The organism is Psychrobacter sp. 1Y11 (assembly GCF_052259045.1).
Lineage (GTDB): Bacteria > Pseudomonadota > Gammaproteobacteria > Pseudomonadales > Moraxellaceae > Psychrobacter.
The window spans coordinates 57,672-110,640 of the sequence record NZ_JBQQER010000009.1; the positions used below are offsets into that span (position 1 = coordinate 57,672).

The 52,969-nt window shown below is 44.4% G+C and carries 45 protein-coding genes, 1 pseudogene and 2 riboswitches (1 of these 48 running past the window's edge); of the genes and pseudogenes, 22 read left to right on the forward strand and 24 right to left on the reverse strand.

The genetic code is table 11. The features are described from left to right. From ACTXGJ_RS09315 to ACTXGJ_RS09335, 5 genes and pseudogenes are all read left to right on the forward strand, one after another. Positions 1-558: the final stretch of a glycosyltransferase gene (locus ACTXGJ_RS09315; RefSeq protein WP_443565742.1), read on the forward strand. It extends 645 nt beyond the left edge of the window; 558 of the gene's 1,203 nt are visible here — the last part of the coding sequence; the start codon falls outside the window, past its left edge; the stop codon is at positions 556-558. Then, positions 545-1,633 (forward strand): glycosyltransferase family 4 protein, encoded by a 1,089-nt coding sequence (locus tag ACTXGJ_RS09320; RefSeq protein ID WP_443565743.1) that lies wholly within the window; start codon positions 545-547, stop codon positions 1,631-1,633. Before ACTXGJ_RS09315 ends, ACTXGJ_RS09320 begins: the two co-directional genes overlap by 14 nt. Before the next feature lie 93 nt (positions 1,634-1,726). Next, the gene (locus tag ACTXGJ_RS09325; RefSeq protein ID WP_443565744.1) at positions 1,727-2,905 is read left to right on the forward strand and encodes a hypothetical protein; all 1,179 of its coding nucleotides are present in this window, start codon (positions 1,727-1,729) and stop codon (positions 2,903-2,905) included. Positions 2,906-3,130: 225 nt separating this feature from the next. Continuing rightward, on the forward strand, positions 3,131-4,276 hold the full coding sequence (locus ACTXGJ_RS09330; protein ID WP_443565780.1) for a glycosyltransferase family 4 protein: 1,146 nt from the start codon (positions 3,131-3,133) through the stop codon (positions 4,274-4,276). Between the two features lie 151 nt (positions 4,277-4,427). Next, positions 4,428-5,015: pseudogene (locus tag ACTXGJ_RS09335) on the forward strand (sugar transferase); the annotation flags it as partial. Here the strand turns inward: ACTXGJ_RS09335 and scpB are convergent. The 8 genes from scpB to mrdA all read right to left on the reverse strand — a co-directional run bounded on the left by scpB (position 5,005) and on the right by mrdA (position 13,053). Continuing rightward, positions 5,005-5,565, reverse strand: a complete 561-nt coding sequence (scpB, locus tag ACTXGJ_RS09340; protein WP_439243584.1) for an SMC-Scp complex subunit ScpB — start codon at positions 5,563-5,565, stop codon at positions 5,005-5,007. The pseudogene ACTXGJ_RS09335 and the gene scpB sit on opposite strands and share 11 nt — an antisense overlap. A 42-nt stretch (positions 5,566-5,607) precedes the next feature. After that, a complete protein-coding gene (locus ACTXGJ_RS09345; protein WP_439243581.1) occupies positions 5,608-6,468 on the reverse strand; it encodes a segregation and condensation protein A in 861 nt (286 codons plus the stop codon). 25 nt (positions 6,469-6,493) lie between these two features. Beyond that, positions 6,494-7,561 carry a tryptophan--tRNA ligase gene (trpS, locus tag ACTXGJ_RS09350; RefSeq protein ID WP_439243578.1) on the reverse strand — a complete coding sequence of 356 codons (1,068 nt, stop codon included), beginning with the start codon at positions 7,559-7,561 and terminating at the stop codon, positions 6,494-6,496. A 273-nt stretch (positions 7,562-7,834) separates the two neighbouring features. Then, on the reverse strand, positions 7,835-8,926 hold the full coding sequence (locus ACTXGJ_RS09355) for an LpxL/LpxP family acyltransferase (protein WP_443565745.1): 1,092 nt from the start codon (positions 8,924-8,926) through the stop codon (positions 7,835-7,837). 311 nt (positions 8,927-9,237) lie between these two features. Continuing rightward, positions 9,238-9,624 (reverse strand): 30S ribosomal protein S9, encoded by a 387-nt coding sequence (gene rpsI, locus ACTXGJ_RS09360; RefSeq protein ID WP_443565746.1) that lies wholly within the window; start codon positions 9,622-9,624, stop codon positions 9,238-9,240. A 10-nt stretch (positions 9,625-9,634) separates the two neighbouring features. Further along, positions 9,635-10,063: a 50S ribosomal protein L13 gene (gene rplM / locus ACTXGJ_RS09365; RefSeq protein WP_439243570.1), complete on the reverse strand. Its 429-nt coding sequence runs from the start codon at positions 10,061-10,063 to the stop codon at positions 9,635-9,637. A 242-nt stretch (positions 10,064-10,305) separates the two neighbouring features. Next, the gene (rsmD, locus tag ACTXGJ_RS09370; RefSeq protein ID WP_443565747.1) at positions 10,306-11,025 is read right to left on the reverse strand and encodes a 16S rRNA (guanine(966)-N(2))-methyltransferase RsmD; all 720 of its coding nucleotides are present in this window, start codon (positions 11,023-11,025) and stop codon (positions 10,306-10,308) included. Between the two features lie 27 nt (positions 11,026-11,052). Then, complete coding sequence (gene mrdA, locus ACTXGJ_RS09375; protein WP_443565748.1) at positions 11,053-13,053, reverse strand: penicillin-binding protein 2; 2,001 nt, start codon at positions 13,051-13,053, stop codon at positions 11,053-11,055. Between the two features lie 552 nt (positions 13,054-13,605). Here mrdA and ACTXGJ_RS09380 point away from each other — a divergent pair. The 6 genes from ACTXGJ_RS09380 (at position 13,606) to adk (ending at position 20,566) form a co-directional block, all read left to right on the forward strand. Continuing rightward, positions 13,606-14,940 (forward strand): hypothetical protein, encoded by a 1,335-nt coding sequence (locus ACTXGJ_RS09380; protein ID WP_439243562.1) that lies wholly within the window; start codon positions 13,606-13,608, stop codon positions 14,938-14,940. Positions 14,941-15,190: 250 nt separating this feature from the next. Beyond that, positions 15,191-17,218 carry a heme lyase CcmF/NrfE family subunit gene (locus ACTXGJ_RS09385; protein WP_443565749.1) on the forward strand — a complete coding sequence of 676 codons (2,028 nt, stop codon included), beginning with the start codon at positions 15,191-15,193 and terminating at the stop codon, positions 17,216-17,218. A 1-nt stretch (position 17,219) separates the two neighbouring features. Next, positions 17,220-17,813 (forward strand): DsbE family thiol:disulfide interchange protein, encoded by a 594-nt coding sequence (locus ACTXGJ_RS09390; protein ID WP_439243557.1) that lies wholly within the window; start codon positions 17,220-17,222, stop codon positions 17,811-17,813. Between the two features lie 32 nt (positions 17,814-17,845). Beyond that, positions 17,846-18,373, forward strand: a complete 528-nt coding sequence (locus tag ACTXGJ_RS09395) for a cytochrome c-type biogenesis protein (RefSeq protein WP_443565781.1) — start codon at positions 17,846-17,848, stop codon at positions 18,371-18,373. Further along, positions 18,370-19,650: a c-type cytochrome biogenesis protein CcmI gene (gene ccmI, locus ACTXGJ_RS09400; RefSeq protein ID WP_443565751.1), complete on the forward strand. Its 1,281-nt coding sequence runs from the start codon at positions 18,370-18,372 to the stop codon at positions 19,648-19,650. The genes ACTXGJ_RS09395 and ccmI overlap by 4 nt, the downstream gene beginning before the upstream one ends. Positions 19,651-19,912: 262 nt before the next feature. Beyond that, positions 19,913-20,566, forward strand: coding sequence for an adenylate kinase (adk, locus tag ACTXGJ_RS09405; RefSeq protein ID WP_439243823.1), 654 nt, complete (start codon positions 19,913-19,915; stop codon positions 20,564-20,566). Between the two features lie 120 nt (positions 20,567-20,686). On the opposite strand, the gene secB is transcribed toward adk, so the two are convergent. The 4 genes from secB to rsgA all read right to left on the reverse strand — a co-directional run bounded on the left by secB (position 20,687) and on the right by rsgA (position 23,434). Then, positions 20,687-21,139 carry a protein-export chaperone SecB gene (gene secB / locus ACTXGJ_RS09410; protein ID WP_025647134.1) on the reverse strand — a complete coding sequence of 151 codons (453 nt, stop codon included), beginning with the start codon at positions 21,137-21,139 and terminating at the stop codon, positions 20,687-20,689. Positions 21,140-21,197: 58 nt separating this feature from the next. Then, entirely contained in the window at positions 21,198-21,461 is a 264-nt protein-coding gene (gene grxC, locus ACTXGJ_RS09415; RefSeq protein ID WP_443565752.1) for a glutaredoxin 3, read from the reverse strand. 285 nt (positions 21,462-21,746) lie between these two features. Next, entirely contained in the window at positions 21,747-22,199 is a 453-nt protein-coding gene (locus ACTXGJ_RS09420) for a rhodanese-like domain-containing protein (RefSeq protein WP_439243548.1), read from the reverse strand. A 131-nt stretch (positions 22,200-22,330) separates the two neighbouring features. Beyond that, positions 22,331-23,434 (reverse strand): ribosome small subunit-dependent GTPase A, encoded by a 1,104-nt coding sequence (gene rsgA, locus ACTXGJ_RS09425; RefSeq protein WP_439243545.1) that lies wholly within the window; start codon positions 23,432-23,434, stop codon positions 22,331-22,333. Positions 23,435-23,584: 150 nt separating this feature from the next. On the opposite strand from rsgA, the gene orn reads away from it, so the two are divergent. Further along, positions 23,585-24,172, forward strand: coding sequence for an oligoribonuclease (gene orn / locus ACTXGJ_RS09430; RefSeq protein WP_025647130.1), 588 nt, complete (start codon positions 23,585-23,587; stop codon positions 24,170-24,172). A gap of 161 nt (positions 24,173-24,333) precedes the next feature. Here the strand turns inward: orn and gcvP are convergent, their stop codons facing one another. The 4 genes from gcvP to gcvT form a co-directional block, all read right to left on the reverse strand. Further along, on the reverse strand, positions 24,334-27,234 hold the full coding sequence (gcvP, locus tag ACTXGJ_RS09435) for an aminomethyl-transferring glycine dehydrogenase (protein ID WP_443565754.1): 2,901 nt from the start codon (positions 27,232-27,234) through the stop codon (positions 24,334-24,336). 140 nt (positions 27,235-27,374) lie between these two features. Beyond that, positions 27,375-28,142, reverse strand: a complete 768-nt coding sequence (locus ACTXGJ_RS09440; RefSeq protein ID WP_443565756.1) for a nitroreductase family protein — start codon at positions 28,140-28,142, stop codon at positions 27,375-27,377. A gap of 286 nt (positions 28,143-28,428) precedes the next feature. Then, positions 28,429-28,809, reverse strand: coding sequence for a glycine cleavage system protein GcvH (gcvH, locus tag ACTXGJ_RS09445; RefSeq protein WP_201557195.1), 381 nt, complete (start codon positions 28,807-28,809; stop codon positions 28,429-28,431). Positions 28,810-28,929: 120 nt separating this feature from the next. Then, positions 28,930-30,090 (reverse strand): glycine cleavage system aminomethyltransferase GcvT, encoded by a 1,161-nt coding sequence (gene gcvT / locus ACTXGJ_RS09450; RefSeq protein WP_443565757.1) that lies wholly within the window; start codon positions 30,088-30,090, stop codon positions 28,930-28,932. A 183-nt stretch (positions 30,091-30,273) separates the two neighbouring features. After that, positions 30,274-30,417: riboswitch (glycine riboswitch) on the reverse strand. A 63-nt stretch (positions 30,418-30,480) separates the two neighbouring features. After that, positions 30,481-30,602, reverse strand: a riboswitch (glycine riboswitch). 270 nt (positions 30,603-30,872) lie between these two features. Here gcvT and ACTXGJ_RS09455 point away from each other — a divergent pair. From ACTXGJ_RS09455 to ACTXGJ_RS09475, 5 genes are all read left to right on the forward strand, one after another. After that, positions 30,873-31,193, forward strand: a complete 321-nt coding sequence (locus ACTXGJ_RS09455) for a YcgL domain-containing protein (RefSeq protein ID WP_443565758.1) — start codon at positions 30,873-30,875, stop codon at positions 31,191-31,193. 105 nt (positions 31,194-31,298) lie between these two features. Beyond that, positions 31,299-31,997 (forward strand): hypothetical protein, encoded by a 699-nt coding sequence (locus tag ACTXGJ_RS09460; protein WP_443565760.1) that lies wholly within the window; start codon positions 31,299-31,301, stop codon positions 31,995-31,997. A 252-nt stretch (positions 31,998-32,249) separates the two neighbouring features. After that, entirely contained in the window at positions 32,250-33,107 is an 858-nt protein-coding gene (locus ACTXGJ_RS09465; protein WP_439243526.1) for an AAA family ATPase, read from the forward strand. Between the two features lie 81 nt (positions 33,108-33,188). Next, a complete protein-coding gene (locus ACTXGJ_RS09470) occupies positions 33,189-34,430 on the forward strand; it encodes a vWA domain-containing protein (RefSeq protein WP_443565761.1) in 1,242 nt (413 codons plus the stop codon). A 223-nt stretch (positions 34,431-34,653) separates the two neighbouring features. Then, a complete protein-coding gene (locus ACTXGJ_RS09475; RefSeq protein WP_443565762.1) occupies positions 34,654-35,964 on the forward strand; it encodes a lytic murein transglycosylase in 1,311 nt (436 codons plus the stop codon). A gap of 159 nt (positions 35,965-36,123) precedes the next feature. Here ACTXGJ_RS09475 and ACTXGJ_RS09480 read toward each other — a convergent pair whose 3' ends face one another. From ACTXGJ_RS09480 to ACTXGJ_RS09495, 4 genes are all read right to left on the reverse strand, one after another. Beyond that, on the reverse strand, positions 36,124-37,173 hold the full coding sequence (locus ACTXGJ_RS09480; RefSeq protein WP_443565764.1) for a glycosyltransferase family 2 protein: 1,050 nt from the start codon (positions 37,171-37,173) through the stop codon (positions 36,124-36,126). Further along, positions 37,170-38,414: a hypothetical protein gene (locus tag ACTXGJ_RS09485; RefSeq protein ID WP_443565766.1), complete on the reverse strand. Its 1,245-nt coding sequence runs from the start codon at positions 38,412-38,414 to the stop codon at positions 37,170-37,172. Before ACTXGJ_RS09485 ends, ACTXGJ_RS09480 begins: the two co-directional genes overlap by 4 nt. Positions 38,415-38,464: 50 nt before the next feature. Beyond that, positions 38,465-39,733: a glycosyltransferase family 4 protein gene (locus ACTXGJ_RS09490; protein ID WP_443565767.1), complete on the reverse strand. Its 1,269-nt coding sequence runs from the start codon at positions 39,731-39,733 to the stop codon at positions 38,465-38,467. A 168-nt stretch (positions 39,734-39,901) separates the two neighbouring features. After that, a complete protein-coding gene (locus ACTXGJ_RS09495; protein WP_443565768.1) occupies positions 39,902-41,551 on the reverse strand; it encodes a glycosyltransferase family 2 protein in 1,650 nt (549 codons plus the stop codon). A gap of 662 nt (positions 41,552-42,213) precedes the next feature. On the opposite strand from ACTXGJ_RS09495, the gene ACTXGJ_RS09500 reads away from it, so the two are divergent. The 5 genes from ACTXGJ_RS09500 (at position 42,214) to ACTXGJ_RS09520 (ending at position 47,242) form a co-directional block, all read left to right on the forward strand. After that, complete coding sequence (locus tag ACTXGJ_RS09500) at positions 42,214-42,828, forward strand: hypothetical protein (protein ID WP_439243507.1); 615 nt, start codon at positions 42,214-42,216, stop codon at positions 42,826-42,828. A 53-nt stretch (positions 42,829-42,881) separates the two neighbouring features. Then, the gene (locus ACTXGJ_RS09505; protein ID WP_443565769.1) at positions 42,882-44,432 is read left to right on the forward strand and encodes a Dyp-type peroxidase; all 1,551 of its coding nucleotides are present in this window, start codon (positions 42,882-42,884) and stop codon (positions 44,430-44,432) included. 43 nt (positions 44,433-44,475) lie between these two features. After that, a complete protein-coding gene (locus ACTXGJ_RS09510) occupies positions 44,476-45,624 on the forward strand; it encodes a catalase family protein (protein WP_443565770.1) in 1,149 nt (382 codons plus the stop codon). A 170-nt stretch (positions 45,625-45,794) separates the two neighbouring features. Then, the gene (locus ACTXGJ_RS09515) at positions 45,795-46,778 is read left to right on the forward strand and encodes a glutathione S-transferase family protein (RefSeq protein ID WP_443565772.1); all 984 of its coding nucleotides are present in this window, start codon (positions 45,795-45,797) and stop codon (positions 46,776-46,778) included. 164 nt (positions 46,779-46,942) lie between these two features. Then, positions 46,943-47,242 carry a DUF4298 domain-containing protein gene (locus ACTXGJ_RS09520; protein ID WP_439243495.1) on the forward strand — a complete coding sequence of 100 codons (300 nt, stop codon included), beginning with the start codon at positions 46,943-46,945 and terminating at the stop codon, positions 47,240-47,242. A 32-nt stretch (positions 47,243-47,274) separates the two neighbouring features. On the opposite strand, the gene ACTXGJ_RS09525 is transcribed toward ACTXGJ_RS09520, so the two are convergent. From ACTXGJ_RS09525 to ACTXGJ_RS09540, 4 genes are all read right to left on the reverse strand, one after another. Then, a complete protein-coding gene (locus ACTXGJ_RS09525) occupies positions 47,275-47,889 on the reverse strand; it encodes a DedA family protein (RefSeq protein ID WP_443565773.1) in 615 nt (204 codons plus the stop codon). Between the two features lie 111 nt (positions 47,890-48,000). Continuing rightward, positions 48,001-48,990 (reverse strand): D-cysteine desulfhydrase family protein, encoded by a 990-nt coding sequence (locus ACTXGJ_RS09530; RefSeq protein ID WP_443565774.1) that lies wholly within the window; start codon positions 48,988-48,990, stop codon positions 48,001-48,003. 366 nt (positions 48,991-49,356) lie between these two features. Then, a complete protein-coding gene (locus ACTXGJ_RS09535; RefSeq protein ID WP_443565776.1) occupies positions 49,357-50,175 on the reverse strand; it encodes a DUF5020 family protein in 819 nt (272 codons plus the stop codon). A gap of 676 nt (positions 50,176-50,851) precedes the next feature. Beyond that, a complete protein-coding gene (locus ACTXGJ_RS09540) occupies positions 50,852-52,588 on the reverse strand; it encodes a BCCT family transporter (RefSeq protein ID WP_439243483.1) in 1,737 nt (578 codons plus the stop codon). Positions 52,589-52,969: the final 381 nt, after the last annotated feature.

Genomic DNA, 52,969 nt, shown 5'->3' on the forward strand with positions numbered 1-52,969 from the left:
GGCACTATGGGCACGGTCATCAGTGGCTGGTATCACTTAGACTGGCTGTTTTCATCGCTAAAAACGCAATTGCAAAAAGATAAGAGTGCAACTTTTAAGATTGTGACCCGAGATTCAGCGCAAACGCTACGGACAATGGCGAAAAAGTATGAGATCGAGCCCTCAAAATTAGAAGTTTTCAGCTCAAGCCCGAATGATATTGCAAAAAATATTGCCGATATCAAAGCGGGGTTACTATATTTTACCGCAGGCATTAGTAAGTTAGGGTCAGCGCCAACCCGCCTAGGAGAGTTTTTGGCTTGCGGTATTCCGGTCATTGGTAATCGGGGCGTAGGAGATATGGCAAGCCTTATCGAGAGGTATCAAGTCGGTGTCGTTATAGAGGACGGCAGTCAACGCGCTATTGATGAAGCGTTAGAGAAGTTGGACATCCTTTACCAAGATAACCAGTTAAGTCAACGCTGCAGAGATGCTGCCGATGATTATTTCTCTGCGGATAAAGGCGCTGAGCGCTATCGTCAAATCTATAGGGGGATAACCTCTCATGAAAAAAGATAAAGTACTCAAAGTGGCTTTATTCTCTAGGCATACGCGTATGGGCGCTAGTAGTCGCTTACGTTCTATGCAGTATTTACCCTTTTTAGAAGATAAAAAAATAACGGTTGATGTCTTTCCACTTTATGACAGTGACTATTTACATCAGTTGTATGCTGGCAAGGGTCGCTCTACCGCCAAAGTATTGCAGTGCTACTTAGCTAGGCTGTATAAGCTATTTACACTCAAAAGATATGATGTTATTTGGATAGAAAAAGAGCTTTTTCCTTATCTACCAGCTTGGGCAGAGGCTCTCATCGCTAAGTTAGGAAAGCCCTATGTCGTCGATTATGATGATGCTGTTTTTCATAATTATGACCTCTCGAACCATAAGATGGTCAGGCTTTTATTATCGAATAAAATTAGTAAGGTTATGCATAATGCCGCTACAGTTATCGCGGGGAACGCTTATCTTGCAGAGCGTGCCGCCAGCTCAGCAAGCAAGAAGGTGGTCATTATCCCAACGGTGCTCGATAACCGCCGCTATCAAGCTATAGAGACTGATAACGAAGTCCCTATTATCGGTTGGATTGGCTCGCCAACCACTGAAAAATACGTTTTAGAGTTAAAAGAGATGTTTTTAGAGCTACAAAAGAAAGTCAACTTTAAGATACATCTGGTCGGCTCTACTCAGCAAATGCAAGATAAGCTTGATGGGCTAGAGGTTGAGATACTCTCTTGGAGTGAGAGCACAGAGGCAAGCTATATTGAGCAATTTGATATTGGGATTATGCCATTGATAGACGGTCCGTGGGAGAGAGGGAAGTGTGGTTATAAACTCCTTCAATATATGGCCTGCGCCAAGCCAGTAGTGGCTAGCCCTGTTGGGGTCAATGTAGATATCATCACTAGCTGTGAGTGTGGTTATCTAGCCAATAGCTTAGAGCAGTGGGATAGGGCATTGTATAAATTATTACACTCTAAAGAAAGGCGACAATTACTCGGCGATGCCGGCAAGAAATCAGTGAGAGACTTTTACTCTTTACAGGTGCAGGCGCCATTATTAGCAGATGTTTTTAAACTCGTATCTCATAGATGATATAGAGCGCCGCTTCAATCATGGTTAGTCTGCTAAGTATTATTAGTCTGCTTAATATTTACAATATTCAAAAAACAACATAGAGAAAATCTAATGACAGACCCAAGCTGGATTTATTCATATGGATTTTTAGGGATTAGGCTCTTTGATTTGCCTAGCTTTTTGATATGCTTGTTATTGATTGTGATTGCTGGTTATAAGTTTCGGGTGCCCTCTAACTATCAAGTCGTCCTTGCCTTACACTGTTTGCTACCTTTCGTCTTAAATGATGTGCTATTTAGTACGTCCTATATGGGCGATCAGTTCCGGTATTGGCGCGGAGTCAATGCGATAAGGACGGGCGAGATAGGGATTATGGAGGCGCTAACGAGTGGTGAAAACGTGTTGCAAGCCAGTGCTTTTTTTGCCCTCATGCCATTTCCTACTCCCGTTTCCGCCATTAGTTTAGGGTTTTATAATACCTTTCTTTATATCGTCTTATTCTTAGTTTTGTATGTCAAAAATATCTTTACTAAGGTATCCGTATGGTTTTATCTGTTGTTTCCTAGTGTTGCTTTATATACTGCTTTGAGCTTACGAGAAACGCCAATCTTCTTTTTTATGATTTTATCGATCGTTTTTGCTCGAGAATCTAAGTTTATTAAAAGTGCTCTTTGTACCATTCCCGTCTATCTAATCAAATTTCAGAATTTTTATATTTTAGCTCCTATAGTCCTGCTGTACTTTATTTTTAATGTCGCAAAAAAGGGTATGGGATTGGTCAAGGCTTTGATCATCGGCGCAATCAGTCTTGCCGCTTTGCTGCTCTCCGCGCCTGTCGCTATCCCGTTAGTCAATAAGTTTAGGGTCGCTATGTTTGTAGAGGATGGCGGTGATCCAGATAAGATCAGTCTCATCTCAGGAGCATCCGACTTTGTCTTTCAAGGGTTAACTTCAGGGCTGTATTTCTTATCAAAACCCTTTGTTTGGGAGGCGAGTAATGCTTTACAACTATTACAGTCTTTTGAGAATCTATTTATTCTTGCTATTTTATTTTTGATCACGCGTAAAGCTTGGTTAAAAAGCCCTGATAAACTAGCATTTTGGTTGTTATTTATGGTGCTATCGATGTCAGTCTACGGCTTAGTCGTTGCAAACTATGGTACCGCGGTTCGATACCGCTATGTATTTGTCGTGATTTATGTCTTATTCGTCTGCGCTGATTGTGACATTCGTACTTTATTCGAAAACAAAAACCCTGCTAAACAAAACCCGTCCACTAAGATAGATTAAAAAACCTCTCAATAATTTCTCTCTCAAGACATAAATAGAAATATTATTTATGTCTTTTCTATTGTAATCCTTAGAAATATTACCTATAGTATATTCATATATTTAAATATATGAATATAAGAATACAAACGCTGATATAGGTTTTAGAGTGTTGGTTTCAATAATAACCTTCACAACTGTCCTTTCAATATGACTCAAAACTAAGTTGAAGACATTATGACTACTATGAAAAGGTTTTTAATATTTTCTAACTATTTGCCTCACGTTTTAAATTTTAGAGGCAAGCTTTTGGCGTCTATTGCTCAATTAGGCTATGAGATACATGTCGTTGCTCCTGCCTTAGAGGACTATGCTACAGATCATAATACGCTCAAAGGCCTCGGCTATCACGTTCATCAGATCACTATGCAGCCCGTTGGAACTAATCCAATAAAAGATATAAAGACGCTTTTGGCCAGTTATCAGATCCTAAATAAAATCAAACCACAATATGTACTTGCTTACACCATTAAGCCTGTGGTGTACGGAACGTTAGCCGCATGGCTTGCCAAAGTACCTTATCGTTTTGTGCTGATATCGGGCTTAGGGTATACCTTTCAGCAAGTAGAAGAAACCAATAAGCGCAGCGTATTCCAGAGGTTTGTACACGCGCTATATCAACAAGCATTAGCTAAGTCTTCTAAAGTGTTTTTTCAGAATAAAGATGACTTAAATTTATTCAAAAAACTAAATATAGTGCAGTCAACTATTCCAACAGTAGTGGTCAATGGCTCAGGCGTTGATCTACATGACTTTGAGGTGTTGCCGTTACCAAGAGATGAGTGCAATCGCGTCAAACCTTCTTTCTTATTAATCGCCAGACTCCTCAAAGATAAAGGGGTGTTGGAATATATTGAAGCGTCCAAACGTATAAAAAAGGATCACTGTAATGCTGAGTTTCATCTTGTGGGCTGGATAGATGACAATCCAGCAGCGATTGAGCAGGCACAGTTAGATCAGTGGATAGCGAACGGCGATATCACTTACTGGGGAAAACTTAGCGATGTTCGTCCTGCTATAGCAGCAAGTTCGGTGTATGTATTGCCATCTTATCGCGAGGGTACCTCACGCTCGGTGTTAGAAGCTATGTCCATGGGGCGAGCAATTATTACCACCGATGCTCCGGGCTGTAGAGAAACGGTGGTCTCTGGCAAAAATGGGTATTTAGTTCCTGTGCAAGCAATTAATGAATTAACAAGTGCCATGCGCCAGTTTATAGACCATCCCTATCTGTATGAACAAATGGGCTTAGCTTCTAGAAACATCGCGGTAGATAAGTATGACGTCAAAAAAGTAAACACTCAGATGATAGCGGAGATGGGCTTAGGTTAGATTTTCACAATACAACGAAATTATGAGTCATCGTTTTAAGAACAATCGAATCTAATTGCTCTTTATTTTTACATTTACATGTCCTGATATAGCTGATTAAAAAAGAGGTATAGCGGCTTTAGGAGATGTCAAAAACTGATGAGGTCTAACTATGTTTAAAAGAACCCTCGATTTCAGTCTTGCTCTTACGGTCTTAATTCTACTGTTGCCTGTGTATCTTTTGGTAGCGTACAAGGTTAGGAGGAATTTTGGATCGCCTGTTATATTCTGTCAAACTCGGTCCGGCCTTAATGGTAAACCCTTTAAAATCTTTAAGTTTCGCACGATGAGTGACGAAAAAGATTCTGAAGGTAAGCTATTAGCTGATGAGTACCGATTAACTGATTTTGGTAAGAAACTTCGAGCGAGCAGTCTCGATGAGTTGCCACAACTATGGAACGTGCTCAAAGGTGAGATGAGTATAGTAGGCCCACGTCCTCAGCTTATGGAGTATTTGCCCCTATATAACTCAGAACAGTTTCGCCGGCATTTGGTGCTGCCAGGGGTCACGGGTTACGCGCAAATCAATGGTCGCAATAGTATCAGTTGGCAAAAGCGTTTTGAGCTTGATACTTGGTACGTTGACAACCAAACGCTGTGGTTGGATCTGACCATATTGATTAAGACGGTTAAGATGGTTATTAGTATGCACGGTATATGTGCAGAAGGCGAAGCTACCATGAGCCGGTTCACGGGTAATGCGAAGCCGCGTCGCTTATCGCGGAAAAATCAGGCATTGGTGGTAGCTCGTCCAAAGCTGTCAATCCAAAAGCGTCCAGAAACTGCGGGGTAGTATGCAGTAGGGCTGGACGCCCTAAAGTGTCTTTATAGCCGTCTTCCATAATCCAGCCTTTATCGAACAGCTGCCTTAACAGACTACTCGACAACGTCACTCCGCGCACGTACTCGATGTCGCTACGAGTGACGGGCTGCTTATAAGCAATGACGCTTAGCGTCTCAAGCAGCGCTTGGCTAAGACGCTGTTGCCGCTGTGGAAACACACGCTGAATAAGCGCGCTATAATCATCAGCAATTTGTAGCCGATAGCCACTTGCGGTTTTATGTAGTCTTAACACACTAGAGGTTAAGCGCTGTTGTAATTGCACTAAGGCCAGCTCCAGCTCTTTATTTGATAAAGATAAATGCCTTTTTAGCGCTTGCTCAGTGAGTGGCGCATCTGAGGCATGTAGCAGCACCTCTATCTGTAAGCTATGGTCTTTAGCATTAGAAATATCGTTATTTTTTACCATGTTTGCTCTGTTTAGGGGTAAGTTTAACTCCAACCGCGAACCCTACACCAACCATTGTAAAGTTAACGAGTTTATTTGGCTGGTCTCTTTATCACCTTCTGCATCACTATTAACCACACCCACTAACTGCCTTTTCATCAGCTCTAACACTGCCACAAAGCTTACTACTACGCCGATTTTTCCTTGAGATTTGTCTAATAGCTGATAAAAGGAGCGAGCACTGCCAGTGCTTAATTGGCGACTGATGCTAGCGATCCGATCAGATAAAGGTACCGCATCGACTTTGATGCTATGCATTTGATAATCAGGCTGCAATTGCATCTTAAATAAGCTATCGATCAGTAGGGTGGGTGAGTAGCTAGGTAGTTCAGCTTGCATCACTTCAAAGCTCGGTAGACTGACCATCGCTAAGAATACATCGCGCTCCAGGCGAACTAGCGCATCTAAGCGCCGGCTTGCCTCCTTAATCTGCGCGTAGGCCTCTAAGCGCTCAATCAGCTCAGCTTTGGGATCGCGCTCATCGGTTGGGGTTTGCGCTTTTGGTAGTAGTAGCTCTGTCTTGATCGCAATCAAAGTCGAAGCCATTAATAGGTAGTCGCCTGCGAGTTCAAAATGATCGCTATCAAGCTCGCTGATATAAGCCAAATACTGCTCAGTAATCGGCAGAATATCCATCTGTGTTAGATCGACATTGTTTTTTTTGACTAAATACAATAAAAAATCTAACGGCCCTGCGAACTGCTCAAGCCAAATGGCAAACGCCCCAGGCGGCACATATAGGTCCTCTGGCAGGTTTGCTACTGGCGTTTGATAAATTCGCAGCGTGGCATCAGCTGCATGAACATAACCTTGGTTGGTCAAATCAGAGGCAGTATCAGGCGCTAAACTAATCGTTGAAGGCATCTTTATCGGCTGACTAGCTAACGGATTATTTGAGTTTAGCTAGCGGGCGAATACCGATGGCGCGGCGCGTTTTATCTAACTGTTTACGGCTGTGACGGCGGGCCTTGTCTGCGCCCATTTGCAAGATTTCTTCTAGCTCTTTTGGATTGGCCATTAGCTCTTCATAACGCGCGCGAAAGGGTGCGATCTCATCGTTTATTTTATCAAACAAGACTTGCTTGGCATCACCCCAGCCGATACCGGCCGCAAATTGCGCGCGCATATCAGCGATCTCTGTCGGCGTTGCAAAGGCTTTATAAATTTCAAAGATAGCCGAAGCATCAGCGTCTTTTGGCTCATCAGGAAGTTGTGAGTTAGTGACAATTTTCATGATGGCTTTGTGCATTTGCTTCTCTGAGCTCACTTGCCCATTAGCCTCACCAAATAGCGGAATGGTATTGCTATAGCTCTTGCTCATTTTGCGGCCATCAAGGCCAGTAAGTAGTGGGATGTCGTCATCGACCACCGCACTTGGTAGCGTAAATAAAGGCTTGTATCTATGGTTAAAGGTGCCGGCGATATCGCGTGCCATCTCGATATGCTGGATCTGATCGCGGCCTACAGGGACATGAGTGGCGTTGAACATCAAGATATCAGCTGCCATCAGCACCGGATAGCCAAACAGACCCATCGTTATTCCTTGATCAGGATCAACGTCCGCTTTTTCAGTATTGATATCGACCGCCGCTTTATAGGCATGGGCGCGGTTCATAAGCCCTTTAGCACAAGAGCAATTCAAGATCCAAGCTAGCTCGGTGATCTCAGGAACATCGGACTGACGATAAAAAGTCACGCGCTCAGGGTCAAGACCGCAGGCCAGCCAAGTCGCGGCAATGGCTTTAGTAGACTCATGAATGATAGCGGGATCATAGCAGCCGATAATCCCGTGATAATCTGCTAAAAAGAAAAACGCTTCATCATCGCTGTTTTGAATGGACTCTATCGCTGGACGAATAGCACCAACATAGTTACCTAAATGCGGAATGCCGGTTGGTTTTATACCAGTCAAGATGCGTTTGCTTTGTGGTGAAGAGGCCGAATTATTATCGCTCATAAAAAGTCCATTGTGTTGTTACTAGTGTTTTATTAGAGGGGATATAGTCAGTTGAAAGTAAAACTGTTATAGATTTAAGCGCGCTACTGGTATAAATTTTGCTGGCGTGCTGCTTGCACAGAGGCTGCACAAAATTCATCCCAGCAGCGCTATGTCATTTTTAAAGTGTATCGACTATATCTACGCTTACGCGCGAAATATCAGTAGCAGAGTATAGCAAATTTAGTAGCGATATTGAGCGGGCAATAACACGCTGTTAGGTGATTACGCCTATTATTTATAAATATCCGTGCGACCCTTTGGACCATGTTTGAAGCGCCGATGAAACCACATCCACTGCGTCGGATCTATACGGATTAGGCTCTCTAGTATCTCATTGACCCGCGTGGCATCAGCGACCTCATCATTGCTTGGATAGTTCTCAAGCTTTGGAGTAATGGTCAGATGATAATGTGGGCGTTTGCCGCGCGGTAGATTATCAGGGGTCTGACGATAAGTATGCAGTGCCATCACCGCTGGTGGATGGGTTTTACTGCCAAGCTTTGCTAAGCGTCTCGCCATAGTAATAGTGGCGGCTGGTACCCCAAAAAATGGCGCCATCACCCCTTGCTTAAGGCCATAGTCTTGATCGGGTGAGTACCAAATCACATGACCCTCATTGATCGAATCAACTAAGCTGCGCATATCGCGGCTAGAGATCTGCTTACCAAAGATAGTCGTGCGACCGTTGTAGATGAACCAATCCAGTAGCGCGTTATTTTGCGTGCGATACATACAGTCGGTGGCAAAGAACTGAGTACAGAGCAAGCCGCCTAAATCGAGCATGGTGTAGTGAGCACCCAATAAAATGACCGCGCGCCCCTCATTTTGCGCATTAACCAGATGCTGCAACCCCGATATCGATACCGTTTTAGTAAACACATTAGGCCGAAACCAAGCACATAAAGTCTCAAACACACCGATACCTTGATTGACAAACACTTGCTTGGCCATCAGTGTCCGCTCAACTTCCGGTTTTTCTGGGAACGCAAGCTTTAGGTTAATCAGCGTATCACGGCGACGCGAGCCCGCTACTTTATACACCAAAACACCTAGCTTACGGCCTAGCCAAAACTGATAACGTAGTGGCAAATAGACCATCGGTAATACTAGCGCTAAAGCTAACCAAATACCCCAATACTTCGGCAATAAAAACTGCCACTGAAAAGGCTTTTTTTCAGCTTGAGCGGTTTTTTTTTGTGTCTCAGTGATGGTTGGCGTACCCACAGCTAGAGCCGGCGATTTTGCTGGCTGGCTAGAGACGCCATGTTGCGGGTTGGCTTTATTTTTAGCTTTACTAGGATCGTATTTTTCAGGGGCTTTCATAATAAGGATGCTGTAATAAAAGTTGCTATTATGATGGGGTAGATGAGCTTGCTTTACAAGATGAGTTTTGCTTGCAGCAGAGTTTTGTAGGCTAGCGCTTTAACTCAGCGCATTTGTTTATACCCTTAGCATTAAACGGCAGGTTACGCTTGAGCCAAGCCAGTTTATCGACCATTAGCTCTCTTCCACAAAAAAACCTTATAAGCAGCGAGCTACTTATAAGGTTGTGCAAATCTATGCTAATACTAGCTGCTACTCTTAATACTATCTGACGAGCAATAGAGTAGCAAACCAATAAGCAATAGCTTTGATTAACGTTTTGAGAATTGTGGGCGCTTACGTGCTTTACGTAGGCCGACTTTCTTACGTTCAACTTGACGTGAGTCACGAGTCACAAAACCAGCTGCTTTTAGTGCAGGCTTGTTGGTTTCGTCAAGCTCGATTAGGGCACGAGTGATACCGTGGCGAATCGCGCCTGCTTGACCACTGATACCGCCGCCTTTTACCGTGATGTAAAGGTCGTAAGCAGTAGGGGTTTCAAGTAGCTCTAATGGCTGACGAACAACCATGCGTGAGGTTTCACGGCTGAAATATTCATCAAGTGGCTTGCCGTTGACAACGATGCTACCGTTACCTTTCGCTAAAAATACACGAGCGGTAGACGTCTTGCGGCGACCAGTTCCGTAATTGCGTTCCATAAAATTATCCTTAGATGTCTAGTTCTTTAGGTTGCTGAGCTTCATGTGGATGCTCTGTACCCGCATATAATTTCAGCTTCTTGATCATCGCATAGCCAAGAGGACCTTTTGGAAGCATACCCTTAACTGCTTTGTGTAGAACATCTTCAGGCTTATGTGCAAGCAGCTTATTGAAGTTGGTTTCTTTGATACCACCTGGGTAGCCACTGTGACGATAGTACTTTTTATCTTGCGCTTTTTTACCCGTTACTGTGATCTTATCAGCGTTGATGACGACAATGAAGTCACCAGTATCAACATGCGGAGTAAAAGAAGGCTTATGCTTGCCACGTAAGCGAGTAGCGATTTGCGTGGCTAAGCGACCAAGGGTTTTGCCGTCAGCATCGACAACATACCAGTCATGGGTCACTTCAGCTGGTTTTGCACTAAGTGTTTTCATGATAAAACCTTAAATTTAGAATTCGTTGAGAGTTTAGCTGGGAACGGGGCTCTCAAAAAACAGACTGCACATTATAAGCAGTAGCGCTCCTGCTTGCAAGCGCCAATGGGGTTTATTTTGTCCTGCATTACATTAAACAGTCATATTCAGCAGGTTTTGTACTTTTTGGCATTAAAGATCTTAACACATTATCATTATTTCTTGATGAGATGTTGTGACAATAGTAAAAAGCAGTGAGATGATTATGACGCTGACAGCTGATAAAGTCCAGCAACAACTTGACCTACTTTGCTTTGTTTTAGACAAGTAAAACCAGTTATTGACTGCACATCCTTATTATCACTTAGAGTCTCGGCTAATTGCGCCAATTGAACAGTTAAGTCTTTATCGGCTTCCAAATAAATCAGGGTTTCGCTTGTGAGCAGTTCTTGCTCGATTAGCGTACTCAAAATAGGCTGCCACAGATCGTCTGCGTACGGCGGATCGATAAAGATAATATCAAACGGTTGGGTGAAATCCTGTTTTTGTGTCAGGACATTTTCAGCTTTACCAGACCTTATGCTAAAGCTGTCCGCTTCTAGACGTAGCTGCTCAGCATTCTGTGAGAGCCGCTGTGCTTGTGCTGGGTTGGCTTCAATAAAAGTGCAATGCGCCGCGCCGCGAGACAAAGCTTCAAAACCTAAGACGCCGCTACCCGCGCAGCTGTCTAATACGCGCGCGCCATGTATATCCGCGAGTAGCCAATTAAATAGCGTCTCACGCAGGCGATCTGGAGTTGGACGCAGGCCTTCACCATCGATAAAGGTGACATTACGCCGCTTAAACTGACCACCGATGATACGGACACAACCTGCAGCTTGTGGTTGCGCTTTTGATGTGGCGTCTTTTGATCTACCAGTCTTTGATTTTGATACTCTTGCTTTTTGGGCTTGCGACTGGCGTACTGCTGAGGATTTTTTCATAATAAAAAAGGTTAAATCAAGGTTGTTTTAGAGAGTAGGGGTAGCGGCAGTTAGCAGAGCCTTTTCTTCCAAAGCCGCAGCCTCCGCTTCGGCTGCTGCTTTCGCCTCCGCTTCACGAATAGCATCAAGGCGCGCTTTTTCTATCGCTTTATGACGCTTGATGATTTTTAGCTGATCTGCAGTCGGCGGCATAATAGGGTCTTTACTGCGCTGCATCACCCAGTAATCAAAGAGCTCTCGTCCGATAGGCGCGGCAACAGCACTACCGCCGCCGCCATTTTCAACCAGTACCGCTAGCGCAATGCTTGGGTTCTCAACTGGTGCAAAACCGGTAAACCAAGCATGATCCCAATGGCGTTTATCGAGAGCCGATTTATCATAACTTTTACCCTGCGCAATGGATTTTACCTGAGCGGTTCCGGTTTTGCCCGCGATACGATACTTCTTGGTGTAGATACCACGTGCGGTACCACTCTTCACCGTGTCTTCCATAGCATCATGCATGCGTAGCCAGTCGGATGGCTTACCATTATAAGCAATCTTGCCATCAGGTTTGCTAATGACTTTGACTGCTGCTGCCCCTTCACTGCTTTTTAGTAGATGCGGCGTGATATGATTGCCTTTGCTAGCCGTCATCGCGGTAGCATTAGCGACTTGTAACGGTGTTGCTAAAAAATATCCTTGACCGATACTCACCGAGATCGTCTCGCCCGGCAGCCAGTCTTTATCATAGCGATCTTTTTTCCATTTAGGCGAAGGCATAATGCCGGACTTTTCGTTAGGCAAATCAATACCGGTGCGCTCGCCAAAACCAAACTCAGCCATCCAGTCATGCAGGCGCTGAATACCCATCTCATAAGCCAGCTTGTAATAATAAGTATCGACAGACATCATAATCGATTTTTTAAGATCAACGGTACCATGACCGCCGCGTTTCCAATCGCGAAAACGATGTGAGTCCCCGGGCAAGCTAAAATAACCGGGGTCATAAATAGTGGTTTCCCAATTACGCAGACCGTAATGGATACCGCCTAACCCTGCAAAAGGCTTAATAGTAGACGCTGGTGGATACATACCTTGCAAGGCACGATTGTATAGCGGTTGATCGATATCGTCGCGTAGTGCACCGTAATCTTTAAACGAGATACCAGAGATAAAAGGATTGGGATCGTAGCTTGGGTTACTCACAAAGGCTAGCACATCACCATTTTGAGGATCTATGGCGACGATAGCACCACGCCTGCCGTCTAGCTGCTCTTGCGCTACTTTTTGTAGACCATAATCCAAGCTCAAGGTAATATCATTGCCAGCGATAGGCGGCTTAGTCTCCAACTGACGGAGAATATTACCATGGGCGTCAGTCTCCACCGACTGGTAGCCGGGCTCGCCTAGCAAGATATCCTCGTAATAATCTTCGATACCGATTTTGCCAATCAGATCTGTACCCGCATAACGATCCTTATCGATACGCTTGGTTTCTTTATCATTAATCCGGCCAACATAACCGATCACATGAGCAAACAGCTCATCATAAGGATAAGAGCGGGTAAGCTTACTTTGAATAGTCACACCCTGAAAAAAAGGCTTACGCTCACTAAACTGTGCTAGTTGGGTCTCCGTTAAGTCGATTTTGACGGTGACGGGGTCTCTTTTGCTTTTATGTAACCGCGCTAAAATATCGGTAATATCATTCTCGCTCAAATCAAAAATAGGAGCGAGTAGCGCGAGAACGCGTTCAGGATCTTCGACAACATCAGGGTTAATCATCGCGGTAAATACCGGCTGATTATCCGCGAGCAGAATACCGTTACGATCATAGATATAGCCGCGGCTAGGAGGGGCAGAGATCAGCTTAATACGGTTATTGTCCGCCTGCGTACTGTACCGATCGTGAGCATAGACCTGTAAAAATCCATAACGCACTATCAAGCCGCTCAAACCCAAAAAAATCAGCACTCCAAGGATAATAATCCGCCGCATAAAAATGCGATTGATCTGTTCAGTATTTGGAGTGAGCGGTTTATTCATAGAAGATCGATACCTAAAGCGAAAGGGACGGCACCTAGGGCGCTTAGTAGAGAGATTGCAGCAAATATATAGGATACTGACAAAAATAACAATAATAATTTCAAACACATAGCGAGTGTTTATTGTGTTAAGTCGTATTATCATCCAAGCTGCAAGGCGCAGATTATAACAGAGACCGCTCGCTAAATATAAAACGATCAACCTGTAGCAAGCCCTGTATTCCATAATGAGCATTCAATAATAAGCTTTACAGGCAGTGCCGCTAGATAATGACTACCGTGAAAAGGCTTGTAACCCATTTGTTTAGGCGCTTACTATACATCAATATTTTAAATCAGTAGAGCCAACTGAGCTTCACTAAAAGTGTCGCCTACGGTCATAACTTCCATAGGCTATATGGGTGCTAAAAAATAGCAAGTATGTTAAAATCAGGCGGTTTTATGGCCGGTATCAAAATGGTATCAACGCCCTAATAAAAACTTACTAGTATAAACACAACAGTATAAACGCAATAGACTGACAATAACCTTTATATAAGGGACGTGCAAAGTCATGGACGTAACCTCAATATGGCAGATGCTCGCTGAGCATCCAGAATTCCTTGCTATGCTGACTATTCCGCCAGTGACCGCTTTTGTCACTTGGGTACACGTATGGATGGCATTGAAAATGCTGTTTTATCCTATAAAGTTTTGGGGTATTCGCATTCCTAACTTTCCCTTCTTTGGTTTACCAGGGATAGGATGGCAAGGTATCGTACCGCGTAAAGCGGGGAAGATATCAGGGGTTATCGTCGATCAGACGCTCTCAAAGCTTGGCTCATTAGATGAGTTTTTTAAAGCGATGGAGCCTGAGCAAATGGCGGTTTTTATCACCGAAAAGGTCGATGAAAACCTTGAGACGCTCATCGATGAGATTATGCTTGAACGCTCAGAGACCTTGTGGGGTAATATTCCTTACGCCATAAAACGCCGTATTTATAATCAGGCGCACAAAGCCCTACCAGAGATTATGCAGTCTTTGGTATTGGATTTGACCAATAACGTCGAAGACTTAGTTGATATGCGCCAGATGATCGTCAATACGATGGAGAACGATCGACGCTTGATGGTCAATATGTTCTTACGGGTCGGGCAAAAAGAGATTAACTTTATTTGGCATATTAGTGCGCTCATTGGCTTAGTATTCGGCCTGATTCAGATGTTTATCTTCTTAGTCGTGCCGCAGCATTGGACCGTTCCTTTCTTTGCCGCTATCTGGGGCTTTTTGACCAACTGGATCGCTATTTGGATGGTATTCAATCCAGTAGAGCCACGCTTTATTCCTTATGTGAAGTTTTTTAAACGCAGTAGCCGCTTTCCCTTCTTAGTGCCACAGCTACCGCATATCGCTCAGTTTCGCTTTCAAGGCGGCTTTATGAAGCGTCAAGAAGAGGTCTCTGAGGTTTTTGCTGAGATTGTCGTCAAAGACTTAGTGACACTTGAGAACATCATGAATGAGATGATGTATGGTGCGCGTGCAAATGAGACACGCATGTTGATGAAATCGCACCTTTATGAGCTGTTAGAGTCGCCTGTCATCAAGACTTCCTTACGTGTGAGCTTAGGACGACGCGAGTTTGGGAAACTCAAAAACACCATTATCGATAAGTCGATTAGTGCCACGATGGTACCGATACGCGATCCTGAGCTTAATGAGAGCCGCGCTAGTAAGATTTTTGGTCTATTTCGCGACCGCATTCGCGCTTTGACCCCGCATGAGTTTCAAAACTTGCTGCGACCCGCCTTTCGAGAGGATGAGATGACGCTGATTGTACTCGGCGGTTTGACTGGGTTTTTAGCCGGTTGGCTCCACTTAGTATTGGTGTTTTTCCCCGCTGTGGGTTAGGTCCTTTATATCCAAGTCAGGATAAAAACTGCGATAAACAACGCCATAATCAAAAGACAATATAACGAATAGCGATCGCTGCATTTATTGAGCAGTTATAAATTCTTGAACCGTATTACACTCACGGCGACAAAAAGTAAACGACAATGTTATCAAGCAAAACCTGAAAGATAAGCAGCTAAAGATGGTGAGCTTATGCCGCTTAATGGCGGTTTGAGGTTTTGCGCTAAAGTAGACAAGGTTGGACTGTATGTTGATCACAGAATTGGGTTATTTTGCCTTGCTTGCCGCTTTTGTATTGGCAATATTGCAAGTCGTATTACCAACCATTGGCGTTATGCGTCATCAAGTCGCTTGGCAGCGCTTGGCTCCAAGTCTGGCTTGGGCGCAGCTTGCCGCTATGATCGTGTCGTTTGGCGCGTTGATGGCAGGCTTTTATTATAATGATTTTACTCTGGTCTATGTGGCTCAGCACTCCAATACTTTGCTACCTTGGTACTATAAGCTATCCGCGACATGGGGCGGGCACGAAGGCTCGCTACTGCTTTGGATGACTATCATGGCCACATGGTGCGCCTTAGTTTCCTACTTTAGCCGCGGTCTGCCGTTATCTATGCGTGCTCGAGTGCTAGTAATATTAGCAGCGGTACAGCTAATGATGCTCGCGATGCTGATCTTTACTTCATCGCCATTTGAGCGCACTCTGCCTAACCTACCAGTAGATGGCGCTGATCTAAACCCAGTGCTACAAGACTTTGGTCTGATTATCCATCCGCCTATGCTCTATATGGGCTATGTTGGTATGGTAGTACCTTTTGCTTTTTGTATGGCAGCACTATGGGAAGGTCGTCTGGATGCGGTATGGACCCGTTGGTCACGGCCTTGGGCGCTAGCAGCTTGGGGCTTTTTGACGATTGGTATCGCCCTTGGCTCTTGGTGGGCTTATTATGAGCTTGGTTGGGGCGGCTGGTGGTTTTGGGATCCGGTAGAAAACGCTTCCTTGATGCCGTGGTTGGCAGGGCTTGCACTGTTGCACTCGTTGGCGGTAACTGAAAAGCGCGGCGTGTTTAAAGCTTGGACCATCATGCTCGCTATTTTTGCTTTTGCGCTGAGTTTATTAGGGACATTTTTGGTGCGCTCTGGGGTTATTACCTCAGTGCATTCGTTCGCTGCTGACCCAACTCGCGGATTAGTGATTTTGGTGATTTTGGGTATTATTATTGGTGGCGGCTTACTGATGTTTGCGGTACGGGGTTGGCGCTTGACGGTTGAGAGCCAATATCAGCTGATATCGCGAGAGTCGTTTTTGGTTATTAATAACGTCATTATTTTGATCTCAACCTTAGTAGTGCTGTTGGGAACGCTTTATCCTATCATCGCTGACGCCTTTAATTTAGGTCAGGTCTCTGTAGGCCCTCCTTATTTTAACGCTTTATTTGTCCCCTTAACTTGGCTGCTATTGATAGCGATGGGTATGGGCTCTAATATTCGCTGGAAAAAAGACAAGCGGCCTTTGTTAGGCGTGGGAATGGTCATTGCAGTCAGCAGTTTAGTCCTAGCCGCAATTATTGCCTACTTTGCTCATCCGTCCTCTATGCTCAACATCGGCGTGACTTTAGCGGTGAGCTTTTGGGTACTCTTATGGATGGTAATTGATTTTAGAGATAAGACCAAAAACGCATCTAATCTCTTGAAAGGTTTACAACAACTACGCCTAAGCTATTGGGGTCAGCAAGTCGCTCATATAGGCGTGCTGATAGCAGTGATTGGAGTGGCTTTTACGACCAGTCTGAGCATCGAGCGTGATGTTGCTATGGCTGAGGGCGATACTGTCAATGTTCAAGGCTACGACTTTAGCTTGAGGGACTTTCGTGAGATCAAAGCCAGTAATTTTGATGCGACGCAAGCAGAAGTGGCTGTCAGTAAAAACGGTCGGGCAGTGGCGACGCTAACGCCCGAAAAGCGCACGTATATTATCAGTACGATGCCGACCACCGAGGCGGCGATTGATGCTAGCTTAATGCGTGATGTCTATGTGGCACTTGGCGAGCCTATCGCTGAGGGTAGTAATGAGTGGGCCTTGCGTATCTATGTCAAGCCGCTGATTCGCTGGATCTGGCTTGGCGCTATTATCATGGCCTTAGGCGGACTACTCAGTATGCTCGATAAGCGTTACCGTATCAAAAAACCGAAAGGCTCTTTATTAGAGGCTAATAGTACCGGCGCTGTTCGTACGGTAGAAACGGCAACACAAGCAGCAAGTGCGGAGGAGAGGTAAGATGAATAAAAAACAGCTAAAAATATGGTTTTTGATTCCGCTGCTAGTGTTTGTTGGGGTGCTTTATCTACTAGGAAACCAGTTAGGTAAGCCGACTGAAGTGGTTATGAATACCGCGCTTGAGCGTCCAGTGCCTGACTTTAAGCTGCCTTTATTATCAGATACTAGCCGTATTATGACTAACGAGAATCTGCCTGATGAGCCTTTTTTGATGAATGTTTGGGGCTCTTGGTGCCCAACTTGTATCGTTGAGCATCCTTTTTTGATGGAGCTTGAGGAGCGCGGTGTTAATCTGGTTGGTGTGAATTATAAAGATGAGATCGGTAATGCGCTGAGCTATCTAAACCGCGGCGGCGACCCTTTTTCGATGTCTATTCAGGATTCATCGGGTCAGTTTGCTTTAGATTTAGGCTTAACCGGCGCCCCTGAGACCTTTGTGGTAGATGGTAATGGCGTTATTCGTCAGCATATTATTGGTGAGATTAATGAAGCCAATTGGCAAGACCGTATCACTCCTTGTTTGATGGTCCTCAATGAAGCCAATAAGACCAATGCCATTCCTGGTGCCAGTCAAGTTGCGGAGGCCTGTCAGTGATGATTCATATTCTACTCAGAGTAGCCAGTGTCATGTTAGCGTGTCTGCTGAGCCTAGCGAGCTTACCGAGTTACGCAGCTATTGATGTCTATGATTTTGACTCCCCGCAGCAAGAAGCGCAGTATCGCGGTCTTATCGAAGAACTGCGTTGCCCAAAATGCCAGAACCAAAACTTGGCAGGCTCAGATGCCCCTATTGCCCAAGACCTAAAGCAAAAGACCTTTGACTTAGTCAAAGAGGGCCGCAGCGATGGTGAGATACGCAGTTACATGCAAGAGCGTTATGGTGACTTTATCAGTTATAAGCCGCCAGTCCGTCCTTCCACTTGGATTCTATGGTTCTTTCCGCCTTTATTGCTGATTGTATTAATCGGCGGTTGGTTTTGGCAAAGTAAACGCCGACAGGTTACGGCCCGTGGCCAAAACCGAGTAAAGGTTGAAAGTACGACTGCGGCACTCACCCCGGCAGAAAAAGCAGAACTAGATCGTCTATTATCGCGTGCCAATACCAGTACTGATAGCATCGATCATGATATCTCAAGCCCAGAGGACAAAAAATGACCCTATTTTCTACTATCGGCTTATTTATTGCTCTAAGCTTATTTATTGCGCTGATTTTTGCGGTTATCGCTATTACGCCGTGGCTACGCGCCGCGCGTATTAAGGCAAATCCGGTAGACAATCAACTGCTAGATATCAACGTCGCCGTATTTCGTGAGCGTTTGGCTGAACTAAAAAGCGATAAAGACAACGGAACTATCGACGACAGTCATTATCAAAACCAAAAGCTTGAGCTTGAGCGCCAGTTGCTAGATGCTCAGCGAGAAGTTACTCCTATGGTTGCGCCAGGGATCAAAAGCCGTTTAATCGTGATGGTTTGGGTGCCAGTATTAGCCGCTATGGCTTATCTATTGATCGGCAATCGTACCCCGGTATTTGAACTATGGACCGCTGAGGACAAAGTTGGTCAAGTCGCTGATGATCTTTTAACCGGTAAAATTGATCAGCCACCCGCTTGGGCGATTGAAGATGGCAGACAGCTCATCAGCGCGATGCAGACCAATGTCTATCGCCATGCTGATGACCCAGATCGTTGGATGCGTCTATCAGAGCTATTCTTATCATTAGAAGCCACACCTTCCGCGATAGAAGCGCTGTCTCGCGCCTATCGCTTATCGCCCGAAAACGAAGAGATCGCGACGAGTTACGCGCAGATTAGTTTCTTCGCCAATGAAGGTCAGCTCGATGCCAATATTCGTAGAGTATTGCAAGACGTACTTGTCGAAAACCCGCAGCACGAAGGCGCGCAAATGCTGATGGCAATGGGCGAGGCGCGTAGTAGTAACTTCGATGAAGCTCAAGGCTGGATTAGCCGTTTGCGAAATAGCATTGCCGCTAAGCCTGGCGATCATAGCCGCGCACTAGCCAGCCTAGATGAATTGAGCGCTAATGTTAGCGCGCAAAAAGCGCAAGCAGCGCAAGGTATCGATGTCACGGTTATGATCAACTCGAGCTTATTGCCATTAGTGAAAGGGGATGATGTGCTCTTTGTGGCGATACGTGATGTCAACGGCGGACCACCTTTCGCTGCTAAGCGTCTGCCTATTTCGGTGGTTAAGCAAGGCGAAGCAAATGTTAGCTTAAGCGATCTAGATGCTATGATGCCTGAGCGTACTTTAGCCTCTGCACGCGCGAACAAGACACAGCTGGCAGTGATTGCCCGTATTAGCCATAGCGGTAATGCGGTTGCTGAATCTGGAGACTTATCTGGTAATCCGGTCGTGATCAGCGCCGATCAAAATCAAGTCAATGTCGAGATTAATCAGCAAGTTCCTTAGATTATTGAGCAAGTGTCTTAGATAAATTCGCCTTAATTTTATTACGAACAGCGTGTCAAAGCTAAGTGTTTTACTAGTCGCTTTGGCGCGCAATTGCTTTACATGAACAGTAAAGTCATAGCAACTTTGGCAATATAAGACAAAAAAACTTGAGCTTTATAAAAGCACAAGGTAAGGTATGGCTTGCAATTCACCAATCCCTATGTCTTGTAAATTTTTCTAGAACTTTCAAACCCCATCTATTGAGGAGAAACGTATAATGATGCGTATTATTTTGCTAGGTCCCCCTGGCGCCGGTAAAGGTACCCAAGCCCAGTTCATCTCAAAAGAGTATGATATCCCGCAAATCTCCACAGGTGATATGCTACGCGCTGCGATCAAAGAAGGTACTGAGCTTGGTAAACAAGCGCAAGGCGTGATGAATGCAGGCGGTCTCGTTTCTGATGACCTAATCATCAACTTAGTCCAAGAGCGTCTCGCTAAGCCTGACTGCGCCAATGGCTGTATATTAGATGGGTTCCCGCGCACCATTCCACAGGCGCAGGCCCTTGCTGAAGCGAATGTCGCCATCGACCATGTGATTGAAATTAGCGTTCCTGATGACGAAATCGTCAAGCGTTTATCCGGTCGTCGTCAGCATGCCGACTCAGGTCGTATCTATCATATCGATCACAATCCGCCAAAGGTTGAAGGCGTCGATGACGTTACCGGTGAGCCGCTTATTCAGCGCCCAGATGATAAAGAAGAGACCATTCGTGAGCGCTTAGCCACTTATCATCAGCAAACCTCTGCTTTGGTCGGTTTTTATCAAGACAAAGCCAAAGAAGGCGCGGATACTCCTGATTATGATAAGTTTGACGGTACCCAAGCGATTGATGAAGTAAGAGAGCAGATCTTAGCCGCGTTAAAAGACTAAACGGCTAGCAATAAGCTAATACTTGCTTATATCAGTGCATAAAAAAACCGCCTAACTCATGAGTTAGGCGGTTTTTATTTTATCAATTGATTGGTTCAATCTAGTCTATTCAATGTAGGCTTACGCTTTACCTTGCGCATCGACTTGAGCTTGCTCTTGGCTTTGGGCATAAGCTTGGTCGAAGTTGACCGGCGCGAGTAGTAACTGCGGGAAGCTGCCACGAGTGACGATATCGCTGATCACTTCACGCGCATAAGGGAACAAAACATTAGGGCAATATGCGCCTAGGATTTGTCCGATTTGATCTTCTGGAATATCTTTTAATAAGAAAATACCGGCTTGATGCACTTCCGCGATAAACGCTGGTGCTTCCGCGTTTTTGGCATTGACACTTACGGTTAAAGTCACTTGGTAATGATCGTCGTCTAACTTCTCAGCATTGCTTGATAGATTGATGTCTAGCTCTGGGTTCCACTCTTTGGTGAATACATCAGCGCCAGGCACTTCAAGTGACATATCTTTGACATAAATGCGCTCTAACGCTAGTTGGGGTTGTGCTTGTTCTTCAGCCATGGTATTTCCTCTAAAAATTAATAAAATAATTATTCAAAAAGATGCGAAGTTATGCCGTTTAACCAGCTAATAGCTCGTCAAGCTTGCCTTGCTGGTTGAATCGATTGAGCTCATCAAAGCCGCCAATAAAAGTATCACCCACAAAAATCTGTGGCACCGTGCGGTAATTATTGGTTTTTTGCATCAAAGCGCGGCGCTCATCGCTGCTAATATCGTGCATGCCAATCTCTTCATAATCAACGCCTTTAGATTGTAATAGTTGTTTGGCGTTTGAGCAATAGGGACAGATTGGAGTGGTATATACTTTAACAGGAACGGTCATAATAAATCCTTAATTATAATAAATGAGTAGTCATAACGCATACTAGCCGCCATTACTGAACAGTCTAGTTTTTATTATCTTCATTTATGAAGTGGGGCTCAAGGTGATAAATTCAAGCGGATACCGATAAATGTAATAAAAGTTCACAAGAATCGCAATTGTTATTGTCATAAAAAATTATCGCCATAAAAAAAGACATCATAGCTTTGGATAACAGCTCTGATGTCTTTATATCTAACAAATATAGGACTGTCTAAGTTAAAAAATTGTCAGACCCGATGTCCGCTACTTACTGAGCTTCGGCTTAGATTTACCTTTTTTAGCTTGCACATCCTTTGGACTCACTAGCGGCATACCAGCGCCTTGCCAACCGCCTACGCCGCCTTCTAAGCGATAGACGTTGTCTTTGCCGATCATCTGTATCGCCGCACCCGCTTGCACGCCCATATCACAAATAATAATCACAGGCTGCTCGATCGCGCGTATTTCCTCTAAGCGATCTTTTATTTCGGTGAAAGGAATGTTACGACTGCCTTGAATATAGCCAGTCTCAAATTTCTTTTTGGCACGAATATCGATCAATTGCGCATTTTGCGAGTTGACCATCATCCCAAGTGTATTAGGGGATATTTTTTTGCCACTACGTTTATTTTCAATGGTAAAAAATAATATGGCTAATACCGCCAAAATACCAAATAAAAAGGGGTGATTGCCTACAAATTCAAGCGCACGATCCACAACAGACCTCCAAAAAATTAGGGCTCTAGCAGACTGCTAATACAGTCTAACCATATTGAACCAGGCGCTATTATACCGATAAGACTCGTTATAGTAAACGGTCGATCAAAGCAAACCCGCCCTGGTGTGGCTTAGTATGGCTTAGTATCTGCCTCTTGCCTTAAGGTGACTAAGTTCTCAACGCGGCGCTGCAATACTTCACCATCCGCTACCGCTTGCCATAGCGCGCAGCCTTTAGAGTTATGAGTGTGGCGACAGTCGCGAAATTGGCAATAACCTGCTAGAGGTGCCAACTCTATAAAGCCTGAAATAATATCTTCAGGAGTTAGATGCCAGATACCGTATTCTCGAATACCGGGCGTATCGACGATACCGCCAGCCGTTAAGTTATCCGGATTAAAAGGCAATAGCCGACTGGTAGTCGTGGTGTGCTGACCCAATTGGGAGTTCTCAGAGATGATATTGACGCTTTGAGCAGACTCTGGCAGCAGCGCGTTGATAAGGCTGCTTTTACCAACACCAGACTGACCGGCGAAAATGACTAGCTTATGATCGATATAGCTCTTTAGCTCGCCTAAGCCTATTTGCTCGTCATTCTCCGCGATATTTTCGGGACAATCAACAGAGGTCAAGACACTCTCGTAGCCTAAAGCGGCATATTGAGTAAGGAGCTCATGGGTATCAGCATAGTCATCTTGAGCCAATAAGTCTGCTTTATTTAGTACCAGTAGTGGCTTAACACCAGCGTGATGACAAACGACTAAATAGCGATCGATCAAAGAAGGGGCGGCGGCTGGCAGGGGCGCAAAAACAATAGCCAAAATATCGACGTTAGCGGCGACAGGTTTGAGCTTGTGATAACGATCCGGACGCGAGACCAACGAGGTGCGCGGCTTGACGGACTCAATACGTCCAAAGCCAGTATTAGAATCGGCAGTCCAGCGCACTTGATCACCAGCGGCTAGCATCGGCAGATTCGTACGCACATGACAGCGCCAAATATCACCAACTACAAGCTCTTGCCAAAAAGGCTCAGGGTCATCGGGACCAATCTCTGGCTGCTCAGCGATAACGGCGGGCAAGCTGGTGACTTGCACTTCTAGCTGCTTACCATAGTGCGCCATGACTACACCATCCATCAAACTATCATCAATACTATCTTGACTCTCTAGTTGTTGCTTGTCTATACGGCGAATCTGCTGTTTGGTGAGTTTGCGTTGCCGAATCAATGCCATGAGTGCTGCCTATATCGAAAATATTGCTCAGTGTAGCGCGAAAATTTGCTAACATACAGCTTAAGCTTAACAGTGGTTTTGTAAAGTTGTAAACACCATTATAGCTAAAGAAATCATGAGATATTTTAAACCTTAATAATAGGACGCCTTATGAGTAGCGATGACCATCCCAACAAGATAAAAATTAAGAATCAAGGCAAAAAAGGGCTGGTTTGGATAGACCTTGAGATGACTGGACTAGATACGCTCAATGACGAGATTATCGAGATTGCTACCGTGGTCACTGATGAGGATCTGAATGTGTTGGCTGAGGGGCCGGTATTTGCGATCAAAATATCTGATCAAAGACTCAATCAAATGGATGAGTGGAATACCAAGCAGCATGGCCAATCAGGCCTAGTGGATCGAGTACGCCGTAGTAAAGTGACTTTAGCAGAAGCCGAAGCGGAAACTATCAAGTTTCTTAATAAGTGGGTCGATAGTGGTAAGTCGCCGATGTGTGGTAATTCTATCTGCCAAGATAGACGTTTTTTGGCCAGACAGATGCCGGAGCTTGAGCGATTTTTTCATTATCGCAACTTAGATGTGTCGTCGGTCAAAGAGCTGTGCTTTCGCTGGCGTCCTGACATTCTAAAGAATTTTGAAAAGGGCGGTAGTCATTTAGCGCTAGATGATATTCGCGACTCTATCCGTGAGCTGAAGCACTATCGTCAGCACTTTTTTAAGTTGATGGAGTAGCTCAGGCTGCACATAAAGAATTTATTTTTATTTTATAGTAACGCTAGCAAAAATAACGATAACAAGAAAAACCTCCAAGTCAGTAGCTGACTTGGAGGTTTATTTTATTCTAAGTATTAAGAACTACATATAGTTTTCGATGCCGTCTATCATATCAAAAATTACATATAGTTTTCGATACTAGGGCATGAGCACATGAGATTCTTATCGCCATAAACATCATCGATACGGCCGACGCTTGGCCAGAATTTGTGCGCGCGCACGTAAGGTAGCGGGAAAGCAGCAGTATCACGGCTATACGGATATGACCACTCTTCATTAGTGATGACAGAAGCGGTATGCGGAGCGTTAACCACTGGGTTGTTCTCTAATGTCCAGCTATCCTCACCTGCTTTGGCTTTCATAATCTCCGCTTTGATAGATTTGAGCGCACTGATAAAGCGATCTAGCTCCTCTTTGGACTCAGATTCAGTCGGCTCAATCATCAAGGTTCCGGCGACAGGGAAGCTCATCGTTGGCGCGTGGAAACCATAATCCATCAAGCGCTTAGCGATATCGCTTTCAGTGATGCCCGTGTCTTCTTTTAGCGGACGGATATCAATGATACATTCATGCGCCACTCGGCCGTTTTTACCCGCATATAAAACGGGATAGTCGGACTTGAGCTGGTCAGCGACATAGTTGGCATTGAGCAGAGCAAGATTGGTCGCCTCAAGCAAGCCATCGCGGCCCATCATCGTAATATACATCCATGAAATCGGTAGGATGCTAGCTGAACCATAAGGCGCTGCGGATACCGCAGAACATTCGTTTGGCGCGTTATGTACTGGGACAACGGCATGGTTGGCTTTAAACGGAGCCAAATGCGCCTGCATACCGATAGGGCCCATACCAGGGCCACCGCCGCCATGCGGAATACAAAAAGTCTTATGCAGATTCATGTGTAGCACATCTGCGCCGACATCAGCAGGCTGCATGATAGCGACCTGAGCGTTCATGTTGGCGCCATCCATATAGACTTGACCACCATGGTTATGAATGAGGTCGCAGATGTCACGGATACCTTCTTCAAAGACGCCATGGGTCGATGGGTAGGTAATCATTAACGCGCCTAGATTGGCGCTGTGCTCTTCACATTTCGCCGTTAAGTCATCGATATCGACGTTGCCATTGTCATCGGTTTTGATCACGACGACTTGCATACCCATCATGATAGCGGTCGCTGGGTTGGTCCCATGCGCTGACATAGGAATGAGGCAGATATCACGATTGGTCTCGCCTAAAGACTCATGGTAGCGGCGAATGGCTAACAGACCAGCATATTCACCAGAGGCACCAGAATTGGGCTGCATAGAGATATCATCGAAGCCGGTGATGGCTTTGAGCTGCTCTTGCAAACTATCGATCATCTCGATATAGCCTGAGACTTGATCTAGGGGTGCAAAAGGATGCACATTGGCAAATTCAGGCCAAGTAATCGGTAGCATCTCACTTGTGGCGTTTAGCTTCATCGTACAGCTACCCAGCGCAATCATACTACGGTTCATCGCCAAATCTCTATCTTCTAAAGATTTTAGATAGCGTAGCATTTCATGCTCAGTGTGATGCGAATTAAAGACCGGATGACTCAAAATATCATCGTTACGTAGATGCGTCTTGTCTAATGATACGCTAGCGGCTTCTGGTAGCTCATGAGAGGTACTGACAAATAATTGAGTCAATACTTTAAAATCTTCTTCGTCACTGGTTTCACTGAATGCAACGCCGATCTTAGTATCATCAAAACGCCATAAGTTATAACCGACATTATCGGCGTTCTCAAAAATTTGGGTCGCTAGCTTTTCCGAGCCACAATCGACGACCACGGTATCAAAGAACTGATCGTGTACGACGCTAAGCTTATTTTCGCCCTTAGCTTGATTGATAACCTGCGCGAATGCCGTAGCAAAAGCATGAATACGCGTTGCAATACGTTTGACACCGCTTGGGCCATGATAAACAGCGTACATGCCAGCGAGGTTGGCGAGTAGAACTTGTGAGGTACAGATGTTGGAGTTGGCTTTTTCGCGGCGGATATGCTGCTCACGAGTCTGTAGTGCCATACGTAGCGCGGTATTGCCTTGCGCATCTTTTGAGACACCAATGATACGGCCAGGCGCTGAGCGTTTGGCTTTGTCAGAAAAAGCAAAGTAAGCGGCGTGTGGGCCACCATAGCCCATCGGAATACCGAAACGCTGCGTGCTACCTAAAGCGACATCTGCGCCCATATCGGCAGGCGACTTTAGCAGCACGAGGCTCATGATATCGCTGACGACACTGGCATAAGTCTTTTTTTCTTTAACCGTGCTGATGACGTCGGTTAGGTCCTGAACATCACCTTCTTTACCGACATACTGAAAGATCGCACCGAAATAATCGCCTGATTTGGCTAGCTCAAAGTCACCAACGACCACTTCCCAACCAAAGTACTTGGCGCGAGTTTGGATAACGTCCAGCGTTTGCGGATAGATACGCTCGTCAACGAAGAACTGCGTTGACTTGCTTTTACTCATACGCTTAGACATCGCCATCGCTTCAGCCGCCGCCGTCGCTTCATCAAGCAGTGAAGCTCCTGCCATCTCAAGACCGGTCAGGTCAATACAGACTTGCTGGAAGTTTAGTAAAGCTTCTAGACGGCCTTGGGCGATTTCGGCTTGATACGGAGTGTAAGCAGTGTACCAACCTGGGTTTTCGAGCACGTTACGCTGAATGACTGCTGGCATACGTACAGGCGAGTAGCCCTGCCCAATATAGCTTTTATTTACAGTAACGTTATCTGCCATTTTGCGCAGTTTGGCTAAAGCGGCATGCTCGCTCATTGCTAGAGGCAGATTAAGATCTTTATGCAAACGTACTGGCTCTGGCACCGTATCATCGATAAAGCTTGCCATGTCTTGATAGCCAATGGCGCTTAAGAGATCAGCTTGCTTGATTTCATTAGAGCCTAAGTGGCGATAGACGAATTCAGACTCATTAAATAGACCTTTAAAGGTATCGAACGTTGGTTTTTGAGAAGTAGTCATGACAGTCCTTATTAGTGTTTAGAGTAAGGGGTAGAGAGATAAAGTCATTTATTAAGTGACTTATGATTAGTAGTTTGGTGGCAAATATGAGTTGAGAAGAGCAATACCGCTATGGTTCATAAGGCGATTTCGCTCTTATATTAGACGTAATGCACGAATTGCTCTTGCTCAAAGCGAAATTGTGAGCTGTAGATGCCGTTGTCAGCGCGCTCACCCGCTCCAATCATCATGACGATATGATGATCATCGGTCAGCTTAAGTAGTCGCTTCATCGCCGGTTCATCGAAACCGCCCATCGGACAGCTATCAAACCCGTGTGCTCTGAGAGCTAGCATGAGATTTTCAGCGGCGAGGGCGGTGTTGTTGGTCGCCCAGTTTTTAACATCGTCAAACGTATAATAAGGCGTCTTGATAGGGCCTTTGACTTGTCTAAAGACTTTGGTCGCGCTCCATTTGGCAGCAGAGATGACATTGACAGGGCCGCGCAAGAAGTCTAAAGCGACCACTTTGGTATAGTAGTCTCTAACCTTTTTCGGTACCGGCTTATCTGGATATTCATCGAGGATTTGCTGAGCATGATCGTGCCAAATATCGGTACGTGCCACGACGGCGATCAAGCGCGCGGAAGTTTTAGCCGCGTTTTGATTCATGCAATTCTTAACGGCGCGTTTGCGCTTGTCTGGGCTGTCAATGACATAAAACTCCCACGGCTGCAAGTTACTCGAGTTCGGCGCTAGCATCGCCAAACGCAAGCAGTCGGCCATAACCTCATCAGTAATTGGCGTATCGGTAAAGCGGCGTACTGAGCGACGCGACTCTACTACTTGGGTAAAAGCTTGGAGTTGAGGGGTGTGATCCGGCATGGCTAAGGTGTCTTTATTGTTGGCGCTTGTATTATCAGTGCTCATGTCAAAGTCCGTGCTAGTGTCGTTAGAGTGGGCAAAATGCATAAGTCGGCATGCATAGATAAGATAGGAAATAGGCAAAATCGCTAAGCTGCACTTATAATAAAACTTGATAAAGCATAATTTTTAGATAATGCTGCTATAGCCTAATTTTCTAATAGTAAGGTATTTAGCAGCTCACGCTTAAACGTTTTAAAAAGGTTTAAAAATAAGGGCAAATATTGATACCAGTAGCTACTGATATCAATATCTGTAAAACCTTCTAGCATCAGTAATTAGAGCTTAAAACTTACAGCTCGTTCTCATACTCTTCAGCACTCAATAGGGCTTCATAATCGTCCATATTATCAGGCTTCATTCTAAAGAACCAACCTTCGCCATACGGGTCTGAGTTAATGATTTCAGGATCATCTTCTAACGCTTCATTGATAGCAACGACTTCGCCTGAGATAGGGGCATAAACATCAGAGGCGGCTTTGACAGACTCAACAACTGAGATTTCATCATCAACGGCGATGGTATCGCCAACGTCAGGTAGCTCAACGAATACCACATCGCCTAGCAAGTCTTGCGCATGGTCAGTGATACCGACAGTGATAGTGCCGTCATCTTCTAAACGAAGCCACTCATGGCTTGCGATATACTTCAGTTCTGCTGGGACATTACTCATAGTTCTCTCCTAAGGGGTAGAGGGTGGTTTATAATCAATTCAAACTTTATAATCAGTTAAAGCTGATAGCCAAAGCTGACTGTAATATTATCAGTGATAGGACTAGCAAAACAAACAGTATTAGTCGAATTGCTGCTGACCGTTACGCACAAAAGGTAGCTTTAGCACGCGTACATCGACGAATTTACCTTTACCGCGCAAGTCGATCTGTACCGTATCTTCCTCTGAGAGGCTTGCAGGTACGCGGGCGATGGCGATAGAGTTTTTGAGGCTAGGGGAGAATGTACCACTAGTGATTACGCCAGTTTGCTCATTGTCAGTGCCTTGATTGATAGTCACTTCCATACCTTCACGGAGCACACCGCGGCTGGTCATGAGAAGGCCGACTTGCTTCATCGCTGTATGGTTGTCTTTTGCCTGCTTACGCTTACTGACTAAAGCTTCGCGGCCGACAAACTCACGCTCATCTTTTAGCGCCAGCGTCCAGCCCATGTTGCACTCGTAAGGGCTAACCTCGTCGTTCATATCATGACCATAAAGGTTCATACCCGCTTCCATACGCAGCGTATCGCGAGCGCCAAGGCCAGCAGGCTTGATGCCATTATCTTTTAATAATTCAAAAAAGGCCGGCGCGTCATCACCGTGCATGATGACTTCAACGCCATCTTCACCGGTGTAGCCTGTGCGCGCAACGAACCAATCTTGGCCTTCGATATCAGTCAAATCCGCACCAACGAAAGGCTTCAGACCTGACAATGTCTCTGACCAACTTGGCTTGGCTTGTGCTAATTTCTCAACCGCTTTAGGACCTTGCACCGCGATCATGGCAAGCTCTGGGCGCTCAGTTAAAGTAACGTCAAAACCTTCTGCAACTGTATGGAACTGTACCATATCTTTGTCACGAGTAGCGGCGTTGGAGACGATACGATACTCAGTTTCGTCTGCATTTATTAGATAGACGATTAAATCATCAATAATACCGCCTTGCTCATTTAGCATCGGCGAGTACAGGGCTTTGCCAACGGTTTTTAACTTATCGACATCGTTGGCTAGTAGCTTTTGCAGCCAAGCTTTGCTGTCTGGGCCGGTGATATCAACTACCACCATATGCGAGACGTCAAACATCCCGGCATCGGTACGCACCGCTTCGTGCTCCTCGATTTGTGAGCCATAATGAATAGGTAATTCCCAACCCGAAAAATCGACTATTTTTCCGTCGCTATTAACGTGTGATTGATAAAGAGGGGTGCGCTGAGGGGCTTGAGTAGTAGTGTCGGTCATAACAAATCCTTGTGTTTAGGCCATCTATACTGTAAATAAATAATTAAATAACGAGCTAATTATCTACAGTATAGAATAAGCATTTAAACAATAGTGGGAAGCAAGAGTGTAAGGTGCAAACATTACAATAAAGGGTGGCACAAAATAAAGCTACGCAAAAACACTGGTAGTGTCAATTGCATATAAGCCCTATCTGTCCTGTGACCTGAGATTTTCAATACGCTATTGCGGCATCACCTATTGTAGTGATAGGGCCGTAATAGCGTATTTTCTCCCCTTCGGTGGGTGAAGCTTTATAGGTCTTCACCGCTCTCCAGATTTGTTATGCCCGGTTGTGAGTCATGATAATAGATTAGCGGTTCGAGCTATTATCAAGCTACGATATTAGGCATGAGTTTTTCAGTCCTTTTACCTGAGCGATTGGCAGGGTGGATGCGCCTTCGGTGGTCTTGTCGTTGGCCATAGCTACAAGCTATTGTCTCAATGACAAAACTCTCTCCTGAAAAACCCTTTTATTATGAAAGGTTCCCCGCTGTTTTACAAGGCATCTAACCGTTCAATTAAGCGTTTAAACAAAATTAATTTTTATAACCGTCTTTTTTCCTGTGAGTTAAGAGGTTATTCGGACTTTTACAGCTGTTGTTTTAGGTTTAGCGGTACTTTAAATAGCTGATCAACTGTTACCTCTACCGCAATAAAACGTAAAGCCACTACTGATAATTAGTCAAATTATGCTAGGCTACTGCCATAACTTTGATAAATATTTTAGATAGGTAGTCGTTATGCATTGTGACATTTATAAATTTCCCAAACATCCAGATATGTACGTTTATATAGCACGCCCTGATTACCCTGATGATACCGATGAGATTAAGGACTGGCTCAGTGTGTTACCCAAAGACTTCCGATCAGGGCTAGGTACGAGCAAGTTTGTGATGCATTTAGACATTAGTACTACTCAGAAGTTGGCGAGAGTCGATAAAGAGGAAGTATTGGCTAAGCTGCAATCACAAGGTTATTTTGTACAAATGCCGCCACAAGATGTGATGCGCAGGCAAGCTGAGATGCGAGCAAGAGAAGCTCAAGATAAGAAGTATGATTAGAACGTGTTGTACATTCACAAGTCGTGATAAAATAGTTTTTTAACATAGTTTTAACTTAGACGTCGTTTGACACCGACATCACTAAACGCAGGTGATTGAATAAGCATGGATTGGTTGAAAGGTATTTTAAATTTCTTGCCACTAGAGCAGCTCAGCGAGATTCTCGGTGAGATTGTGATTTGGTGGAGCCAGATGGTCAAAAACGTACCACCTGCCGACTTACCTATGTACGCTTATCTAGGCGGTACGGTCATCGTTTTGCTGTTATGGATTTTGGTCGCGCGCATTATGCCAAAACCGCTCGGCGGTATGAGTTGGATGGTTATCTTTGCAGTGTTGTTAGCGCCAGGCACCGCGCTTGGCGAACAAGGCGAGATCGCGCCTGCTAGCATCGGTGTGGTTTACGCGCTGATGATGAAAGATACCACGTCAGCCGTTAGCAGTGCGCTGCCTATTTTGGTGGTTTTAGTGGTCGGTTTGTTTATCGGTTTTGTCTGGCAGTTGATTCGCGGCGCTTTTGAGTCGAGTCTCGATAAGGCGCGCCGTAACAGTGCTGAAGATACTGAAGCCAATATGCAATTGGCATCAGGCAACTATTTAGAAAAAACGCCTAGCGAGCCGGTACCAGCAGCACAGACCGCACAGAACGCTCTGTCAGATAGCCTAGCGGCTCAACACGTAAAAGCTGCCGATACGACGACTGATACCCTCACAAAAAAGCCTGTAAAAGGGTTTTACAGCAAAGAACCGAGTGATGAAGCGGCAACGAGAGTAGATAAAAACAATGATGGTGATGGTCAATAGTTTTGTCAGTTGACTTTAGCGGAGCAGTAAAAGACACAAAGCAGTGTCTTTTTTTGGTTTAGCTTAGCGACTGTTTAGCAAGCTCGACTAAGCTTTAGGCATAAATACACCTATCGACTAAAAATGACAAACGCATGAGTATTTTGGCATTAACAGTGGCTGTGCTAATCTTAAGCAATAAATTACATCGCTTGACCTGTTTAATACTTCGAATCAACCCTAGTACTTATCACCATAATTGAGACTATTTTTATGACAAATGATAGTAAAAAAAGCTTTACCGGTACCAATACTTATATCGCCACCGACGATCTACAGCTAGCCGTTAATGCGGCGATGACTCTACAAAAGCCACTGCTTATAAAAGGCGAGCCGGGTACAGGTAAGACTTTACTCGCTGAAGAAGTGGCCGAAAGCTTAGGTATGCCTTTAATTACTTGGCATATCAAGTCGACGACCAAAGCCGAGCAAGGCTTGTATGAGTATGATGCCGTATCGCGTTTGCGCGACTCGCAACTCGGCGATGACAAAGTCTATGATATCGGCAACTACATCAAGCCCGGTAAGCTGTGGGAGGCGTTTACTAGTGAGCAGCGCAGTGTGCTCCTCATTGATGAAGTGGATAAAGCTGACATCGAATTTCCCAATGATTTGCTGCATGAGCTAGATAAGATGTCTTTTTATGTCTATGAGACGGGTGAGACCATCTCAGCTGAGCAGCGTCCGGTGGTCATCATCACTTCGAACAACGAAAAAGAGTTGCCCGATGCCTTTTTGCGTCGCTGCTTCTTTCACTACATCGACTTCCCAGAAGAGCAAACTATGCGCCAAATTATTGAGGTGCATTTCCCTGACATTCAAGAAAAACTGGTCAATGATGCGCTCGACATCTTTTATAAACTGCGCAATCTACAAGGGCTTAAAAAGCCGCCTTCGACTTCAGAGCTGGTCGATTGGCTGACCTTATTACTAGCTGACGACATGGCGCAAGAAGAGCTAGAAGAAAACTTGCGCGGTGAGAAGTCTATTCCGCCATTATATGGGGCGCTATTGAAGAATGAAGCCGATGTTAACTTATTGCAGCGCTTTGCTAATATGATGCGCCGCTAATAACGAGCTTAGTAGTGTGTTTACGATGTACTCGTATGAGCCATTTTGCTAGCTATGCCAGTCAATAAGTGAGAGGTAATCATGTTTATAAAACTCTTCTATACGCTGCGGACTTACGGCGTGCCGGTTACGACCCGTGAGCTGCTCGATCTCAATGCCGCGCTCGATAAAGGGCTGATGATGCAGCCGCATCCTGAGAGTTCAGCAGATTCAGAATATTCTGAGCTGCAGACTTTTGCCAGTCGCGAAGATATGTATCGGCTGATCAGACTGTGCATGGTCAAAGACGAGCGTCACTTCGATAAGTTTGATCGGGCGATGGCGGATTACTTCGAAGGCGTGGATAGCTTGAATATCGACGAGCTGATGAACAAGCTGACCGATATCCCTAAAGAGTGGCTCGATCTAAAACTGGACCCCAAAAACTTAACCGATGAGCAACGCCGTCTACTAAAGAAGTACGGCTCGCTAGAGGAGCTGATGAAAGCGCTTGAAGAGCGCCTTAAAGAGCAAAAAGAGCGCCATCAAGGCGGCAGTAAATGGGTCGGCACTGGTGGTAGCTCACCCTTTGGCGCTTATGGCGACCATCCGGAAGGCGTACGCGTCGGCGGTGAGTCACGTAAGGGCAGCGCGGTCAAAGTCTGGGAGCAGCGCAAATATCGTAATCTCGATGATGATAAGCAGCTAGGCACGCGGCAAATCCAGATGGCTTTGCGTAATCTGCGTCAGTTTGCGCGTACCGGTAGCGAGGATGAGCTCGATATCCATGAGACCATTAAGCGCACCGCTAAGAAGGGCGTGCTCGATATTCACATGCAGCCTGAGCGTCGTAACCGTGTCAAAGTACTGATGCTATTCGATGTCGGTGGCAGTATGGATATCCATGTCGAAGCCTTAGAAAAGCTGTTTTCAGCGGCGAAGAATGAATTTAAAACCTTAGAGTTTTTCTACTTTCATAACTGTCTCTACGACTACGTTTGGGAAGATAATAACCGCCGACATAGTAACCCTATGCCAACTTATGAGCTGCTTAATAAATACGGGCGCGAGTACCGTGTTATTTTCGTTGGTGATGCCTCAATGTCCCCCTATGAGCTGTTTTCAGTCGGCGGTAGCGTTGAGTATATGAATAATGAAGCTGGAGTAGTATGGCTGAAGCGTATGCTCGCGCACTTCGATAAGGTCGCTTGGCTCAATCCTGAAGAGGCGGCGTTTTGGTCCTATACGCAAACCATTACTGAGATTCAAAAGCTGTTTGATAATCATATGTATCCGATGACTTTGCATGGGGTGGAGGATATGACCGCTTATTTGACAAGGTAGCTTCTTATAGCAAAACTCTGTCTATAAACGTAATGATATTAAGGTCGTTATCCAAAGATAGCGACCTTTTTTATAATTTAGAATATTTACTGATATTATCGACTTTATTATTATTTATTGCTAAAGTGATTTTTAGCTGGCAATGGACTGTCCTACTGCTGCCTTCGTTCTACCTTGTTCTATATTTGCTTTATTTCACCTGTTATTAATACTCGAGACGCTCATGACATTTAAGAAACATCACATCGCTATCTTACTACCTGCGCTTATGATTGTAGGCTGTAGTACCCAAAAGACAGCGCCTCAACCTGCTAAGCCTGTACGTCAAGGTAATGTGCAAGTCACCCAAACACAGACCATCATCGTTAAGCCCAAGCCAGTCGTCAGACCACAGGTAGTGACGCCGGCGCCAAAACCAAGCTATACTAGTTTCTCAGACTGGAAGTCAGATTTCACTATGCGCGCGATCTCTGCAGGCAAAAACCCTGCTAATATTCAGCGTTTATTAGCGTCAGCTAATCTAAACCAACAAGTTATCTCACTGGACTCTAGCCAAGCTGAATTTTCAAAAATGCCATGGGACTACGCCGATTCTGCGGTATCAGATGGTAGGGTCAGTACTGGTCAGCGCAAATTTAACGAACAGCGCACTTATTTATCCAGCCTCGAGTCGCGTTATGGCGTCAATGCGGAGATCATCGCGGCCATTTGGGGTATGGAGTCCTCTTTTGGCGCAGTCACAGGTAACAGCTATATTCCAAGCTCGCTGGCGAGCCTCGCTTATGATGGACGCCGCCAACCGTTTGCTGAAGAACAGCTATTAGCCTTGTCGGACTTGTTAGAGCGCGGTGATATTTCTTGGTCGCAGCTTGATGGTTCATGGGCAGGCGGTATGGGCGAGACCCAATTCATCCCTAAGACTTGGTTAGATTTCGGCGTCGATGGCGATTATAATGGTCATCGTAACCCTTGGTCCACTAAGGATGCCTTAGCCTCTACGGCGAACTATCTAAATGCTTCCGGATGGGTACGCGGTTTGGCGCCGTTTTATGAAGCAACGCTTCCGGCCTCATTCGATTACTCTTTAGTCGGCACTAAGCAAACAGCGGCAAGATGGGCGTCAATGGGTCTTGATACCATAGAAGATGTCAATCTAGATGCCAATACCGAAATGGAGCTGTGGTTACCAGCGGGTAAAGATGGTCCTATCTTATTACTGAGTCCAAACTTCGATGTGATCAAAGTCTATAACAACTCCTCCAACTATGCCTTGGGAGTGAGTTTGCTCGGCAAAGCCATAATGAACCAAAGTGGCTTACGCAAGTCATGGCCGCGTTACGAGCGTCCGTTATCTACTTCGCAAGTCACCAATCTGCAGCGGCGTTTGACTAGCTCTGGCTACGATACCAAAGGCGCTGATGGCATTATCGGTACCAATACGCGCAAGGCTTTTCAGAGCTGGCAGGCCGCTAATGGACAAACGCCGGACGGTTTTATCACTCAGCGTAGTGCCGTGTCACTGACAGGTTGGTGAGCGGATCTGATCATGCCTTTTTTTAAAAGTGACTATTGGCATAGATTAAAGCTTAAAGACTAAAAATGACTCTTTAAAAACGGTTAAGACCTACAAAGCATCCTAATGAGGATGCTTTTTGCATTACAAGGTTAAACTGATACTATTTAAATAGTAAACTTAAACATAAGGCGCATCAGGGTAACACGCAGCCTCGATTTCACTATCTGTTGGCTGACGAATGATAGTAATCGAGTTTTGCTGCTCAGGCTGCCAGTCGATAAGCTGCATATCCGTAAAGCTCTCAAGCCAGCCGCACATGGGCCAGTGCTGCCACTTATCATAAAAGCGATTGGCATTGATAACGATGCTTGAGAGATGATTGAGCGGCGGACGATAGGCGCTATGCTGCTGATGAAAAACCACATCGCTGGTGAGATAAAACTCAATATTTAGCGCGCGCGCCATAAAAGCAAAGTCCGTGTCTTCTGCGCCATAACCGATATAATGAGTATCAAAACCGCCTATATGTTGAAACTGGCTTTGGGTAATGGCAAAGCATAAACTCCAAAACGCGCCGTAATCTTGCGTACACTCATAAGCGCTTTGAGTTTGATCGACTAACTGTGATTCGATTTCATTCGTTTGTTCGACAGCTTGATTAACAAGATTATGACGATAAGGATTCGTCACCGCTAGAGCGTTTAATGGAGTATTACCGAGATTACCTTGTTGTGATTGTAGAGACTCCTCGTCAGTGAGTGGCCTCGTTAGATATAGCGGTTGACCCATGAGCAAGGCGTCGGGATGCGCCGTTAGCTTTGCGCTTAAGTACTCGATAAAAGTTGTCGATACGATACAGTCGACATCCAAAAATATCAGCTGCTCATGACTGGCTTTTGCTGCGCCAAGATTGCGGTTACGGCCAATATCAAAGCCTGTTTTACTGCCTTTATTACTGACTTCATTATCAACCTTATTACTGACCTCATTATTTTCAATACTTGCTACTAACTGGCTTTTAGAAGTCGGAATTTGCACGATATTGAGCGGATACTGAGCTAAGCGTTTAGGGTCAGCGTCATCATTGACGATAATGACCTCGCTTGGGCGCACGCTACTATGGGCTAAACTACTCAGAAGATTGTAAAGATGGCGATTACGACCATAGCAAGTAGTGATCACACTGATATCGATAGTTTTGTACTGGGTTTCGGTTGTAGGATTCATAGTTTATTCTTATTATTTATACGCTCAGGTGTCAGATTTAGTTGCGGTAACAACCACTTCTCAAACCAGGATTTGGTAGCCGTATAGTCAATAAAGCTATCCATTAAAGCTTGGGCCGCTGTTTTTATATTTAGGTTGTTACGAGTTTGATAAATGTCCGATTTAGCAGATAAGGTGAGTAAACTGTCAGTATTTTGAGTGCTGTTAGATTGCTCAACAAATTGCTGCCAACTCAATGCTCGCCCTTGTGCAATCAAAGCTGCAGCCATCACTTCTTGCTCACGATGCGGCCTTTCATCTGGCAATACCACCAATGGCGTCTCGTGATGATAAGCTTGCGCGATACCATTTAAGCCACAAGCCATTATCAACAGATCGCTGTGCATGAGAAAAGGCGAAACGTCGACTACTTGGGTGGCGATATCGACATAAGCGCGTTTATCGTCAGCGATTGGTCCGAGCGATATAATTAAGGCTTTAGGTTGCATAGCACGTAACTCAGGTAACTTAGCATCAATCGCCTCGTGGCCGCCATAACCTTTAATCACTGTGATAATTTTTGGTTTTTGTTTGCTGTTTTCACTAATATTAAGTTGTCGAGTTAATTTAGAACTCACTTTATTTCGTTCATTATCATCTGTCAAATTAGCGAACGAAGCTATAAATTCATTATAGGAGATAGACTTAGAATTCTTATCAGGCAAAAAATCTAAGTATAAGGTTTTCTGTTTAAGCCAGTCGTCAGTTTCAGCGGCTTCTAAAGTTTTAGGGTAGGGCGCAAGCAAGCCAAGTGCTCCTGCAAAAGCGTTAAGATGCGGTGTATCATCGCGAATACCAGCAAGCCTGACGTAGAGATAGGGCACGCTAGCGGCGCGACACAGCATAGCGACTTCGACACTGACGTCGATAATCATTAAATCAATATCATGCTCTTGAATAGCATTTAAAATTTGCCAGCTACGAGTTTGAATATCGCTATTACCCACCGGCGAGTAGTGCAAACTGGCAGGCTGCCAATGTTGGCCTGCACGGCCTAGCAGAACATCGTCCTCTCGTTCACCCTCTGGGTTAAGACGAACAATTTGACTTTTAGCTACAGTATTAAATGTGTAGGCATCAAGCGCTAAGCTAGTAAAGACGATAAAGTTTTTGCGTGAGCTTGCAGGTAAGAGAGCCGCCAATTTATCTGCTTGCCGGCAATGACCTGAGCCATGATGGTGAGCATAATAGCCAATGCGCATAACCGGATTTCCGAAAACAAGTTATAAAAGGTTTAGAGTAAAAGTTAAGACTAAATGGCCTTTTGCTTACTGTTATGACCATTACTTTGTAGAGGCTGAGCGTCAAAATTGAAGTCACTAACCTTGGATATAGCAGCCGCTGTTGGCGTTTCTGACAATAAAGCCTGCCTATATAAATCAACATAACCGTCGACCATTGCCGCTACCGAACAAAACTGCTCAGCACGTGCGCGACAAGCTTTTCTTGAGATCGTTTTGATACCATCAAAAGCTGCTACAAAGGCTTGCTCATCACACTTAGGGACAATGATGCCTGTCTTCTCAGTGATAATCTCAGCGCCAGCGCCTACGTCGAAGCCTATTACTGGCGTTCCACACGCTAAGCTTTCCGCTAAGGTCAAACCGTAAGGCTCATCCCAAGTGCTCGTAAATAGCATAGCGGTTGCTTGGCAGAGATAGTCGTTGATTTGCTCTTTGCTTAAGTGACCGACGTAAGTAAATAGCCTTTCGTCATCCGCTTTATTGGCATCAGCAGCTAGTAGTGGCGCGACCTCATTATCAAAGTATTGTTGATTACTCTCAGGGCCTGCGATAATTAAACGCTTACCTGCTGCCTGACAATATTGCATAGCTAGATGCGTGCCTTTTTCGGGACAAATACGCCCATACCAAAAATAAACCTCCTCATTAACCGGCTCAATATTGGCGCTAAAAGAGTCGACATCGATACCGTTATAGACCACATGGGACGGTACAAACTCAGTAAATAGCTGCTGCTGATGAGCGCTGATTGCGGTAAATTGAGTAGTGGTTCCTTGTTGCAAGGTTAGCAGCGCCAAGCGAATATGCGGAAAAATAGGCGTATGAAAAGTAGTAAAACAGCGCTTGCCAAATACCTGTCCCGTTAGCATCGGCACATGATAAAGACTATGGTTATGGACGATATCAATCTCACCACGATTATCTCTGGCGATGATATCGCCGAGCGCTTGCTGATAAACTAAATACTGATACATATCCTCACGGCTCATACCAACAGAATCATGCTCATTATCATAAACTAGAGCATCAAATTGTTTGCGAGTCATTAGAGGCACTAGGGTTGCTTGCGTTTGACTGTCCTCATGGGCATAGAGCAAAACCTGATGACCGCGCGCCACTAGCTCATCACATAGCAACTGAGTAATCATCTCAAGTCCGCCTGCATAAGGCTGCGCAATCGGATACAGCGAATGAGCAATAATAGCGATCTTTAGAGGCGCTTCGCTACTGTCTGCGCAGGTTTTTTCTATTGAAGGCTGTGGATTTGTTAGTGACATAAAGCGTTCCATTAAGTGCAAGTAGTTATAAAGTTATAAAGTTATAAAGTTAAAAGGTTATAAAGTTAAAAGGTTATAAAGTTATAAAGTTATAAAGTTAAAAGGTGATAGCTGTCAGCTCAAAAAAGGCCTAAACAAAAATAGTCGCTTTTTTCGAGGCAAACCTAATTAAGAATTGGCCGCTTTATTATCTTTATAAGGGTTGCTCATAGTGCGCGGATTAATAGAGTTTACTTTCGATAATGAGAGTGCTGTTTTATTTAGCTTGATAGCGCTTTTAGGACGACTACGCGGCTTAAAATCGATAACCTGCGCCTCTAACTGTTGATAGCGATAGTTCTCTAGTACCACGCTTGCGGCTAATACTTTTATCAAACAGATAGCTAAAGCGGCTGCAAATAACACAGGCGAATAGAGGCTAGATAAAGGCGACACCAGCAGCAGAGTTATTAAATTAAGGACTAACAACAACTTAGGTAGCGCCTTAATATTGGCTATAAAAGTCGAGCGAGTGCTGCTACTAAGCGCTTGTTTCGGGGTGCAAATAAAGGGCTTGTCACGACCCCATAGCACTGGCATCCACGATAGAGCGCCAAACTCCCAAAAGTTTAGGTGCAGCAGCCAAGCTCGCGTTTGTCTTTTTAACTGTTTAAGTTTCTGCAATGGCGAATTAGCATTGTTACTAGCATGTTTAGAGTGATGCACTTGCTGATTAAGGGGTGAGCTATCCTGGCTATAAGCCCAAAAACGTCTAGCTAAAAATAGCGCATAGCTTGCGTAAACTGCGTAGAGCGGCGCTAATAACGGTTGCATATTAGCCTCAATATTTAGCACCAAAGCACCAGTAATTATTAGCACACACGTCAGCTGCAATAGAATAAATACTCCGGTGAAGTTCACCCAAGCGCTAAGCTGCGAGAGATGCGCTCTAATATAAGATAAGCGTTCAGATTTTTGCTGAGCTTTAAAAGGCAATTTATCCGCTATTAATCTTTGCTCATCCCTAGCAAAATAAGAAGTCAGCACTTGCATATTGCCGTAGATCCAGCGCTGTCTTTGGCAAATAAGATCAGGCAAAGTAGTCGGCAATAAACCCGTCGCTATCACTTTAGGAATAAACTCACTTTTTAGACCTTGCCTATGCATTAAGACGCCCATCTGTGCATCTTCAGTAATAGAGGCGCCAGACCAACCGCCTAACTGGGTAAGCGCCTGCTTACGAATTACCGCAAATGTACCTGTCGATAATGCGCGCTGACGATTGAAAGGACGGTACAGATGGTAGTTAAAATAATGATTGAGTTCGCTATGCACATCGACAAGACCTTTATCGCGATAAAACTGCGGGAACTGCAATAGTGCATGCTCAGGATGATATTTGATAGCATCAGTGATAGCCACTCTTGCGTGAGACAACGCCTGATAGTCACTATCAACCACCACGATATGGCTACAACGCTTATCCATCCATTGTAAAGCTAAATTCAGCGCTCCCGACTTAAAGTTATCCACTTTATCCACGTGATAAAAACGCACTTTTAGTCTGCTAGCTAAGCTTGTGCAGTAGGCAGCTAAAGGTTCATACAAGGCTTTATTAGTGTGGTTATTATCAATAACCAAAACCTCATCATCAGCCGATTTTATCGCTAGCAGAGACTCAATAGTCGCTACGACCACTTCTAAAGGCTCAGCGCGGGTCATAATCTGAAAGCTTAGACTAACGGTATCGTTATCACTGTCTAAACTTGCACTACTAGAGTTAGGGCTATGATGATTATTTAAGTTAGGCGTAAAAGTAGTCACTTTATTCACGGTCATGTTCTATCCTTGAGCATTCAGGTAATTTGTGGCTAATAGTGTCAGTCGTAGAGAATTAGGGTTTTAATTTATTTTTATAGTCTTAAGCATAAGTCAGTAATGCAATAAACAAGCTAATGCTTAGATAGAAGCTCATAATAATATGGTTTGATAGGGGGGATTAGGCGAAAAGTGTGGCAAAAATAGCCTAAGTGTAACGTTGGGTAATTTAGGTAAAAAAGTGTTATGTATTAAGTGTTTAACGTCCGAATTAACCTCTTTATCGTCTGCTATAGTCTTTATGGTTTTTGCAAATACTAATACGAGTACTGAGAAGTATGGTGGATAGTAAGATTATTAGAATTAGCATTACTCGCTATATAGCCAATCCACTATAAAATAAATACAGTGCTACTGTAGTTGTACTCTTTTTATTTAGGATTAGCTATATAACTAGCAATAAGGTTTGGAGTTTTGTGTTGTTATTTGTTGAATTAGCTTACTAAGTTGGATTTAGATAAGGGGTTTTTGCTAAGGTAAGACCCATAAGGTTCGAGCTATATTTTGTAGCATCAAAATGATTTGAAAATGGCTTAACTTAATATCGCTTACAGATTGGATAGCGTTTACTCAGACAATCATAAAATGAGGGTCTCGATAAATAATTAAAAAAGGAAAATAATATGAGTAATGATAATCACAACAAACCACAAAACAATAATTCAGAAGACCTAAAAGACAAATTTACCGAATCGTTAGATGCTTTTAAGCTGCGAGCAGAATTGCTAGTCGCCAATCTAAAAGAAGGCGGCGATGATGGCTATGACCATTCAACGACTACGGCAGGCGAGAAAGGCTTGAGATCAGGCAAAGTATCAGAGTTGACCGTGATTGCGCCGTTAAAAGAAGGCGGCGCTGAGCGCTTAAAAGAAATCCTAAAAATCGCAGGCGGCAATCTTAAAGGAGCGACGCGCGTAGGCACTTTACATGACTTGCGCTTCGTATTTATAGATGACGATACAAGAGTGCTGTTCTGTACCGCTTATGATGGTGATTGGGACCCTTATATTGATGATTTCGCTACCAAAATTCCTGAGCTGATGGATATCTTATTCGGTAACGTCAAAGGTTGGCCCGGTATCAAAGATCCTAGCGTCAAGCAATTTATATTAGACCACCAAATCACTGCTGCAGGTTGGTATGTTGGTGTGCCGCATCTTACCGTACAAGATATACGCCGTAATGAGCGTATTGTAAAAGGAGTTAATAAAGCACTAGATGAAGCACAAGCGAATTAATTTTGAATTTTAAAATTAAATAAATAAGAAGTATTCAAATAGTAGGCTTAGACATGAACAATAATAACAACAATAAACCGTTATCAGGATTGACTGATAAATTGCAGGACTTAAAAGACGAGTTTGGCAATCGTATCGAAAATGGTGATTTTGAGACTTGGCTCAAAGGCGTCAAAGCAGAGGTTGGCGATGGTATAGAGATGGTGAGTCGCAAGGCGCGCGGCGTCTTCAATCCAAACCTAGTCACTATGCAATTAGAAGACATCCAGTCCATCATCTTGCGCGAACGTCCGACGCCTTATTACGGAACCATCATCGCTTTTAAGGTCAATAACGCCAAAGTGGGACGGCAGATGCTAGCGCAAGTGTTATCTGATGTGACGGGCAGCAAAGAGTGGCATAAAGACATGCAGGCAACCCTCTCTATCGTCATGACTTATGAGGGTCTAAAGGCGCTAGGCGTGCCGCAGTCCTCGCTTGATAGCTTCCCTGAATCATTTAAAGCAGGCATGGCGAAGCGCGCTGATAAATTACGCGACTTCGATATCAATGCTCCCGATAACTGGATGGCGCCTTTTGGAGACAAAGGTGATATTCATATTGGCGCTGCCGTTATCGCTGATAGTAAAGAGAAATGGCATGCCAAATTCAAAGAGCTAAAAGAAACCATCAAAGATCATATCAATTACGATAAACCTGCCGATGGCGATATTGAGATCTTGATGGAGCATGACTTTGGTTCGGACGATAATGTCAAAAACGTCTTTGGTTACCGCGATGGCATTAGTAATCCTGAGATTCAAGGTAGCGGTATCCAGACGCCGCCTAGCCGCGATGGCGAGCCAATTGCTGCCGGCGAGTTTGTACTGGGATACGAAGGAGAAGCGGGGACTGTCGCACCGATGCCGCAGCCTGAAATATTAGGTAAAAATGGCTCGTTTATGGTACTGCGTGCTTATGACAGCCATGTCGCCGCTTTTAATAAATTTCGCAAAGACAATACCGATAGCGAGGAAGAGGCTGAGCTATTAGGCGCGAAAATGTGGGGGCGCTGGCGCTCCGGCGCACCGCTGATATTATCTCCTGATAAGGATGACAAGGAGTTGGGCGATGATCCAGGTCGTAACAACGATTTTGGCTATAAAGATGATCCTTACGGTAAGAAGTGCCCGTTTGGCGCTCATGTCAGACGTATGAATCCTCGTAATAGTAAAGACTTTATCTTATCAGATGTACGTATTCACCGTATTGTTAGGCGCAGCGTGGGATTTGGTGACGTTTTGCCATCTGATGTGACTGAGGACGACGGCAAAGAGCGCGGTCTATTCTTTATTGGAATTAATGCTCATGCGATGGAGACGGTTGAGTTCTTGCAATCGCAGTGGATAAACGACGGCAACTTTATGAGCTTAGGCGAAGAAAAAGACCCGATGGTCGGCCTACATCATAGTGACAAAGACAGCGATGCCGATAAATTTACCGTGCCTGCTGAACCTATGCGTAAGCGTTATCATGGTATAGAAACTTTTAACACTTTATATGGCGGCGAGTATTTATTTATCCCAAGCTTATCAGCGCTTAAATGGATTAGTGAGTTGTCTTAATTTTTAATGAATCTTTCATAAACAATAAAACTCAGGAAACGCTATGCTAAAAAAATTATTTAAGCCAAAATACGTCCCCTACGATCCAAAGTATATCGAGCTTAGCAGCGATGACGAGCGTAACATACGCACCATTACTGACGATATCAAAAGCTATATCGCTCGTAGTGATAAAGCCAGTAATGTTGATCATCACACTCGTGATGCCCATGCCAAAGGCTACTGCGCATTAAAAGCTAAGTTTGAGATTTTGGATAATATCCCTAAAGAGTATGCGCAAGGCTTGTACGCTAAAGCAGGCATTCATGATTCCGTAATTCGCTTCTCTAATGGCTCCTCGCGAGTTTTCGCTGATCGTAAGCTTGGTTTTGCGCAAGGTCTTGCGATTAAGGTTTTTGATGTGCCGGGCGAAAAGCTAGCACCAGGCGAAGAAGATAGCACCACTTTTGATTTTAACTTTATTAACAATCCGGTGTTTTTCTGCAATAGAATCCAAGAATACACTTATCTCTCGCGTCTGTTTTTAGACCTGCCAAAATACACGGAAAATGGCGCTATTGGTAAAGGGAAATTAGCTTTTAATTGGTTGACCAATTATGGCTCAAGATTGCCCACTAAAGAGTCTATCAAAACCTTTAAAGCAGTGATTGGTTTTACCACTATTGAGCCCAAAAATACTTTGCTATACGATTTTCATTCACAAGGTGTCGTGCGTCACGGTGACTCCATGGCAAAAATTAGAGTCACACCGACGGCTGAGTCAGATAAAAAGGTCACTCGCCGTGAAGTCGATGTTGAGGCGCGTGAAGAGGCGATTCGTCCGCTTATCTTAGAGGAAATACGCGAGCACGATTACCAGTTTGATATACAGATTCAGCTGTGCCGCAACCTAAAAAAACAGCCGATCGAAGAGATTACTACTGAATGGAAAGAGTCGGATGCGCCTTTCGTTACTGTGGCTCGCTTAACGATTCCTTGCCAAGACGTTCCCGACGATGGTCACTTTGAGATTATGGAAAACCTATCCTTTACGCCATTTCGCTGCCTAAAAGAGAACCGTCCTATCGGTAATTTGCAGCAGTCACGCCTCAAGGCTTATCAAATAGCGTCAGAGACGCGCCATCAGCTCAATGACGTCAAGCGCCGTGAGCCTAAGAGCCTGAAAGAGACCTTTGCGAAGACGTTTTTCTAAAGGCTAGCCGCTGATAGCAATTGATATTCATCATATTGTTATTGTAGGCAGTATAAAAAGTTAGCTAATTATGAACAATGGCGGTGGTTGATTGATGTTACTCTTTACTTAGACGACAGTTTACTTTGATGATAGTTCAGTCAATAGATAGCTTTTAAGAGGAAAATATAATGGGATTATTAGTAGAAGGACAATGGAAGGACCAGTGGTACGATACGGACGCTACTGGTGGGCGCTTCAAACGCGAAGAGTCCGGTTTTCGCAATTGGGTAACCGCCGATGGTAGTGCAGGGCCAACGGGAAAAGGTGGTTTTAAAGCCGAGCCAAATCGTTATCATTTATACGTCTCCTTAGCTTGTCCTTGGGCGCATCGCACTACAATATATCGTAAGCTTAAAGGGCTTGAGGACATGATATCGCTGTCCGTCGTGCATCCTTTTATGCGCGATTATGGCTGGACTTTTAAAGAGGGCGCAGGCGTTATTCAGGATCCAATCCATCATGCTGACTATATGCATGAGGTTTATACAGCGGCGAAACCTGATTACACCGGCCGCGTGACGGTGCCTGTACTGTGGGATAAAAAGACCAATACTATCGTCAGCAACGAATCCTCTGAGATCATTCGTATGTTCAATTCGGCGTTTGACGAGGTAGGGGCAAAATCGCTTGATTTGCTACCAGAAGACTTGAAAGACGAGATTGATGAGATTAACGAATTTGTTTATTCAGCCGTCAATAATGGTGTCTACAAAACAGGTTTTGCGACTACTCAGCAAGCTTATGAAGAAGCAGTCATTGAACTGTTTGATGGTTTAGATAAGTTAGAGGCGCGTCTGGCAAAGAGTCGTTATCTCGTAGGCGATAGCGTCACTGAAGCCGATTGGCGACTATTTACTACTTTGGTAAGATTTGATGCCGTTTATGTCGGTCATTTTAAATGCAACATTCGCCGTATTGTTGATTATCCTAACCTTTGGAATTATCTAAAAGAGCTGTACCAGATGCCAGGTATTAGCGAAACGGTCAATATGGAGCATATCAAGGCGCATTATTATACCAGCCATGATAATGTTAATCCGACTGAGATCGTACCACTTGGCCCCGTTATCGACTTTAATGAGCCGCATAATCGCGAGCAAACCGTTGGTTAAATGCTAATTTTGCTTCGATGGTCTTTATAAAACAGTCCGCTAAAGTCTTATAGTTTTAGCGGACTATTTGCTTGAAGTTATCATTGGCAAAAAGCAGTATAAAGACAAGTTATTAGCTAATTCGGGTAATTTTTTAAGTTTCAATTATAAATAGGAGTTATATTATGACTGACACTGTCGATCCACAGGATATACAACAAAAATTTGAGCGTTGGTCTGCTCTACAGTCAAAATTACTACAAGCGCAGCAAGAGTGGAGGGAGGCGGAGGCGTTGCTATCTGAGATACAAGCCTATTATCTAAGCCCGCAGTGGATGCAAGATCGTGAGGCTGATGTCACCATTGAGCACTCTGGTGAGGCCTATTCTATCTTTAGTGAAGATGGTATTTGGAACGCTATGACGGAACATCAAGAGCAAGCTATAGAATGGATGCGCTTAGGCTTAGACGCTATTGATAAATAGGCTAAAGCGTCAGCATTTAGCTTCTATTGGCTTTAGTGTTTATTAGATAAACGACGCTTAACGAACCAGCCAATAATAAGCACCACGATTATAATGCCAATCCCTGTCGAGTAAGGAGCGAGTGTCGATTCAATCACCTCGTAGTTCTGACCTAAGTAGTAACCTGCGAGCGTCAGCCCAGTTGTCCAAATGCTGGCGCCAAGTGCAGAGAGTCCCAAAAAGGGCAGCATCGACATGTTATTCATGCCTGCAGGAATAGAGATAAACGAGCGAATACCAGGTACCATACGCCCAAAAAATACCGCTTTTTTGCCATGTTTATCGAACCACTCATTAGTGGCTTTGATATCGTCAGGTTTTACAAAAATAAATTTGCCGTATTTTTCGGTAAAAGATATCAAGCGTTCTTCATTAAACACCCGGCCTAGATAGTATAGCGGTAAAGCGCCAAGTACCGCGCCAAGGGTCCCTGCTAGTATCGCGAGTATGAGGTTAAGCTCGCCGTTGGAAGCGGCAAAACCAGCAGCGGGCATGATGACTTCTGAGGGAATAGGCGGAAAGACGTTTTCGGCAAACATAGCGAAGATAATGCCAAAATAGCCAAACTTCGCCATGATAGAGAGTATCCAGTCACTGATCTGACCCATGAAAAACCTTTAAAATAGAGTTGTTTAAAAAATCCAGTTATTAAGCAAAGAAGATACTAGCCCATTGCTGTTTTTTCAATTTAAAAGGTTTTATCCGCTGTGCTAGTTTCGTTAACGTATATCTAAATCCTCTGCGTAGGCAAATAACGCAGGCGCGCCGCCGGTATGCCAGAACAACACAGTATCCTCTGACTTGATTTGCCCTGTACGTATCATGTCAATGAGTCCGCCCATAGCTCGTCCCGTGTAAACCGGATCTAACAAGATGCCTTCGTTTTGCGCAGTCATTGCGATGGCTTCATTTTCAAGCTCGCCAATCACGCCGTACCCGTCGCCGACATAGTTAGAATTAAGTATCAGATCGTTTGCAGTAAACTGATAATCGGCTTCAATTAACTGAGCAGTGCTATTGGCTAAGCTAATAATATGCTCATCAAACGGCACTTTATCCATTTCACCCTTATCAATATTAATACCGACTAGCTGACAATTCGTCTCTAAAATTTTATTACCAATAATTAAGCCAGCTTGAGTCGCGCCAGAGCTAGAAGCAAAGATAATATGAGTAAAGGTTACATTCAAGTCTCTACGCTGAGAGTCTAACTCTTTATAAGCCTCAATAAAGGCCACAGCACCAAGCTCGTTGGAGCCGCCATAGGGAATGATATAGGGTTTTTTACCCTCAGCTTTTAATTGTTCAACGAGGGCTGGGATATCTTCACCTTTACGGTTTTCGCCTGCCCAGTGGATATGACAACCATATACCTTATCAAGCAGCAAATTGCCTTGTGGCTGAGTAGGCTCTTCGCCGCCCAATACCAGATGGCACTCAAGCCCTAAACTTGCCGCAGCGCCAGCAGTTTGCCGGCAATGATTGGACTGAATAGCGCCTGCGGTAATCACGGTATCCGCGCCTTTAGCTAAGGCATCACCCATGATGTATTCAAGCTTACGGGTTTTATTACCGCCGAGTGCCAGTCCGGTATTATCATCGCGCTTCATATAGATTTTTGGGCCGCCAAGCTTTGCGCTTAAGCGTGTCAATTCGATCAAGGGCGTAGGGAAGTAGCCTAGCGAGGCTTTAGGGAGATTGTGAGTCATAGAAAGTCCATTTTTAGGAGTGGTTTATAGTCATTCAAAGCGAAACACACACTTAGTATTTGCGTTAGATATTAGCTGCTCGCTACACTTAGTATTCTACAACGATAAGCATCGAGATTCAGAAGTTTACTTATTTTATGAGATTGTAATCATAAAAAACCCTCATTCGACCATAAGGCTTGAATGAGGAGTAGACGTTATCTAACATTATTTAAATAGTACTAGAGTAGATTCAATATAAAAATGTTGTAGCGCTACGGGGATGAATTTTGCGCAGCCTCTGTGTCAGCAGCACGCAAGGAAAATTTATACCAGTAGCGCCTTTCAATTTATGACAGTTTTATTTTCAATTAACCATACTGGGACTTAGAAATGCACTTTTACTAAGGCACTAGGAACGCTCTGATTGACGCCATCTAGACCGAATTTATTTCTCCAATAACTGTACTCTATACCGACTTCGATACGATTATCGATGCCTAGTGCTTGTTGTAAGTTGTACTTAATCTGCGGATTGATATGTAGCTGATCTTCTAAGTCATCATTGTTGAAGGAGTAATCAACATAGCCATCGATGACGAAGTTGTTTTTCTCCCAGCCATAAGTCAAAGTAATCTGCTGATCATCGGCGTCATTAGGGCCAGAGTTGTTGTTAAAGACGTGATATAAGGAGGCAGAAGCATATTTCATACCTGGGATAGGTACGTCCAAATCAGCACCGACCCCAACCATATAGTTGTCTTGGCTAAAGCCGCTGGAGTTGGAACCAAACTCATATTGAGCGGCGAAGTTGACTTGCTTGATATAGCTATCATCAAAGGTCGCCACTTTGAACTTAGGAGCCAGCTCGCCGTAGATATCTTTGGCTCGGCTTTTCTCGTTATCGCTAGCGCCTTGCAGGCGATCAACAAAGAAGAACACCCCGCCCCAAGTATGCGTGGAAGCATGCTCAAGAGTGAGCGTGGTCAGCTCGCCATCTTTCGCCAACTTGTAATCCTCGCCGTACAGCAGTGAGACGCTCGTATCTGAGAATAATACCTTGGCTTGTGAGTGGCTCATACCTGCTAGAGCCATCACTGCGATGAGAACAGTGGTTAAAGGTTTGGCAACAGAGCGCTTAACATTTAAGCGAGGCTTTTTGAGTTGAGCTACAGAAGGTAGTTCGATTGAGGTGTGATAACGCACAGTAATACTCCTTTATGTACAGTCGTTGGGTGTCATATTTGCCTATCGTGAGCTGCTTCAATGTACAAAAATTATTCAATAAAAAAGCTAGTCTTTAGCTTTAGGAACGAAGTTTTTGTTTTGCCATAACGGCTAATAATCATGACAAGCCGTTGGTTAATAGCGGCGAAGAATACTGATAATTGCTGCAAGTGCTAAAGACGGCAGTACTTTAAATAGCAGCCAGTTAAAAGATTATTGAGTTACTCGTTGCAATGTTTGTTAACAATCTGAAACAGTTAATCACGTTCTAAAGGTGCTGACAATACTAAATTAACGAATGAAATCAGACATATAGATAATTAAAGAAGAGGTCGATTGCTAAGTTTATGATTTATAAAGAATAACTGACCAAATGGTCAGCTTTATTTTTTTGTAAACAAGACAGAGGCTTTAGTGATAGTAAAGAGATTTAATTATTCTTTAAAAAGAATGATGAAAATATTCAGCTGTACTGAGGTAATTAAGGGGATGCAAAATGTTGAACTAGGGAGGAGTCAAAAGGTAGCTTGAAAGAAAGGTGGGCTTAAAAAAAGAATGGATTAAAAGATAGCCCATTAAATAAGAGCAAAAACCCCAAGTAGATCACTACTTGGGGTCAGAAGAGCTTAAATTCGATATTGTTAGATCCAAGGCTTTAGGACTTACGCGCTTGTATGAGATCGACAATAAGCGCTTTTAATAAGCTAATCGCCATTAAGATAATAATAAAAGAGAAGGGCACAGCCGCGATAATCATGGCAGAAGTAATGGCATCTAGTCCGCCTGCAAGAAGCAGTGCGGCAATCACTGCGGTCAGGGCGACAATCCATATCAGTATGTGCTTGGCTCTATTCTTGACTTTGATTTTACCTGCCGCATTGATAATATTGACGACTAATATCGCAGAATCCGCTGAGGTAACCAAATAAGTGAGTAGTAGTACCACTACCATAGCAGAAACGCCAATAGCCATAGCCGGCTGTAGCATAAAGCCGATGATCTCGAACAGTTGTGCGGTTACGCCTGAGTCGAATATCTGACCTCCTGCGATACCGCTTAGCTCCAAATCGATACCCGTACCACCGATTAAAGAGAACCAAATAAATAGCGTCAGGCTAGGGGCCACGATACCTATCAAGCCAAACTCACGAATGGTACGGTTTTTGGAGATACGCGCTAAGAACATACCAACGAATGGGGCAAAAGCGATCCACCACGCCCAATAAAAAATAGACCAGCTGGTTTGCCAACCGCCAAGCTCTGTACTTGGATCCCAAACCGTAAACATCATCGCCGGTAGGTTGACGATATAGTTAAAAATACCTTTACCGAGCATTTCTAAGGCAAACATCGTCGCACCGAAGATCAAAAAGAAAGCCAGTAGTAGGATAGACAATACCATGTTTATATTACTGAGCCATTTTACCCCGCGTCCCACTCCCGATAGAGCCGAGGCAGTCGATAAACACATGACTATAAATAAAGACAGCAATAACGCGCCAGTCGTGGGCTCTGGGCTGACTGTGCTAGTCACTAGCCACTCCGCTCCGGTAATGCTGTACAAGCCTGACGCAAAGGTGCTGAGCCCAACGCCAATGGTTTGCGAGATACCAAAGATAGTGGCAATCACCGCCGAGATATCGATGATATCGCCAAGCTTGCCCTCTAAATGCTTGCCAAATAGTGGCGTGAGAGCAGAGCGCATCGTTAGTGGTAAGCCACGGGCGTAACTAAAAAACGCCAAACAGATACCCACTAAACTATAAGTCGCCCAAGCAGCAACGCCCCAATGCAAAAAAGAATAGCGATAAGCGGCTGTTAAGGCCTCCGCGCTTCTCGGCATCACTACGCCCTCAATAGGCGCTATCGTGTTGGCCGCAATTTGCTCTTGATAAACAGCAAAGACATCCGCCCCTTCAGATAGCTTGATGTTATTACTATTTAGCGCAGCCATAATTAGATCTTTTGACATGATAGTCTCAGGGTTACTGGCTAGATGCCAAAGCGGCTCGGCAGCACTATAAGTCAATACCCCAATACCGATACCGGCACCAAAAATCATCGAAAACCATGAAAAGTTTGAAAATTCAGGCTTACCCTTGGGATCATTGCCAAGTTTAGTACGTCCAAATGAGGGCCAAAGTATGACGGTTAAACAGACAATAATATAAAAGGCGATAGCGTAAGTGTAATAACCATTGAGATTGGCATAAGACCAGTTTTTTATAGCGCTGAGCGTAATACCAGAGCGCTCGATATCGCTTAATATCCAAGCCACTACTAAAGTCACTAATATTAGAGCGGTCAAAACCACAAAGCGATTGAGACCCTCAAAAAACCCTGTATCTTGAGTCTTGATATGTAACTGTTTTAACGGGGGGCGAAAAGCCATAGCGTTTCCTTGACATGTGATTATACTTATCACATGTTTTGATTGTCATATAAAAAGACTAGCCAATGGTTGCGACGTGAGCAGCTTTATTTTGCGCTGCTGATTACTCAAAAATAGGTGAGTCACTATTGGCTAAGATGAAATAGGGCTAATTATTTTAAAAAAATATTTTAAGGTATTGATAGTAAAATTCTGAGAAAAATATTGATTCACTAATACCGTTAATGTCCGATACTTAGTGTAATAGAAGAAGTGACCCTATTATAATGAGTACGCCTCGTTCATAATGCATCAAAACTTAAAAACAAAAAAACCCCAAGTAAACTAATACTTGAGGCGAAACTTGCTTAAACTCGAGAGTTTAAATTCGTTTTAAATATG

What these genes read in the sequence shown, in the direction of transcription:
- gcvT (WP_443565757.1), bottom strand. Translation starts at nt 30,090, where the DNA reads ATGACCGACACTACTACTCAAGCCCCTCAGCGCACCCCTCTTTATCAA.
- ACTXGJ_RS09540 (WP_439243483.1), bottom strand. Translation starts at nt 52,588, where the DNA reads ATGGCTTTTCGCCCCCCGTTAAAACAGTTACATATCAAGACTCAAGAT.
- secB (WP_025647134.1), bottom strand. Translation starts at nt 21,139, where the DNA reads ATGGCTGAAGAACAAGCACAACCCCAACTAGCGTTAGAGCGCATTTAT.
- rsmD (WP_443565747.1), bottom strand. Translation starts at nt 11,025, where the DNA reads ATGAAAAAATCCTCAGCAGTACGCCAGTCGCAAGCCCAAAAAGCAAGA.
- ACTXGJ_RS09345 (WP_439243581.1), bottom strand. Translation starts at nt 6,468, where the DNA reads ATGCCTTCAACGATTAGTTTAGCGCCTGATACTGCCTCTGATTTGACC.
- gcvH (WP_201557195.1), bottom strand. Translation starts at nt 28,809, where the DNA reads ATGAGTAATGTCCCAGCAGAACTGAAGTATATCGCAAGCCATGAGTGG.
- ACTXGJ_RS09500 (WP_439243507.1), top strand. Translation starts at nt 42,214, where the DNA reads ATGAGTAATGATAATCACAACAAACCACAAAACAATAATTCAGAAGAC.
- ACTXGJ_RS09385 (WP_443565749.1), top strand. Translation starts at nt 15,191, where the DNA reads ATGTTGATCACAGAATTGGGTTATTTTGCCTTGCTTGCCGCTTTTGTA.
- ACTXGJ_RS09380 (WP_439243562.1), top strand. Translation starts at nt 13,606, where the DNA reads ATGGACGTAACCTCAATATGGCAGATGCTCGCTGAGCATCCAGAATTC.
- ACTXGJ_RS09510 (WP_443565770.1), top strand. Translation starts at nt 44,476, where the DNA reads ATGCTAAAAAAATTATTTAAGCCAAAATACGTCCCCTACGATCCAAAG.
- rsgA (WP_439243545.1), bottom strand. Translation starts at nt 23,434, where the DNA reads ATGGCATTGATTCGGCAACGCAAACTCACCAAACAGCAGATTCGCCGT.
- ACTXGJ_RS09475 (WP_443565762.1), top strand. Translation starts at nt 34,654, where the DNA reads ATGACATTTAAGAAACATCACATCGCTATCTTACTACCTGCGCTTATG.
- ccmI (WP_443565751.1), top strand. Translation starts at nt 18,370, where the DNA reads ATGACCCTATTTTCTACTATCGGCTTATTTATTGCTCTAAGCTTATTT.
- ACTXGJ_RS09480 (WP_443565764.1), bottom strand. Translation starts at nt 37,173, where the DNA reads ATGAATCCTACAACCGAAACCCAGTACAAAACTATCGATATCAGTGTG.
- ACTXGJ_RS09455 (WP_443565758.1), top strand. Translation starts at nt 30,873, where the DNA reads ATGCATTGTGACATTTATAAATTTCCCAAACATCCAGATATGTACGTT.
- ACTXGJ_RS09530 (WP_443565774.1), bottom strand. Translation starts at nt 48,990, where the DNA reads ATGACTCACAATCTCCCTAAAGCCTCGCTAGGCTACTTCCCTACGCCC.
- ACTXGJ_RS09460 (WP_443565760.1), top strand. Translation starts at nt 31,299, where the DNA reads ATGGATTGGTTGAAAGGTATTTTAAATTTCTTGCCACTAGAGCAGCTC.
- ACTXGJ_RS09470 (WP_443565761.1), top strand. Translation starts at nt 33,189, where the DNA reads ATGTTTATAAAACTCTTCTATACGCTGCGGACTTACGGCGTGCCGGTT.
- ACTXGJ_RS09485 (WP_443565766.1), bottom strand. Translation starts at nt 38,414, where the DNA reads ATGCGCATTGGCTATTATGCTCACCATCATGGCTCAGGTCATTGCCGG.
- ACTXGJ_RS09330 (WP_443565780.1), top strand. Translation starts at nt 3,131, where the DNA reads ATGAAAAGGTTTTTAATATTTTCTAACTATTTGCCTCACGTTTTAAAT.
- scpB (WP_439243584.1), bottom strand. Translation starts at nt 5,565, where the DNA reads ATGGTAAAAAATAACGATATTTCTAATGCTAAAGACCATAGCTTACAG.
- ACTXGJ_RS09320 (WP_443565743.1), top strand. Translation starts at nt 545, where the DNA reads ATGAAAAAAGATAAAGTACTCAAAGTGGCTTTATTCTCTAGGCATACG.
- ACTXGJ_RS09440 (WP_443565756.1), bottom strand. Translation starts at nt 28,142, where the DNA reads ATGAGCACTGATAATACAAGCGCCAACAATAAAGACACCTTAGCCATG.
- ACTXGJ_RS09390 (WP_439243557.1), top strand. Translation starts at nt 17,220, where the DNA reads ATGAATAAAAAACAGCTAAAAATATGGTTTTTGATTCCGCTGCTAGTG.
- ACTXGJ_RS09395 (WP_443565781.1), top strand. Translation starts at nt 17,846, where the DNA reads ATGTTAGCGTGTCTGCTGAGCCTAGCGAGCTTACCGAGTTACGCAGCT.
- ACTXGJ_RS09325 (WP_443565744.1), top strand. Translation starts at nt 1,727, where the DNA reads ATGACAGACCCAAGCTGGATTTATTCATATGGATTTTTAGGGATTAGG.
- ACTXGJ_RS09465 (WP_439243526.1), top strand. Translation starts at nt 32,250, where the DNA reads ATGACAAATGATAGTAAAAAAAGCTTTACCGGTACCAATACTTATATC.
- orn (WP_025647130.1), top strand. Translation starts at nt 23,585, where the DNA reads ATGAGTAGCGATGACCATCCCAACAAGATAAAAATTAAGAATCAAGGC.
- ACTXGJ_RS09495 (WP_443565768.1), bottom strand. Translation starts at nt 41,551, where the DNA reads ATGACCGTGAATAAAGTGACTACTTTTACGCCTAACTTAAATAATCAT.
- mrdA (WP_443565748.1), bottom strand. Translation starts at nt 13,053, where the DNA reads ATGAATAAACCGCTCACTCCAAATACTGAACAGATCAATCGCATTTTT.
- gcvP (WP_443565754.1), bottom strand. Translation starts at nt 27,234, where the DNA reads ATGACTACTTCTCAAAAACCAACGTTCGATACCTTTAAAGGTCTATTT.
- ACTXGJ_RS09355 (WP_443565745.1), bottom strand. Translation starts at nt 8,926, where the DNA reads ATGAAAGCCCCTGAAAAATACGATCCTAGTAAAGCTAAAAATAAAGCC.
- adk (WP_439243823.1), top strand. Translation starts at nt 19,913, where the DNA reads ATGCGTATTATTTTGCTAGGTCCCCCTGGCGCCGGTAAAGGTACCCAA.
- ACTXGJ_RS09525 (WP_443565773.1), bottom strand. Translation starts at nt 47,889, where the DNA reads ATGGGTCAGATCAGTGACTGGATACTCTCTATCATGGCGAAGTTTGGC.
- ACTXGJ_RS09505 (WP_443565769.1), top strand. Translation starts at nt 42,882, where the DNA reads ATGAACAATAATAACAACAATAAACCGTTATCAGGATTGACTGATAAA.
- rpsI (WP_443565746.1), bottom strand. Translation starts at nt 9,624, where the DNA reads ATGGAACGCAATTACGGAACTGGTCGCCGCAAGACGTCTACCGCTCGT.
- ACTXGJ_RS09520 (WP_439243495.1), top strand. Translation starts at nt 46,943, where the DNA reads ATGACTGACACTGTCGATCCACAGGATATACAACAAAAATTTGAGCGT.
- trpS (WP_439243578.1), bottom strand. Translation starts at nt 7,561, where the DNA reads ATGAGCGATAATAATTCGGCCTCTTCACCACAAAGCAAACGCATCTTG.
- rplM (WP_439243570.1), bottom strand. Translation starts at nt 10,063, where the DNA reads ATGAAAACACTTAGTGCAAAACCAGCTGAAGTGACCCATGACTGGTAT.
- ACTXGJ_RS09515 (WP_443565772.1), top strand. Translation starts at nt 45,795, where the DNA reads ATGGGATTATTAGTAGAAGGACAATGGAAGGACCAGTGGTACGATACG.
- ACTXGJ_RS09490 (WP_443565767.1), bottom strand. Translation starts at nt 39,733, where the DNA reads ATGTCACTAACAAATCCACAGCCTTCAATAGAAAAAACCTGCGCAGAC.
- grxC (WP_443565752.1), bottom strand. Translation starts at nt 21,461, where the DNA reads ATGACCGTTCCTGTTAAAGTATATACCACTCCAATCTGTCCCTATTGC.